The following is a 55,475-nucleotide window of genomic DNA, read 5'->3' on the forward strand; positions in this document are numbered from 1 at the left end:
CGCAGGTGTCGTTGCTAAGATTATCGAGTAAAATCTCGGTCTTACTCGAAGTCGTAGCACAGAAGTAATGTGACCGGGGCCGGGTGTTCGCTCTCAGCGAATGTCCGGTCCCTCGCTCTTTTGCCAAATCGGCGGCGCAACACCGCCTCGCTCTTTTTAAGGAATTGTCATGCAGAACCAGAAAATCCGCATTCGTCTGAAGGCTTTCGACTATCGCCTGATCGATCAATCGGCAGCCGAGATTGTCGATACGGCGAAGCGGACTGGCGCGATCGTCCGTGGCCCGGTGCCGCTGCCGACGCGTATTCAGCGTTTTGACATCCTGCGTTCGCCGCACGTCAACAAGACGTCGCGCGACCAGCTCGAAATCCGTACGCACCAGCGCCTGATGGACATCGTCGATCCGACCGACAAGACGGTCGACGCGCTGATGAAGCTCGATCTGCCGGCCGGTGTGGACGTCGAAATCAAGCTGCAGTAAGCCTACAAAGCTCCGCCGGCACGCCGGACGGCGCTAAGTCTTTGATTGCTTGCAGAAAACGAAAAGCCTTGTTATACTCCAAGGCTTTTCGCGCATTTGCGCAAAAAAGTCTGTCGGGTTTCGGGCGCAAGTTCGGAAGCGCGGCGGGCATTTTGTAATCAGCCCCGACCAATCGCAGTCGGGAATGGAGAAAACGATGAGCCTTGGACTCGTAGGTCGCAAGGTTGGCATGACCCGTATCTTCACGCCTGAAGGGGATTCGATCCCCGTCACCGTGCTGGACGTGTCGGACAACCGCGTGACGCAGATCAAGACCGTTGAAACGGATGGCTATGCCGCCGTTCAGGTTGCATTCGGTACTCGCCGCGCATCGCGCGTGACGAAGCCGCTGGCGGGTCACCTCGCCAAAGCCGGCGTTCAAGCCGGTGAAATCCTCAAGGAATTCCATATCGACGCAGCCAAGGCAGGTGAACTGTCGAACGGCGCCGTTGTCGGTACGGACATTTTCGAAGTCGGCCAGAAGGTTGACGTGCAAGGCACGTCGATCGGTAAGGGCTACGCCGGTACCATCAAGCGCTACAACTTCGCCTCGGGCCGCGCAACGCACGGTAACTCGCGTTCGCACAACGTTCCGGGTTCGATCGGTATGGCGCAGGATCCGGGTCGTGTGTTCCCCGGCAAGCGCATGACGGGTCACCTCGGTGACGAAACCGTCACGGTGCAAAATCTCGAAATCGCCCGCATCGACGCTGAGCGCAATCTGCTGCTCGTCCGCGGTGCTGTTCCGGGTGCGAAGGGCGGCAAGGTCTTCGTGACCCCGGCTGTCAAGACGCGTGCTGTGAAAGGAGCGAAATAATGGAACTTAAGCTCCTGAATGCCAATGGTCAGGAAGGCGCTGGCGTGACCGCATCGGACGTCGTGTTCGGTCGCGATTACAACGAAGCCCTGATTCACCAGGTCGTGGTGGCTTATCAAGCCAACGCACGCAGCGGCAACCGCGCTCAGAAGGACCGTGAGCAGGTCAAGCACACCACCAAAAAGCCGTGGCGTCAGAAGGGTACGGGCCGCGCTCGTGCCGGTATGTCGTCGAGCCCGTTGTGGCGTGGCGGTGGTCGCATTTTCCCGAACTCGCCGGAAGAAAACTTCTCGCACAAGGTCAACAAGAAGATGCATCGCGCAGGCCTCTGCTCGATCTTCTCGCAGTTGGCTCGCGAAGGCCGCATCTCGGTGGTCGAGGATCTCGCGCTCGAAGCGCCGAAGACCAAGCTGTTGGCCGAAAAATTCAAGGCGATGGGTCTCGACTCCGTGTTGGTCATTACCGATACGGTTGACGAAAACCTGTACCTCGCGTCGCGCAACCTGGCCCACGTGGCGGTTGTCGAGCCGCGTTACGCCGACCCGCTCTCGCTGATCTACTTCAAGAAGATTCTGATCACGAAGGCTGCGGTCGCTCAGATCGAGGAGTTGCTGTCATGAGCGAAGTTCGCAAAAACGATCATCGTTTGATGCAAGTTCTGCTCGCGCCGGTGATCTCCGAAAAGGCGACGCTGGTTGCCGACAAGAACGAACAAGTCGTGTTCGAAGTCGCGCCGGACGCCACGAAGCAGGAAGTCAAGGCTGCTGTCGAGCTGCTGTTCAAGGTCGAAGTCAATTCCGTCAACGTGCTCGTCACGAAAGGCAAAGCCAAGCGCTTCGGCCGTTTCAACGGCAAGCGCAAGGACGTGAAGAAGGCATACGTCTGCCTGAAGCCCGGCCAGGAAATCAACTTTGAAGCGGAGGCCAAGTAACCATGGCAATCGTGAAAGTTAAACCGACCTCGCCGGGTCGCCGCGCGATGGTCAAGATCGTCAACAAGGATCTGCATAAGGGCAAGCCGCACGCAGCGCTGCTCGACTCGCAATCCAAGTCGGCGGGCCGTAACAACAACGGCCGCATCACCACGCGTCACCAGGGCGGTGGTCACAAGCAGCACTATCGTATCGTCGATTTCCGTCGCAACAAGGACGGCATCGCGGCGAAGGTCGAACGTCTCGAGTACGACCCGAACCGTAGCGCGAACATCGCGCTGGTTCTGTACGCAGACGGCGAGCGCCGCTACATCATCGCGCCGAAGGGCGTGACGGTTGGCACGCAGTTGATGTCCGGCTCGGAAGCGCCGATTCGCGCGGGTAACACCCTGCCGATCCGCAATATCCCGGTCGGTACGACGATCCACTGCATCGAAATGCTGCCGGGCAAGGGCGCGCAGATCGCACGTTCGGCCGGTACGTCGGCCATGCTGCTGGCTCGCGAAGGCGTCTACGCGCAGGTTCGTTTGCGTTCGGGCGAAATCCGCCGAGTGCACGTCGAGTGCCGCGCGACGATTGGTGAAGTTGGCAACGAAGAGCACAGCCTCCGTCAAATCGGTAAGGCAGGCGCGAACCGCTGGCGCGGTATCCGCCCGACGGTGCGCGGCGTTGCAATGAACCCGGTCGATCACCCGCACGGCGGTGGTGAAGGTAAGACGGCAGCAGGTCGCGATCCGGTAAGCCCGTGGGGCACGCCGACGAAGGGTTATCGCACCCGCAGCAACAAGCGCACGACGACGATGATCGTCCAGCGCCGTCACAAGCGTTAAGGAGTAGGCAATGACACGTTCTGCTAAAAAAGGTCCGTTCTGCGACGCTCATTTGCTGAAGAAAGTTGAGTCGGCCGCATCTACGCGTGACAAGAAACCAATCAAGACCTGGTCGCGTCGTTCGACGATTCTGCCGGACTTCATCGGTCTGACGATCGCCGTTCACAACGGCCGTCAGCATGTTCCGGTGTATGTGACGGAAAACATGGTCGGCCACAAGCTTGGCGAGTTCGCACTGACCCGTACGTTCAAGGGTCACGCGGCCGACAAGAAGGCCAAGAAATAAGGGGCTATCAAGATGGAAGTGAAAGCAATTCATCGCGGTGCCCGCATCTCGGCGCAGAAAACGCGCCTTGTGGCTGACCAGATTCGTGGTTTGCCGGTCGACAAGGCGCTGAACGTCCTGACGTTCTCGCCGAAGAAGGCGGCGGGTATCGTCAAGAAGGTCGTGCTGTCTGCGATCGCGAATGCGGAACACAACGAAGGCGCCGACATCGACGAGCTCAAGATCACGAGCATCTACGTCGACAAGGCCGCTTCGCTGAAGCGTTTTACCGCGCGCGCAAAGGGTCGTGGTAACCGCATCGAGAAGCAATCCTGTCACATCACTGTGACGGTCGGGAATTAAGGAGCCATACGATGGGACAGAAAATTCATCCGACTGGCTTCCGTTTGGCCGTCAGCCGCAATTGGGCGTCGCGCTGGTACGCGAACAACAACAATTTCGCGGCGATGTTGCAGGAAGACATCGGTGTTCGTGAATACCTGAAGAAGAAGCTGAAGAACGCGTCCGTCGGCCGCGTGGTGATCGAGCGTCCTGCAAAGAACGCACGCATCACGATTTTCAGCTCGCGTCCGGGTGTCGTGATCGGCAAGAAGGGCGAAGACATCGAACTGCTGAAGGCCGAGCTGCAAAAGCGCATGGGCGTTCCGGTTCACGTCAACATCGAAGAAATCCGCAAGCCGGAAACCGATGCTCAGCTGATCGCCGATTCCATCACGCAGCAACTCGAGCGCCGGATCATGTTCCGCCGCGCGATGAAGCGTGCGATGCAAAACGCGATGCGTCTTGGCGCCCAAGGCATCAAGATCATGAGCGCGGGCCGTCTGAACGGTATCGAAATTGCACGTACCGAGTGGTATCGCGAAGGCCGCGTGCCCCTCCATACGCTGCGCGCCGATATCGACTACGCGACGTCGGAAGCGAAGACCACGTACGGCATCATCGGCGTGAAGGTGTGGGTCTACAAGGGCGACACCCTCGGCCGTAACGAAGCGCCGGTGGTGGAAGAAGTCGCGGAAGAGAAGCGTCCGCGTCGCAACGCACGTCCGGGTGGCGATCGCCGTCCGCGCCGTGACGGTGAAGGTGCGCCGGCTGGTGCACGCCGCGGCGGCCCCCGTCGTGGTGGCGCCGGCGGTGACGCGAAGAGTGGAGAATAACGATGCTGCAACCGAAACGCAGAAAGTATCGCAAAGAGCAGAAGGGTCGTAACACCGGCAAGGCGACGCGCGGCAACGCGGTGTCGTTCGGTGAATACGGTCTGAAGGCTATCGGTCGCGGCCGTTTGACCGCGCGTCAGATCGAAGCGGCGCGTCGTGCCATGACGCGTCACATCAAGCGTGGCGGCCGGATCTGGATCCGCATTTTCCCGGACAAGCCGATTTCGCAAAAGCCGGCCGAAGTGCGTATGGGTAACGGTAAGGGTAACCCTGAGTACTACGTCGCGGAAATTCAACCGGGCAAGATGCTGTACGAAATGGACGGTGTCTCCGAAGAACTGGCGCGCGAAGCGTTCCGTCTGGCTGCAGCCAAGCTGCCGCTCAAGACGAACTTCGTCATTCGCCAGCTCGGCGCCTAAGGAGTAAACGATGAAGGCATCTGAACTTCACCAGAAGGACCAGGCCGCGCTCAACCAAGAGCTGTCGGACCTGCTGAAGGCGCAATTCGGCCTGCGCATGCAACTCGCGACCCAGCAGCTCACTAACACGAGCCAGCTGAAGAAGGTTCGTCGCGACATCGCACGTGTGCGGACTGTCCTGACTGAAAAGGCGAACCAGAAATGAACGATAGCGTAAAAACCTCGCTCAAGCGGACGCTGGTCGGCAAGGTCGTCAGCAACAAGATGGACAAGACGGTTACCGTGCTGGTCGAGCACCGCGTGAAGCATCCGATCTACGGCAAGTACGTCGTGCGCTCGAAGAAGTATCACGCGCATGATGACGCGAACACGTACAACGAAGGCGACCTCGTCGAAATCCAGGAAACCCGTCCGATCTCGAAGACGAAAGCCTGGGTTGTGTCGAAGTTGCTCGAAGCTGCTCGCGTGATCTGAAGTAGAAGTACGGCGACGCAGTAAGTCGTTAGTGTCGCAGTAAGTTTCGCTTGCAAGACCGAGATTATTTGTTATAATCTCGGTCTTCCCTCTTTGTGGGAGCCCCGTCGCGGGCGAAACTGGTGGGGGAAGCCGGTTCAGGCGCCAGCCTGTATCGACAGATTCACCGGATTGCGATGGCGGGTTTCGTCTGCCCTCGCTGCCTGTTCTAACCCAAGCAGCCGATTGGCTGACGGGACCAAGACTGACCGGATGTGCCATGGTGGTGCGACCGGATTAAGTTGGGAAAGATAAACCATGATCCAGACCGAAACTCGGCTTGAAGTGGCCGACAACACGGGTGCACGTGAAGTCATGTGCATCAAGGTGCTCGGCGGCTCGAAGCGTCGTTACGCTAGCATTGGCGACATCATCAAGGTGACCGTCAAGGAAGCGACGCCGCGCGGACGCGTGAAGAAGGGCGAAATTTATAACGCCGTGGTCGTTCGCACGGCCAAGGGCGTGCGCCGCCAGGATGGCTCGCTGATCAAGTTCGACGGCAATGCCGCCGTTCTTTTGAATACGAAGCTCGAGCCGATCGGCACGCGTATCTTCGGGCCGGTCACGCGTGAACTGCGTAGCGAACGATTCATGAAGATCGTTTCGCTCGCGCCGGAAGTGCTGTAAGGAGTCGCGATGAACAAGATTCGCAAAGGTGACGAAGTCATCGTCATCACCGGCAAGGACAAGGGCAAGCGCGGCACCGTGCTGGTCGTTGCGGAAGACCGTGTGACGGTCGAGGGCATCAACCTCGTCAAGAAGCACGTGAAGCCGAACCCGATGAAGGGTACGACGGGCGGCGTGGAAGCCAAAACGATGCCGCTGCATATTTCGAACGTCGCATTGGTCGACGCGAACGGCAAGGCATCACGCGTTGGCATCAAGGTCGAAGACGGCAAGAAGGTTCGCTTCTTGAAGTCGACCGGCGCCACGTTGAACGCCTGACGCGGAGTTAAAAAATGGCTCGTCTGCAAGAGATTTATAAAGAAAAGGTTGTGCCGCAACTGGTTGAAAAGTTCGGTTACAAGTCGGTCATGGAAGTGCCGCGCCTCACCAAGATCACCCTGAACATGGGTCTTGGCGAAGCCGTCGCTGACAAGAAGGTCCTTGAGCACGCCGTTGGCGACCTCACGAAGATCGCCGGCCAGAAGCCGGTTATCACCAAGTCGCGTAAGGCAATCGCTGGTTTCAAGATCCGCGAAGGCTACCCGATTGGCACGATGGTTACCCTGCGTGGCAATGCCATGTACGAATTCCTGGACCGTTTCGTGACGGTTGCGCTCCCCCGTGTGCGCGACTTCCGTGGCGTGTCGGGCAAGGCGTTCGACGGCCGTGGTAACTACAACATCGGTGTGAAAGAGCAGATCATTTTCCCCGAAATCGACTACGACAAGATCGACGCGCTGCGTGGGCTGAACATCAGCATCACGACGACTGCGAAGACCGACGAAGAAGCAAAGGCATTGCTCGCCGGCTTCAAGTTCCCGTTCAGAAACTGAGGTTACCGTGGCTAAACTGGCACTGATCGAACGTGAAAAGAAGCGTGCGCGCCTGGCTGCTAAGTACGCTCCGAAGCGTGCTGAACTGAAGGCTGTGATCGACGACGCAAGCAAGTCGGACGAAGAGCGTTACCTCGCCCGCCTGTCGCTGCAACAACTGCCGCGTAACTCGAACCCGACTCGCAAGCGTAACCGCTGCGCGATCACGGGCCGTCCGCGTGGCACGTTCCGCAAGTTCGGACTCGCGCGTAACAAGATTCGTGAAATCGCGTTCCGCGGCGAAATCCCTGGCCTCACCAAGGCGAGCTGGTAATAGGAGAAACATAAATGAGCATGAGTGATCCTATCGCCGATATGCTGACTCGCATCCGCAATGCGCAGATGGTCGAGAAAGTTTCGGTGACTATGCCCTCGTCGAAAGTCAAGGTTGCGATTGCGCAGGTTTTGAAGGACGAAGGTTATATCGACGACTTCGCAGTGAAGGCTGAAGGTGCGAAGACGGAATTGAATATCGCGTTGAAGTACTACGCTGGCCGTCCGGTTATCGAGCGCCTCGAGCGCGTCTCGAAGCCTGGTCTGCGTGTGTACCGCGGTCGCAACGACATCCCGCAGGTCATGAATGGCCTCGGCGTTGCAATCGTGTCGACGCCGAAGGGTGTGATGACCGACCGCAAGGCGCGCCAGAACGGCGTCGGCGGCGAAGTCATCTGCTACGTCGCTTAACGCCGAAGGGAGAGGAAACATGTCTCGAGTAGGTAAAAGCCCGATCGCGCTGCCGCAAGGCGCGGAAGTGGCCGTCAATGGCGACGTCATCACCGTGAAGGGTCCGCTCGGCACGATCTCGCAAGCGGCCAATCCGCTCGTGAACGTGGCGAACGAAAACGGCACGCTGAACTTCGCGCCGGCTAACGAAAGCCGTGAAGCAAACGCGATGTCCGGCACGATGCGCGCCCTGGTGGCGAACATGGTGTCAGGCGTCACCAAGGGTTTCGAGCGCAAGCTGACGCTGGTTGGCGTTGGTTATCGTGCGCAAGCGCAAGGCGACAAGCTGAACCTGTCGCTGGGTTTCTCGCACCCGGTGGTGCACCAGATGCCGGAAGGCGTCAAGGCTGAAACCCCGTCGCAGACCGAAATCGTGATCAAGGGGATCGACAAGCAGAAAGTCGGACAAGTCGCAGCAGAAGTGCGCGGCTATCGTCCGCCGGAGCCTTACAAGGGCAAGGGCGTGCGCTATTCCGACGAGGTCGTGATCCTCAAAGAAACGAAGAAGAAGTAAGGGTGCGCAATCATGGATAAGACTCAATCTCGCCTGCGCCGCGCTCGTCAGACGCGTATCAAGATCGCTGAGCTGCAGGTCGCGCGTCTCGCCGTGCATCGCACGAATACGCACATCTACGCGCAAGTGTTCTCGGCATGCGGCACGAAGGTGCTGGCAAGCGCATCGACGCTCGAAGCCGAAGTGCGCGCTGAGCTGGCCGACAAGTCGGGCAAGGGCGGCAACATCAACGCTGCAACCCTGATCGGCAAGCGTATTGCCGAGAAGGCCAAGGCTGCCGGCATCGAATCCGTCGCCTTTGACCGCTCGGGTTTCCGCTACCACGGCCGCGTGAAAGCGCTGGCTGACGCGGCGCGCGAAGCCGGGCTCAAGTTCTAAGGGAAGAATTCGTCATGGCAAAGATGCAAGCGAAAGTTCAGGCTGACGAACGCGACGACGGCCTGCGCGAAAAGATGATTTCGGTCAACCGCGTGACCAAGGTCGTGAAGGGTGGCCGGATTCTCGGTTTCGCCGCACTGACCGTGGTTGGCGACGGCGATGGCCGCGTCGGCATGGGCAAGGGCAAGGCGAAGGAAGTTCCGGTCGCCGTTCAGAAGGCAATGGAACAAGCCCGCCGCAACATGTTTAAGGTGCCGCTCAAGAACGGTACGTTGCAACACGAAGTGCACGGCAAGCATGGCGCTTCCGCAGTCCTCCTCGCTCCGGCGAAGGATGGTACTGGCGTGATCGCCGGCGGTCCGATGCGCGCAGTGTTCGACGTGATGGGCGTGCAGAACGTGGTGGCAAAGAGCCACGGCTCGACGAATCCGTACAACCTCGTTCGTGCAACGCTCGACGGTCTGCGCAAGCAGTCGACGCCGAGCGACATCGCGGCGAAGCGCGGCAAGTCCGTCGAAGATATTTTGGGCTAAGCCTCGAGGTCATCATGTCTGAGAAAACTGTCAAGGTTCAGCTCGTCAAGAGCCTGATCGGGACTCGCGAAACGCACCGGGCGACGGTGCGTGGCCTCGGCCTGCGCCGCCTCAACTCGGTTAGCGAGCTGCAGGACACGCCGGCTGTGCGCGGGATGATCAACAAGGTCGCGTACCTCGTTAAGGTCATCGGCTAAGCGCCCGACCCACGGATCCAAGGAGTTGAACATGGAATTGAATAACCTGAAGCCGGCGGAAGGCTCGAAGCACGCTAAGCGTCGCGTCGGTCGCGGCATCGGTTCGGGCCTCGGCAAGACCGCAGGCCGCGGCCACAAGGGTCAGAAATCGCGTTCGGGCGGCTTCCACAAGGTCGGCTTCGAAGGCGGTCAGATGCCGCTGCAGCGTCGCCTGCCGAAGCGTGGCTTCACGTCGCTGACGAAGGAATTCGTCGGTGAGGTGCGCCTCTCTGATCTGGAGAAGCTGCCGGTCGACGAAATCGATCTCTTGGCGCTGAAGCAAGCGGGTCTGGTCGGCGAGCTCATCAAGAGCGTGAAGATCATCAAGACCGGCGAGATCACCCGCAAGGTCACGGTGAAGGGTCTGACGGCAACGAAGGGCGCCCGTGAGGCAATCGAAGCCGCTGGCGGCTCGTTCGCCGAGTAACGCGCTTTCGCCGTTACTAGCACTAGCATCGGAGAAGGTTCTTGGCTAACAGCCCGAGTCTCGCAAAACCCGGTCGAAGCGCGGCGAAATTTGGCGATCTGCGTCGGCGTGCAGTGTTCCTGCTGCTGGCGCTGGTCGTCTACCGCATTGGTGCGCACATTCCGGTCCCCGGCATTGATCCGGATCAACTGGCCAAGCTGTTCCAAAGCCAGTCGGGCGGCATCCTTGGCATGTTCAACATGTTCTCGGGTGGCGCACTGTCGCGATTCACGATCTTTGCGCTGGGCATCATGCCCTACATTTCGGCTTCGATCATCATGCAGTTGCTGTCGATCGTTTCGCCGCAAATGGAGGCATTGAAGAAGGAAGGGCAGGCGGGGCAACGGAAGGTTACGCAGTACACGCGTATCTTCACCGTGGTGCTCGCGACCTTTCAGGCGTTTGGTATCGCGGTAGCGCTGGAGAATCAGCCTGCTCTGGTGCTGGACCCCGGCATGGTGTTCCGGTTGACCACGGTCGTGACGCTTGTAACGGGCACGATGTTCCTGATGTGGCTGGGTGAGCAGATCACGGAGCGCGGTCTCGGCAACGGTATCTCGATCATCATCTTCGGTGGCATCGCGGCGGGCTTCCCGAACGCGATCGGCGGGCTCTTCGAGCTTGTCCGCACCGGTTCGATGAGCATCATCTCGGCGATCATCATCGTCGTGCTGATTGCGGCGGTCACGTATCTGGTCGTGTTCATCGAACGCGGTCAGCGCAAGATCCTCGTGAACTATGCGAAGCGCCAGGTCGGTAACAAGATTTACGGCGGACAGTCGTCTCATCTGCCGCTGAAGCTGAACATGTCGGGTGTGATTCCGCCGATCTTCGCGTCGTCGATCATCCTTTTCCCGGCAACTATCCTGAACTGGTTCAGTTCGGGTACGCGTACCGGTTGGGTCGCAAACACGTTGCATAGCGTGGCCGAGGCCATCAAGCCTGGTCAACCCGTGTACGTGCTGCTGTATGCGTTGGCGATTGTTTTCTTCTGCTTCTTCTACACCGCACTGGTGTTCAACAGCCGAGAAACCGCCGACAACTTGAAGAAGAGCGGTGCATTCGTTCCGGGTATCCGTCCGGGCGATCAGACTGCACGGTATATCGACCGCATCCTCACGCGTCTGACGCTGGCCGGTGCGATCTACATTGTGTTCGTCTGTCTGTTGCCTGAGTTTTTGGTGTTGCGCTGGAACGTGCCGTTTTATTTTGGTGGAACGTCGCTGCTGATCATTGTCGTCGTCACAATGGACTTCATGGCTCAGGTGCAGTCGTACGTCATGTCGCAACAATACGAATCGCTGCTCAAGAAGGCAAACTTCAAGGGCGGCAACGTCCCGATGCGTTAATTAGGACTATGGCCAAAGACGATGTAATCCAGATGCAGGGCGAGGTCATAGAAAACCTCCCCAACGCTACTTTCCGGGTGAAATTGGAAAATGGCCATGTCGTCCTGGGACACATTTCTGGAAAGATGCGGATGCACTACATCCGCATCCTGCCAGGCGACAAGGTTACGGTTGAATTGACGCCTTACGATCTGTCTCGTGCACGGATCGTGTTCCGGGCGAAGTGATTTGAAAAAAGGGTAATATCATGAAAGTGATGGCATCGGTTAAGCGCATTTGCCGCAATTGCAAGATCATCAAGCGCAAGGGCGTTGTGCGCGTGATTTGCAGCTCTGATCCGCGCCACAAACAGCGTCAAGGCTGAACGCCGCGCTTTTGCTTGCGCTTTTTGTTTGAGGAAAAACAATGGCTCGTATCGCAGGGGTTAACATCCCGAATCACCAGCATACCGAGATCGGCCTGACGGCAATCTTCGGCATCGGACGCACGCGTTCGCGCGGCATTTGCACCGCTGCTGGTGTGGAATTTTCGAAGAAGGTCAAGGACCTCACCGACGCAGACCTCGAAAAGCTGCGTGACGAAGTGGGCAAGTTCATCGTCGAAGGCGATCTGCGCCGTGAAGTGACGATGAACATCAAGCGCCTGATGGACTTGGGTTGCTACCGCGGCATGCGTCATCGCAAGGGCCTGCCCCTGCGTGGCCAGCGTACGCGCACCAACGCCCGTACTCGCAAGGGTCCGCGTCGTGCAGCGCAATCGCTGAAGAAGTAAGCGGAACTGACAGTTACAGGAAAACGTAATGGCTAAGGCTTCGAACAACTCCGCGGCGCAACGCGTTCGCAAGAAGGTCAAGAAGAACGTCGCCGAGGGCGTGGTTCACGTTCACGCGTCGTTCAACAACACCATTATCACGATCACGGACCGTCAAGGTAACGCGCTGGCATGGGCGACCTCCGGTGGCCAGGGTTTCAAGGGCTCGCGTAAGTCGACGCCGTTTGCAGCTCAGGTCGCAGCCGAATCGGCTGGCCGCGTGGCGATGGAATACGGCGTGAAGAACCTCGAAGTGCGGATCAAGGGCCCCGGTCCTGGCCGTGAATCGGCGGTGCGCGCGTTGCATGGTCTTGGCATCAAGATCACCGCGATCTCCGACGTGACGCCGGTCCCGCACAACGGTTGCCGTCCGCCGAAGCGCCGCCGCATCTAAGGCGACGACGCGAGCATGTTCCTGCTGATGCGTAAGTATCGGCGGGTTTCGTGCGTGATGAATTGACTAAGCCCACCGTTCGGCCCAAAGGGTTCGGACTAGCGCGAACGAGAGTTCGCGTGATTAATTTTTAAGGATTCAACGTGGCACGCTATACCGGTCCTAAAGCCAAGCTGTCCCGCCGTGAAGGCACCGATCTGTTCCTGAAGAGCGCACGCCGCTCGCTCGCCGACAAGTGCAAGCTTGACAGCAAGCCCGGCCAACACGGCCGCACCTCGGGCGCACGTACGTCCGACTACGGCACCCAATTGCGCGAAAAGCAAAAGGTGAAGCGTATCTACGGTGTGCTGGAGCGTCAGTTCCGCCGCTACTTCGCCGAAGCCGACCGCCGCAAGGGCCCGACGGGCGAAAACCTGCTGCAATTGCTCGAGTCGCGTCTCGACAACGTCGTGTATCGCATGGGCTTCGGTTCGACGCGCGCTGAAGCGCGTCAGCTCGTCAGCCACAAGTCGATCATGGTGAACGGTCAAGTCGTGAACATCCCGTCGATGCAAGTCAAGTCGGGTGACGTCGTCTCCGTTCGCGAGCAGTCGCGCAAGCAGGCTCGTATCGTCGAGGCGCTGTCGCTGGCCGAGCAAGGCGGAATGGCGAGCTGGGTGTCGGTCGACGCGAAGAAGTTCGAAGGAACGTTCAAGTCGATGCCGGAACGCAGCGATATCGCTGGCGACATCAACGAAAGCCTGATCGTCGAATTGTATTCGCGTTAATCGCGCGGTAATCGGATTAGCAGCCGGGGAGCCTGATTGCTCATGGCAAATCGGCATCCTCGGCTGTTTAATTTTCAGGTTGTTACCGGTCAGCCTTATCGGTGTAACGAGCCGAGGGTATTGAAAAGGAAAACCTATGCAAACCAGTTTGTTGAAGCCCAAGATCATTGCAGTTGAATCGCTTGGCGAGAGCCATGCGAAAGTGGTTATGGAGCCGTTCGAACGCGGCTATGGCCACACCTTGGGTAACGCGCTTCGGCGCGTGCTGCTGTCGTCGATGGTGGGCTACGCGCCGACCGAAGTGACGATCGCAGGCGTCGTGCACGAATACTCGACGCTCGATGGTGTGCAAGAGGATGTGGTCAACCTGCTGTTGAACCTGAAGGGCGTCGTCTTCAAGCTGCACAACCGCGACGAAGTCACGGTGACGCTGCGCAAGGAAGGCGAAGGCGTGGTCACGGCCGGCGATATCGAACTCGCGCACGATTGCGAGGTCATCAACCCGGATCACGTGATTGCTCACCTCTCGAAGGGTGGCAAGCTCGACGTTCAGATCAAGATCGAGAAGGGCCGCGGGTATGTGCCCGGCAACGTTCGTCGCTATGGCGAAGAGTCGGGCAAGATCATCGGCCGCATCGTTCTGGATGCGTCGTTCTCGCCGGTGCGCCGCGTGAGCTATGCAGTGGAAAGCGCGCGTGTCGAACAGCGTACCGACCTCGACAAGCTCGTGATGAACATCGAAACCAACGGTGTGATTTCGCCGGAAGAAGCGATCCGTCAATCGGCGCGCATTCTGGTCGATCAACTGTCGGTGTTCGCAGCACTGGAAGGCACGGAAGCCGCAGCGGAAGCGCCGTCGCGCGCGCCGCAGATCGACCCGATCCTTCTGCGTCCGGTGGACGATCTCGAACTCACGGTTCGTTCCGCGAACTGCCTGAAGGCCGAGAACATCTACTACATCGGCGATCTGATTCAGCGCACGGAAAACGAGCTGCTGAAGACGCCGAATCTCGGTCGCAAGTCGCTGAACGAAATCAAGGAAGTGTTGGCCTCGCGTGGCCTGACGCTCGGCATGAAGCTCGAAAACTGGCCGCCGGCTGGTCTCGACAAGTAAAAGCGTCGACACGCTGTAACTGGCATAGACGCGGATTTTGCTTTAAAATCCGCGTCTTGCTTTTTCTTCGACCGGCCCGTGCGCAGCCGTATTCCGGCAAAGCGCAATAGAAGAGCTGGATCAAAACTCGTTAAAGGAACTGAAAATGCGTCACAAGCATGGTTTGCGGAAACTGAACCGCACGAGCAGCCACCGTCTGGCAATGCTCCGTAACATGTCGAATTCGCTGATCGAGCACGAAGTCATCAAGACGACGCTGCCGAAGGCCAAGGAACTGCGTAAGGTCGTCGAGCCGCTTATCACGCTTGGCAAGAAGCCGTCGCTGGCAAACCGCCGTCTGGCGTTCAACCGCCTGCGCGACCGTGATTCCGTCGCGAAGCTGTTCGACGTTCTCGGCCCGCGTTACGCGAACCGTCCGGGTGGCTATCTGAGCATTCTGAAGTTCGGTTTCCGTGTCGGCGACAACGCTCCGATGGCGCTGGTCCAACTGATGGATCGCCCGGAAGTCGAAGAAACCGAAGAAGTTCAGGAAGCTGAATAAGTTCGGTAAGTGGTTCAGCGAAAAGGCCAAGCTCTGCTTGGCCTTTTTGTTTTTGGCGACGGCGACGGCGTCAGTTCGTGAATGACGATGCGGGTCAGTCGCGAATGCTACGATATCAGGCGTGGTCCGAACTCTATGGAGCCGTAGGTGAATGTTCCTGTCGTTCTAATGTTGACGACACTGCCCGACGCCGAATCGGCGGGCGCGCTCGCGCAGGCGGTTCTCGAAGCACGGCTGGCCGCGTGTGTGACCAGGCTCGGTGCGGTGGAGTCGCACTACCACTGGAAGGGCGCGCTGGAATCGTCGGAGGAAGTGCAGGTGCTGCTCAAGACGAGCGTCGCGCGCAGCGAAGAATTGCAGCGCTTCATCGAGGCGCGGCATCCCTATGAAACGCCCGAATTCCTCGTCTGGCAGGCGGATGCGTCGCCGGGTTACGGTCAATGGGTCAATGCAGAAACGCAGCGTCCTCTTCATGTTTGAGCTTTCTCGTAGCGCCGCGCGTCGCGTCTTCGGCCCGTTCGTCCTGTTGATGATGTTTTGCGCGGTCATCGGTGTGGCGCGCGCAGACGACGACTTCCTCGATCCCGCCGTCGCCTTCAAGTTCAGCGCCTCCGAGCAGCCGGGCGAGGTCGACGTGCGATACAAGATCGCCGACGGCTATTACATGTACCGCGAGCGGTTCGCGTTCGCGGTGAAGAACGGTGACGCCATTATCGGCGCGGCGCAACTGCCGGCCGGAAAAGTCCACTTCGACCAGACGTTCAACAAGGACGTCGAGACGTATCGCGGCGAACTGGTCATTCGCATTCCGGTTGCTCAGGCGAAGGGACCGTTCGAGCTCGCTGTGACGTCGCAGGGTTGCGCTGAAAAGGGCATCTGTTATCCGCCGATGGAGCGCACGTATCGCGTGAAGGGCGCGGCGCTTCAGGCGGCGGGCGCGTCACCGTCGAAGCCCTCTGACGCCGATGCATCGCAATCCTGGTTCGATCGCGCGACGAGCGCTGACTACGCGCAGTCGATGCTCGAAGGCGGGGGATTCTTCGCCGTCGTCGGGTTGTACTTCGTCGCCGGGATGGTGCTGAGTCTGCTGCCGTGCTCCTATCCGATGATCCCGATCTTGTCGGCGATCATCGTCGGCGAAGGCGCGCGGGTGACGCGCTCCCGTGGGTTCGCGCTCTCAGCGTGCTACGTGGTCGGAATGGCGCTCGTCTATACCGCGCTAGGCGTGGCGGCGGCGCTGATCGGCCAGAGCCTCGGGGCCTGGCTGCAGAACCCGTGGGTGCTGGGCACGTTCGGCGTGCTGCTCGCGATCTTCGCGGTCGCGCTCATCTCGGGTATCGATATCGCCTTGCCCGAGCGGTGGCAAAGCAGCGTGAACGAGGCGTCGCAGACGCGCACTGGCGGCAAGTTCGCCGCGGTCGCCGTCATGGGTGCGTTGTCCGCGCTCGTCGTCGGCGCGTGCATGACGGCGCCGCTGTTCGCGGTGCTGGCGTTCATCGCGCATACCGGCGATGCGATGCTCGGCGGCGCGGCGCTATTCGCGATGGGCATCGGGCTTGGCGTGCCGTTGCTCGTCATCGGACTGGGCGCGGGTTCGATACTGCCGCGCGCCGGCGCCTGGATGGACAGCGTGAAAGTGTCCTTCGGCGTCGTGCTGCTTGCTGCGGCCTTGTGGATCGTCTGGCCGGTGGCTGGCGGTGCCGCGCGGATGTTGCTGAGCGCGCTGTGGCTGCTGATCGCGGCTGCGTCGCTTGGTTTTTTCGCGCGCGGCGCGGCAACGCCGGCGAATGTCTGGACGCGTCTGGGACGCGGAGTCGGCGCGGCGCTCGCCGTCTGGGCTGCGACGCTGCTTGTCGGCCTCGCGGCAGGCTCGACTGACCCACTGCGTCCGCTGGCGGTGCTGGCGTCGCGCAGTGGCGGACCAGCGACGAACGGTGCGCCGAACCAGGGGCCGATCTTCGCGCCGGTGCGTACATCGGCGGAACTGGATTCCGCGGTGAAGGCGGCCGCGCGCCCCGCGATGCTCGACTTCTATGCCGACTGGTGCGTGTCCTGCAAGGAAATGGAGAGCCTGACGTTCTCGGATGCGCGGGTCCAGGCGCGGCTCGCGCAACTCAATTTGCTGCGCGCTGATGTGACCGCGAACAGCGCCGACGATCAATTCCTCCTCAAGCGCTTCAAGCTGTTCGGCCCGCCCGGCATCATTTTTTTCGATGAGAAGGGCAACGAGGTGGCGCGGGTCGTCGGCTATGAATCGGCGGACAAGTTCCTGAAGAGCCTCGACAAACTGGGTCCTTCCAACGGATAAAAAAAGGGCGATGCCGCGAGGCATCGCCCTTTTCGCATCAACGGCGCAGATTTACTTCGATGCCCGCAGAATGCGCGCCGCGTCGAGCGCGAAGTACGTCAGCACGCCGTCCGCGCCCGCGCGCTTGAAGGCGAGCAGCGATTCCATCATCGCCTTGTCGTGATCGAGCCAGCCGTTTTGCGTGGCGGCCTTGATCATCGCGTATTCGCCGCTGACCTGATATGCATACGTCGGGAAGCGGAACTCGTCTTTCACGCGCCGCACGATGTCGAGATACGGCATGCCCGGTTTGACCATCACCATGTCCGCGCCTTCTTCGATGTCCATGCGCACTTCGCGCATCGCTTCATCGGAGTTCGACGGGTCCATCTGATACGTCATCTTGTTGCCCTTGCCGAGATTCGCCGCCGAACCGACCGCGTCGCGGAACGGGCCGTAGAACGCCGACGCGTATTTCGCGGCGTACGCCATGATGCGCGTGTGGATGTGCCCGTCGCTTTCGAGCATCTCGCGGATCGCGCCGATGCGGCCATCCATCATGTCCGACGGCGCGACGATATCCACGCCAGCTTCCGCCTGCGTGCGCGCCTGCTCGACGAGGATCTCGCTCGTTTCGTCGTTCTTCACGTAACCGTCTTCATCCAGCACGCCGTCCTGGCCGTGGCTCGTGTACGGATCGAGCGCGACGTCCGTCAGCACGCCGAGCGCCGGGAAGTTCTTCTTGAGTTCGCGCACGGCGCGCGGAATCAGGCCTTCCGGATTCGTCGCCTCGCGGCCGTCGGGCGTCTTGATGGACGGTTCGATCGCCGGGAACAGCGAAATCACCGGCACGCCGAGTTCGACGCATTGCTCGGCGACCTTCATCAGCAGATCGACGGACGTCCGCTCGACGCCGGGCATCGACGGAATCGACTGACGCTCATTCGTGCCTTCGACGATGAAAACCGGGTAAATCAGATCGTTCGTGGTGAGGATGTTCTCGCGCATCATCCGGCGCGAAAAGTCATCGCGACGCATGCGGCGCGGACGATGATGGGGATAGAAACTCATGACGTGACTCGATGTGATGTGCTTCGGAGGGAGATCGGAAACGTGATTCCGGGGCGCTCGAGCCATATGGGACAAGCCCGCCCGCGTCGCGGAAACGTTTTGAGACAATGGTATATCATACCGATCGAGCAACGCGCTTGCGCCGCGCTCCCCGCTTCTCCTCCCTGAGCGGGCGCCAATCGTTATGCGATTAGGCTGTTGACCCGCCGTTATGCGGCGGGTTTTTTATGTCTGCCTGCGCCGACGACCTGATCGCAGCGGTCGTGCCGTCACTCTGCCGCGTCGCCGGGCGCCGCCTGTTCAGGAATCAGCCAGCTCTCGATCAGTTCATGCGCTTCGTCGAGACCGGTGCGCTTGAGCGCCGAAAAAAGCTGCACGCTCAACTCACCGCGATACCCCGCCGCCTTGTATTCGCCGAACGCTTTCTGCGTCGCCCGCAGTGCGTTGGTCATCTCCTGTCGCGTCAATTTGTCGCACTTTGTGAGAAGCGCGTGGATCGGCTTACCGGTCGGCGCGAACCAGTCGATCATGATCCGATCCAGTTCGGTCAACGGACGGCGCGAATCCATCATCAGGATCATGCCGCGCAACTGCGCACGGCTTTGCAAATAGGTGGACAGCAATTGCTGCCAATGCGCCTTGGCTGCGCCCGGCACTTCGGCGTAGCCGTAGCCCGGCAAGTCGACGATATGCGCGACGGGCGCGTCCTTCGGACCGACCGCGAAATAGTTGATGTGCTGCGTGCGTCCGGGCGTCTTGCTGGCGAACGCAAGCCGCTTCTGATTGCAGAGGATGTTGATGGCGGTGGATTTGCCGGCATTCGACCGCCCGGCGAACGCGATTTCCGGCTGCGGAGTCGGCGGAAGGTCGCGCAGATGATTGACGGTAGTGAAGAAGCGAGCTTGATGGAGCAGAAATGACATTGGCGGGCGATCGAGAGAGAGGCGATGACTGAAGCCTTGAGAACCCCGGCAAATACTGGGCATGCCCCGACTGGCGTCTTTGCGTGTAGCGGGTTATTGTACAATACGACGGATTTTTAAAGACCCGCAGGGCGTAAGATCCAGGGCCGCAGGCGTTGCCCAACAAGGAGCGAGACAGTGTTCAGGGCGTCTTTGGAGCCCTGTCGTTCGGGTATCTTGCGGCATGTTCGGTTGCCGTCGTTTTTTGCAGAACCTCACATTCTCACAAGACGAAAAACAGGGTACGCGAATGAACCGACTGTACAGGTCTCTGGTGGTGCTCAAGGCGGCGGCGGCTTTCGGTTTCGGTGCAAGTTTGAGTGGGTTTGCGGTATCGGCGAGCGCGGCGGAGTCCGCCCAGCCGGCCAAGCCCGATGTCACGAGAGGGCAGGCCATCGCCACCCAGGTTTGCGCGGCGTGCCATGCGGCGGACGGCAACAGCGCCGGCGCCGCATTTCCGAAGCTCGCGGGCCAGCACGCGGAATACATCGTCAAGCAGTTGAAGGATTACAAGACGCAGCCGGGCGCGAAAGCGCCGGCGCGCAACAATCCGATCATGACGGGCATTGCGAGCGCGCTGTCGGATCAGGACATGGTCAACGTCGCCGCGTACTTCGCTTCGCAAAAGACCAAGCCTAACTATGCGCGCGACAAGAACACCGTCGCGCTCGGCCAGAAGATCTACCGTGGCGGCATCGCGGACAAGGGCGTGCCGGCGTGCGCCGCCTGTCACGGTGCAACGGGCCTGGGTATCCCGGTGCAATATCCGCGATTGTCGGGGCAGTGGGGCGATTACACCGCCGCGCAGTTGAACGCCTTCGCGCAGGGCACGCGCAACAATAGCGAGCCGATGCACGCCATCTCGTCCCGCCTCAACGATGCCGAGATGAAAGCGGTAGCGGATTACATCGCCGGATTGCATTAAACGCAGCACGCAGCGTCCAGCGGTTCCCGGCTGAAAAGCAAGAAAGCGCGGAATCGCCCATACTACGATACGAAGCCGGCCCACAGAGGCAGGCGCGAGAACAAGAAAAGGGTGGGACGTCGATCGGTCAGACCGTGGGCGTCTCCACCCTTTTTTGCTGTCAGCCGGAGTTTGAATGAGCGTCACCACATCGGGTATGCAGTCGAAGTCTAGCCGCCGCGCCATCAGGCATTTCGTCGAACTCGTGAGTTCGATGCGTTTCGCCATCGCCTTGCTGGTCATATTGGCAATAGCGAGCATCATCGGGACGGTGCTTACGCAAGAAGACCCGTACCCGAACTACGTCAATCAGTTCGGCCCGTTCTGGGCGGACATTTTCCGCGGCCTGAGCCTCTACACCGTCTACAGCGCGTGGTGGTTCATGCTGATCCTGATCTTTCTGGTGATCTCCGTGTCGCTGTGCGTGGTGCGCAATGGCCCGAAGATGATCGCCGACATCAAGAGCTGGAAAGACCGCGTGCACGAAGGCAGCCTGCGCGCGTTTCATCACAAGGGCGAGTTCGTGACGCCGGCGAATCGCGCGCAGAATGCGGCGACGCTCGAGCGCCTCGGCACGAAGATGGGCTACCGGTTCGTCCGGCGCGAGACGGACACCGGCGCGACGCTCATCGCCGGCAAGCGCGGCGCGCTCACGAAGATTGGCTATATCTCGGCGCACTTGGCGATCGTCGTCATCTGTATTGGCGGGCTGCTCGACAGCAACCTGCCGATCAGGCTGCAAATGTGGCTCTTCGACAAAACGCCCATCAACTCCAACGCCGTCATCAACGACATTCCGGCCGAGCATCGCCTGTCCACGTCGAACCCGACTTTCCGCGGTTACGCGTGGGTGCCGGAAGGGCAGTACGTCGGCACCGCGATTTTGAATCAGCCGGGTGGCTCGATCATTCAGGATCTGCCGTTCTCGATTCAGCTCGACAAGTTCATCGTCGACTACTACTCGACCGGCATGCCGAAGCTCTTCGCGAGCGATATCGTCGTGATCGATCACAAGAGCGGCAAGCGCATTCCGGCGCGTATCGAAGTGAACAAGCCGTTCACGTATGAAGGCGTGTCGATTTATCAGTCGAGCTTTCAGGACGGCGGCTCGAAGCTCGAAATGACCGCCTGGCCGATGGCCGGCGGCAGCGCAAAGACGTTGCCCGTGAACGGGACCATCGGCGGCACCGCGCCGATTGGCGCTCAGTTCGCGGGCGCGAAGGGCGAAACGGTCGAATTCACCGACTTCCGCGCGATCAACGTCGAAAACATGACGGACGGCAGCGGCACGCCGGACGCACGCGGCGTCGGCAAGAAGGAGACGCTGCGCGATGCGTTCGACGAGCGCCTCGGCTCCGGCGCGAAAACGTCGAAGCCGACCGATCTGCGCAACGTCGGCCCGTCGGTGCAATACAAGGTGCGCGGCACGGACGGCCAGGCGCGCGAGTACAGCAACTACATGCTGCCGGTCGATGTGGGCGGGCAGCGAATGTTTCTCGCCGGCATGCGCGTGAGCCCGAACGATTCGTTCCGCTATCTGCGCATTCCCGCCGACGATCAAGGCTCGGTCAAGCAATGGATGGAACTGCGCGCCGCACTCGCGACGCCCGCAACGCGCGCCGAAGCGGCGCATCGTTTTGCGCTGCGTTCCGTGCCGCCGACGAACATGGAGATGCAGAAGCATCTGGAGGAGAGCGCGACCCGTGTGCTTAACCTGTTCGCCGGAGCGGATGAAACCGGCGCGGCAGCCACGAATCCGCAGATGATTGGCGGCTTCCAGAGCATCGCGGGCTTTATCGATCGCTCGGTGCCGAAGGGCGAGCAGGAGAAAGCCGCGGGCCTTCTGATGCGCATGCTCGAAGGCGCGATGTGGGACGTGTGGCAGATTTCCCGCGAACAGAACGGCCTGCCCGCCGCGAAAATCGACGAGAAGAGCACCGCGTTCGTGCAGGCGTCGATCAACGCGCTTTCCGACAGCTTCCTGTACGGTTCTCCCGTCTTCCTGCAACTGGATACGTTCAAGCAGATCCAGGCTTCGGTCTTCCAGTTGACGCGCGCGCCGGGTAAAAAAGTGGTGTATCTTGGCAGCCTCCTGCTGGTGGTCGGCATTTTCTCGATGTTCTACGTGCGCGAACGCCGGCTCTGGTTCTGGCTCAAAGATACAGGACAAGGCGGCGCAAGCGTGCTGATGGCGATGTCCACCGCACGCCGCACGCTCGACTTCGAGAAGGAGTTCGAGCGCACGCGCGCCGCGGTGGCGGCGGCTCTCGGCGCATCGCCGGTCGATCCGGCTGCGGCGAACGCGCCCGTCGCCGCCTCGTCGCAATCGACATCCGAAGCTGCCAGCTCGGAAGTTTCATCACGGTAAGATCATGGACCTCACACAGACTTCCTCCCACGCCTCCGCCAAGACGGAACGTCCGGCATCCGGCCTTCCCGATGCCGGCGCGTTCGACGATCGTCCGTTCTTCCGCAAGCTCGGCGCGCTCGACTGGCTGTTCGCCCTCGCGATGGTCGCTGGCGCGGGCTTCGCGCTGAATCGGTATCACGCGTACATGGACGTGTACGACATGGCCGTGCTGATCGGCGCGGTGCCGACGTTCGTCGTCCTCGGCTGGCGCTGGAAACCGGTGCGCTTGCTGATTGCGTTGATCGCGGTACTCGCTTTGTCGTCGATTCAGCTTTATCAGCACGACCTCGCCCGCGCCGACACCAATTTCTTCCTCAAGTATTTTCTGTCGAGCCAATCCGCGATTCTGTGGATGAGCGCGCTCTTCATTCTTGCGACGCTGTTCTACTGGATCGGCCTGCTGACGCGCTCGCAGACGGGCGGCGCAATCGGTTCGCGCATGACGTGGGTTGCGGTGCTGATGGGCTTCACCGGTCTCATGGTGCGCTGGTACGAGTCGTACATGATCGGCAGCGACGTCGGCCATATTCCCATCTCGAACCTGTATGAAGTGTTCGTGCTGTTCTGCCTGATCACCTCGCTCTTTTACCTCTACTACGAACAGCATTACGCGACCCGCCAGATGGGCGCGTTCGTGCTGCTCGTGATCAGCGCGGCGGTCGGCTTCCTGATGTGGTATTCGATCGCTCGCGACGCGCAGCAGATTCAGCCGCTCGTGCCCGCGCTGCAAAGCTGGTGGATGAAGATCCACGTGCCGGCGAACTTCATCGGCTACGGCAGCTTCGCGCTCTCGGCGATGGTTTCGGTCGCGTATCTGGCGAAGCAGCGCGGCGTGCTGGCCGACCGCCTGCCGTCGCTCGAAGTGCTCGACGACGTCATGTACAAGTCGATCGCCGTCGGTTTCGCGTTCTTCACCATCGCGACGATTCTCGGCGCGCTGTGGGCGGCGGAAGCGTGGGGCGGCTACTGGAGCTGGGACCCGAAGGAAACCTGGGCGCTGATCGTCTGGCTGAACTACGCGGCGTGGCTGCACATGCGGCTGATGAAGGGCCTGCGCGGCGCGGCGGCGGCATGGTGGGCGCTGACGGGGCTCATCGTGACGACGTTCGCGTTCCTCGGCGTCAACATGTTCCTGTCGGGCTTGCACAGCTACGGCAAGCTTTGATCCGGCCGCATCGAAAGGAAAAAACCGCCACGCATCACGCTGGCGGTTTTTTTTCGTTCTAACGTGGAATACGGGCACCCGCCGTGCTGTTTGCACCGGTAACGACGAATGCAAAGGGAGTCGTCTCATGTGGATCAAACGTAATGGCGCGCTTTACGGCGACGACATCGACAGCAGCGAAATCACGCCGCGGCACGTATTCGAAAATCGGCGGCGCGTGTTGCAGTCGATGGGCGCACTCGCCGCCACGGGCCTCGCCGGCGCGAGCGGTTTCGCGCACGCGACGCTGACTTCACCCGATGCCAAAGGCCAGAAGCTCTCGGCGACGACGAACCCGAAGTTCGTCGCGCTCGACAAGCCGACGTCGCTCAAGGACATCACGACGTACAACAACTTCTACGAGTTCGGCACCGACAAGAGCGATCCCGCGCAGCACGCGAGCACGCTGCGTCCGCGGCCGTGGAAAGTGTCGGTCGAAGGCGCGATCAAGAATCCGAAGGTGTATGACATCGACGAGATGCTCAAGATCGCGCCGCTGGAAGAGCGCGTCTATCGGCTGCGTTGCGTCGAAGGCTGGTCGATGGTGATTCCGTGGATCGGCGTCTCGCTGTCGGAACTGATCAAGCGCGCCGAGCCGACGGGCAACGCGAAATACGTGCAGTTCATCAGTCTGGCCGATTCGTCCCAGATGCCCGGGCTGTCGACGCCCATCCTCGATTGGCCGTACTCCGAAGGCCTGCGCATGGACGAGGCGATGAACCCGCTCACGCTGCTGACCGTCGGCCTATACGGGGAAGTGCTGCCGAACCAGAACGGCGCGCCGGTCCGGATCATCGTGCCGTGGAAATACGGCTTCAAGAGCGCGAAGTCGCTGGTGAAAATCCGCTTCGTCGAAAAGCAGCCGCCGACGAGCTGGAACACTTACGCGCCGAGCGAATACGGCTTCTATTCGAACGTGAATCCGAGCGTCGATCATCCGCGCTGGAGCCAGGCGACGGAGCGGCGCATCGGCGAGGACGGATTCTTCGCGCCGAAACGCAAGACGCTGATGTTCAACGGCTACGGCGATCAGGTCGCATCGTTGTATCAGGGCATGGACCTCAAGAAAAACTTCTGAACCATGCCGACCGCATCTGAAATCAAACGCGCTACCGCCGCCGCACCGCAGACTCGAAACTGGATCGCGCCTGCCAAGGTCGCCGTCTTCATCGCGATGCTTTACCCGTTGGCGCGCATCGTCGTGCTTGGCATCACGTCAGGGCTGGGCGCGAATCCGATCGAATTCATCACGCGCTCGACCGGGCTCTGGACGCTCGTCTACCTGTGCATCACGCTCGCCGTCACGCCGGTGCGACGCCTGACGGGCGTGACCGCGCTCGTGCGCTTTCGCCGCATGATCGGGCTGTATGCATTCTTTTTCGCCGTGCTGCACTTCACGACCTACATCTGGTTCGACAAGTGGTTCGACGTGGCGGAGATGCTGAAGGACATCGGCAAGCGGCCATTCATCACGGTGGGCTTCGCGGCGTTCGTGTTGCTGATTCCGCTCGCGGTGACATCGCCCAAGGCGATGGTGAGGAAGCTCGGCCGCCGCTGGCAGACGCTGCATCGCACGATCTATCTCATCGCGGCGCTCGCCATCCTGCATTTCTGGTGGATGAAGGCAGGCAAGCACGATTTCGAATTGCCCAAGATCTACGGCGCAATCGTGATCGTGTTGCTGGGCTGGCGCCTGGTCGCGTGGCTTCGGGCGCGGAACGCACGCACGTAAAAAAAGCGACGCTCGTCGAGCGTCGCCTTCGTTCTTTCGTCGACCGCGTGAAGCGGCTCAGTCCGGCAGAATCGATTCCCCGGCGAACAACTGTTTGACCTCTTCGCGCGCTCGCACGACACGCACGCGCTCGCCGTCCACCATCACTTCGGCGGCGCGCGGGCGGGTGTTGTAGTTCGAGCTCATCACGAAGCCGTACGCGCCCGCGGAGCAGACCGCGAGCAGATCGCCCGGTTCGACGGCCAGATCGCGATCGCGCCCGAGCCAGTCGCCGCTTTCGCAGACCGGACCGACCACGTCGTACTTGTGCGTCGGCGCATCGCGCTTCGCGACCGGGACGATGCGGTGAAACGCCTCGTACATCGCGGGGCGCGCGAGATCGTTCATCGCGGCATCGACGATGGCGAAGTTCTTCTCCTCGCCCGGCTTCAGAAATTCGACACGCGTCAGCAAGATGCCCGCGTTGCCGACGAGCGAGCGCCCCGGCTCGAAATACACTTCGCGCTGGCCGTGGCCGCGCTTCTCGATGTGATCGAGCAACGTGCGCACGAAATCGCCGATATCGGGCGGAGTCTCGTCGTCGTACGTGATGCCGAGGCCGCCGCCGACATCAACGTGCCGAATGCTCATGCCGTCCGCTTCGATCTGTTCGACGAGTTCGAGCAGCTTGTCGATGGCATCCAGATACGGGCTGATTTCCGTAATCTGCGAGCCGATGTGGCAGTCGATGCCGACCACGTCCAGATTCGCCATCGCGTGTGCGGCGCGGTAGGTCGCGCGCGCGTCGCTGAAAGCTACGCCGAACTTGTTCGACTTCAGGCCCGTGGAGATATACGGATGCGTCTTCGCGTCGACGTCCGGATTCACGCGCAGGGAAACCGGCGCGCGCTTGCCGAGCGATTGCGCCACGTCGTTCAACGCATGCAGCTCGGGAATCGATTCCACGTTGAAGCACTTCACGCCGGCTTGGAGCGCTTCGCGCATTTCCGCCGCCGTTTTGCCGACGCCCGAAAACACCGTGTTCCGGGCTTTCCCGCCGGCAGCGAGCACGCGCGCCAGTTCTCCCGACGACACGATGTCGAAGCCCGCGCCCAGACGCGCGAACACATTGAGGACGGCGAGATTGCTGTTGGCCTTCACCGCGACGTGAACGCTCGCGCGGCGGCCGCCGCACGCATCGGCGTAAGCGCGATAGGCGCGCGTCAGCTCGTCGCGGGAATAGACGTAGAGCGGCGTGCCGAACTGCTGCGCGAGCGACGCGGCGGAAACGCCTTCGGCGTGAAGTGCGCCGTCGACATAATGGAATGCGGAATCACTCATGCGTGTGCGCGGGTGGAATCGGGATCGGGTTCGGGATGCGCCGGAAGGCACACAGGCTTGCTGTCAGTACGCGGACGAAGCCGCTTTCGGTGCGGCGGCGGGCGTCGATTTCAGGTCCGTCTCGGGTGCGAGCGAGAGCGCGTCGCCGGACGTATCCGGAATGTCGCCGGATGCAGCGCGGGCCGGGTTGGCGCGCGAGGCGGTTTCGTCGTCGGGAGTCACGTCGGAAGGCGGCGTATCCTGCAGATTGTCAGGACGCTGCGGCATGGGAGGCACGACGGGAAGATAAAGCGGACCGCGTTGCCCACAACCGCCGAGCGTGACTGTGGCCGCGGCGCAAACGCTGACAGCCGCTACAATCGCGCTCATCCTGAAAACAACTCGCATGACCGTCCCTGTACATAGAATCGATGGAGTTTAGCATGACAGACCAGGAATACCTGACGTTGGCGGAGGCCGTGCTGACCGCGATCGAGCGCGATGTGGACACGGCCGAAGCCGACATCGAATTCGAGCGAAGCGGCAATGTGCTGACGCTGGAATTCGAGAATCGCACGAAGGTGATCGTCAACTTGCAGCCGCCGAAGCACGAAATCTGGCTCGCGGCGAAGTCGGGCGGATTCCACTACAAATACGTCGATGGTCAGTGGCGCGACACCCGGGACGACAGCGAGTTTTTCGCCGCGCTGAGCAAGTATTCGACCGAGCAGGCAGGCGAGCCGATCCGCTTTTCAGCGTGACCGGCTCGTGAGGTGAGGGAAAAGCAGACGGTGTGGAAAAGGGCTACTGGCCCTTGAACAGATTCATGATGTCCTGCTTTTCCTGCTCGCCGACATCCGGCGTCGGCGCGGTCACGCCCGACACGCCGCCTTCCTGCGGCGGCGCCTGACTTACCCCGATCGTCGCGATGAAGCCGTGGCCCGGCGTCATGTCGTCGTAGTACAGCTCGCCGCCGAGCGATTTCACATCGGGCGGCATCATCGGCCTGTACTCGGGCACGCCTTGCAGCGCGCGCGTCATGTATTCCATCCACACGGGCAGCGCGAGACCGCCGCCGGTTTCGCGGTCGCCGAGACTGCGCGGATTGTCGTAGCCGATCCACGCGATCGCGACGAGCGAACGCTGATAGCCGGCGAACCACGCATCGCGCGAATCGTTCGTCGTGCCGGTCTTGCCGGCAAGGTCGCCGCGCTTCATCTGATTCGTCTTCGCAGCCGTGCCGTGCTGCGCAACACTTTGCAGCAGGCTGTTCATCACGAATGCATTGCGCGGCGTGATGGCGAGCGGCGCGCTGCCCTGCGCGACGAGCGGTTGCGGATGCGACACCACGGCGCCACGCGGGTCGGTGATATCGGCGATCAGATACGGATTCACGCGATAGCCGCCGTTCGCGAACACCGCATAGCCCGACGCCATCTGCAGCGGCGTCACGAGGCCCGCGCCGAGCGCCATCGGCAGATACGCCGGATGACGGTCCGCATCGAAGCCGAAGCGCGTGATGTACTGCTGCGCGTACTTCGTGCCGATGTTGTTCAGGATGCGGATCGACACCATGTTCTTCGACTTCTGCAGCGCGGTGCGCATGGTCATCGGGCCGTCGAAGCCGCCGCCGTAGTTCTTCGGCTCCCACGCCTGGCCACCGGTTTCGGCGGCGCTGAAGAAGAGCGGGCCGTCGTTGATGATCGTCGCCGGCGACAAACCTTTCTCCAGCGACGCAGAATAAATGAACGGCTTGAAGCTCGAGCCCGGCTGACGCCACGCCTGCGTGACGTGGTTGAACTTGTTCTTGTTGAAGTCGAACCCGCCGACGAGCGCGCGGATTGCGCCGTCCTGCGGCACGAGCGAGATCAACGCGCCTTCGACTTGGGGCAGTTGCGTGATGGACCAGTCGCCGTCGCTGCTTTTCGCGAGCCGCACGATCGCGCCCGGACGAATGCGCTGGTTCGGCTGCGCACGCGGCGAAAGCGCGTTCGCGACGAAGCGCAGATCGTTGCCGGTGATGGTGGCCACGTTGCCGTCGATGAAGCTCGCCTTCACTTCCTTCGGACTCGCCGACGTCACGACCGCCGCGACGATCTCGCCGTTGTCCGGATGCTCGGCGAGCGCATCGTCGATGGCCTGTTCACGGTCATCCGCGTCCGCCGGCAGATCGATGAAACCTTCCGGCCCGCGATAGCCATGACGCCGTTCGTAGTCCATCAGGCCTCGGCGCAGCGCGTGATAGGCGGCGTCCTGATCGGCGGAATCGATCGTCGTCACGACGTTGAAGCCGCGCGTATAGGCTTCTTCGCGATATTGCGCGTACATCATCTGCCGGACCATTTCCGCGACGTATTCCGCGTGGACACTGAACTCGCGCCCCTGTCCCTTCACGATGAGCGGCTGTTTCACCGCCGTCGCGTACTCTTCCGGCGTGATGAAGTTCAGCTCGCGCATCCGCTGAAGGATGTACTCCTGCCGAACCTTCGCGCGCTTCGGATTCACGACCGGGTTATATGCCGACGGCGCCTTCGGCAGACCCGCGAGCATCGCCGCTTCGGCGAGCGTGATGTCCTTCAGGTCCTTGCCGAAATAGACGCGCGCCGCGCTCGCAAACCCGTACGCACGCTGTCCGAGATAGATCTGATTCATGTACACCTCAAGAATCTGATCCTTCGTCAACGCACGCTCGATCTTGTAGGCGAGCAGCATCTCGTAGATCTTGCGGGTGTACGTCCTTTCGCTCGACAGGAAGAAGTTTCGCGCGACCTGCATCGTGATCGTGCTCGCGCCTTGCGACGCATGCCCATTCGACAATGCAACCGTTCCCGCGCGCACGATGCCCATGACATCGACGCCGCCGTGATCGTAAAAACGCGCGTCTTCGATTGCGAGCACGGCTTTCTTCAGGCGATCGGGCACTTCCTGAATGCGCACGACGCTGCGGCGTTCCTCGCCGAATTCGCCGATCAGCACGTGATCGGCGGTGTAGATGCGCAGCGGCACTTTCGGCCGATAGTCGGTGAGCGCATCGAGCGATGGCAGGTTCGGCATCGCCACGATGAGCGCATAGCCGAACACCAGCGCAATGGAGACGATCAGCGCGAAAACGCAGACGAGCGAGCCTAAAAGCAGCCGCGCAAACCACGAACGTCGAGGCTTTATCGGGCCTTCGGGCGGCGTGGCCGGCGGATTAGTCGGGGAAGAGGATTGCATAGCACCACCAAAAACAGTCCCGGGATTATAGCCGTCCGGGTTTCGGGAATTTCCTAGGCACTCGGGTAACAGTCCAATGCAATCCGCGTCGCTTTTCCTGTTGCCAAGATACGCGCGATGTCCCGCGAAAACATCGTGTCATCGCTCGCGTTAGCCGTTCGGCCGAATGTTCGCCGTGTGCCGCCTTCACGAGAATTCGTGCATCGAAAGCGCGCGAATGTTTCGGCGCGCGAGTGACGGAAGGAGTGGACATGAAGAAGGAAAGCGCCTTGCGCGGCGCGGTGCTGACGGTCACGCGCCGGTTCGCGGCGGGTATCGACATAAGCGAGGACGCAGTGCGGCTCGCGGTTCTCAGCCGGCGGCTGAAGCGGGATTCGACCGTGTGCGTCGAGCATCTGGATGCGGTTCCAATCGCGGCGGGGGCGGTGGTGGGCGGCGATTTCGTCGATCGCGCGGCCGTCGCTGCGGCGTTGCGCGAAGCGGTCGAACGCATGCCGCAGAACGGCGCGTGGAGCGCGCTGCGCTGTTCGATGGGCCTCCCCGCATCGGCGACGCTGACCACACGGGTGCCGCTCGCGCGGCTGATCGAGGCGCGTCAGCCGGACGTGCCGGATATCGGCAGCGATCCACGCGGCTTGCTCGAGCCGGCGGTGCTCGCCGAGGCGGAGCGCGCATCGGGCATGGAGCGCGGCGCGCTCGCAGTCGACTGGTCCGTCGAGGCTCGCGACGACGGGAACGCCTATGTGACGATCGCGGCGACGGCCAGGCGGCACGTCGAGGCGCGCGTGGAAACGGCGGCGGCAGCGGGCATCGCGTTGTGCGCCATCGACGGCGAACCGGCCGCGGCCCTGCGCGCGATGCGTCATTCGGGCCGCGTCGAACTGGACGCCGATGCGCGCTATCTCGCTTGCTGGCTCGAAAGCTCGGGGCTGCACGCGTGGGTCGTGAGCGCCGGCGAAGTGGAGAGCGAGGCGCGCTATCCCGCGCCGGAATACGTGAGCATCGCTGACGCGCTGCGCCATCTGGCGGGCGAAACGACGCCGATCGACTGCGCGTACGTCGGCGGTCAGACGCACTTGCTGACGAACGCGGGCCTTCCGCTGCCGGCGCTGGCGAAGATCGTCGGCTGCCCCGCGCTGCCCTTCGAGGCTGCGCCGTATTGCAACGGCGCGTCGGAAATCGATGCCGCGATGAAGCATTCGCCGCTTTTCGCCACCGCGTTCGGACTCGCATTGCGCGAGGTGCTGCAATGACGAGCGCCGCCACCATCGACGGCTTCAATCTGCTGCCTTACCGGTCTCGCAACCGTCGTGCGCTGCGACGGCAGCGGCTCGCGATCCTGGCCGTCGCAAGCCTCGCCGGATGCGCGGCTGTGGGAAGCGTCGCGGGCTGGGACGCCTTCGAGCGCACGCGTCTGGATGAACGGCGTATCGCACTGGAAGCGACGCTGCGCGCATCGAACGCGGCTATCGACGAACACGCGCGCCTTCTTCGCACCGAGGCCGAGCGTCGCCGGGCGCGTGACGCGGCGCAACCGCTCGCCGGACCGCGCGACCGGTTCCTCGCGCTGCTGGAAGCGCTCGCGGATGCGCCGTCGCGCACGGACGTCGTTCTCCAACGCATTTCCCAGCGGGCCGATGAAGTCGAGCTTGCCGCGCTCGCCCCGGATTCCCAGACGGCGGCGCGCTGGCTCAAACGGCTGGAGGACTTGCGCGGCGTGCAATCGGTCGAGGTCGTGGAGATGAAGCGGCGCGTGGAAACGGGGCCATCCGCGAAGCGCGATGCGGTCGCGCCGGCAATCGATCGCTATGAATTTATCGCGCTGGTGCGCTATGCGCCGGCTGAAGCGAAAACCACGGCCGCACCGGCGAAAACATCAATGCAAAGGAAACCGCAATGAACACCCTGACGATGACTGTCCCCGGGGGCTTGCGCTCGCACTCGCACGGGCGCGCCCGCACTCCGCTGCTGCGACCGCTGCACGCGTGGTCGACGCGCCGCACGGCTCTTACGGCGCTCGCGCTTTTCGTATGCGTGTTCGCGCTGGGCGTCGAAGGCTGGCTCGCTTCGGGCCTGAGCCAGCGCGATGCCGCCCGCACCGCGCTCGCCGCAACCCAACGCAAAGCGGACGATGCCCGCGGAATCGTCGCGGCGTTGCCGGAACTACGCGCGCGCATTGCGGCCACGAGCATGACGCCCGCCACCTGGACCGCTGCCGATGCGCTTCACGCAGTGGCCGCACTCGCTGCGCAGAGCGGACTGCGCGTGACGGAGATCGAGCCGCAATCGTCGGCGAAAAGCGGAGCCCGGACGTCAACGCAGCCGGCAACGGAACGCGCGCTCACCTTCCGGGCGGACGGCGCGTTTCCCGAAGTTCGCCGCTTTCTGGAGGCGCTCGCCGGCCTGCCGCGCCTGATCGTGCCGGAGGCTGTGCAAATCAAGCGTCAGGCCGGCGCGGTGACGATCGATGCGACACTGCGCATCCACGAAACGCTGCCTGCGGTGCCGCTTTCGGAGCCCGCGCGCACGAACGCCTTCATCGTCGATCCGTTCGGCAGGGACGGCGCAACCGGTCTCGCTCGTGATGCGGGCATGCTGCTCGTCGGCACGATGGTGGCGCGCCACCGCGCGATGGCGCTCGTGCAGAGCGCGAAGAACGTCGACCACTACGAACCGGGACAGCAGATCGGCGACGAGCGGCTCGAACGCGTTCAGCCCCGCGCGATACAGCTTGCAAGCGGCGAGGGCGCGTCGCGGATGCTGACGTTCGCGGAGGATCGCAAGTGAGCAAGGCGCTATGCATCTTCCGCGCGATGAGCGTCGCGGCGATCATCGTGGCGCGTGCGGCAACGGCGGCCGACGTCGGCGATGCGCCCGTCGCGCCGTTGCCGCCGCTACCGGCAACGCTGGATACGCTCCCGACGGATCAGTTCGCAATCGATACGGCCATTCCGCTGGCGCCACCGCCGCCGCCCCAAACAACGGCCACGGCAAGCGCGGAAAAGCCCGCTGCCGAATCCGCCGAGCCGCTCGAAGGACCGCCGGTGCCGCTGCGGCAACTGGAACGCCTCAGCGGAACGAAGGCCGATGACGGCAAGCCGATCACGCTCGACCTTAAAAACGCCGACCTGAGCGCCGCGCTGCAAGGCTTCGCGCGCTTCACCGGCCTCAACATCATCGCGAGCGAGAAGGTGCGCGGGCTGGTGTCGATCAATCTCGTCGCGGTGCCGTGGCGGCGCGCGTTCGACACGCTTCTCGAGGTCAACGGCCTGGCGATGGAGCAGCACGGCAACGTGATCTGGGTCGCGCCGCTCGCCGAACTCGCGGCGCGCGAGAAGTTGCGCTATGAGGCGCACGCGCGCGCGGCGGAACTGGAGCCGCTCGCAAGCCGCACCTTCACGTTGCGCTATCCGCGTGCCGAAGACGTGCGCAAGCTGCTGACCGGCTCGGGCACGCAGCGCGTGCTGTCGAAGCGCGGCTCCGCCATGGCCGACGCGCGCACCAATCTGCTTTTCGTCACCGATCTCGACGCTCGCGTGCAGCAGATCGCCGAGCTGATCGCATCCATCGACAGGCCGACGCCGCAAGTGATGATCGAAGCGCGCATCGTCGAAGGCGAGACCGGGCTGTCGCGCAACCTCGGCGTCAAGCTGGGCGTCGCGCCGACAGGAGACTCCGCGCGCGGCATCGCGGGCGGCAAGGACGGGGTGGTATACGATCTGTCGGCGCGGCCGCTCAACGGTTTCGACGCGGCAACCGCTGGGCTCACGCTTTTCGCCGCGCAGGCCACGCGGCTGCTGGACATCGAACTCAGCGCGCTCGAATCCGAGGGGCGGGGACAGATCGTGTCGCGACCGCGCGTCGTGACGGCGGATCGCGTGAAGGCGATCGTCGAACAGGGCACGGAGCTGCCGTATCAGGCGAAAGTCGGCAATGGCGTCTCGGGCGTGCAGTTTCGGCGCGCTGCGCTCAAACTGGAGGTCGAGCCGCAAATCACGCCGCACGGGCACGTCATTCTCGATCTGGATGTCGCGAAAGACAGCGTCGGCGAGCAGACGGCGGCAGGGCCGGCCATCAACACGAAGCACGTGCAGACGCGCGTGGAAGTGGAGGATGGCGGGACCGTGGCGATCGGCGGCATTTATTCAGAAGACGAACGGGTCGATGTCACCGGCGTGCCGGGATTGTCGAAGCTGCCGCTGATCGGCTGGCTGTTTCGTCACGACGCGCGGCGCAAGTCGCAGAGCGAGCTGGTCATCCTGATCACGCCGCATGTGGTGGCGGCGAAGGGATGACGCGGGGCGCGCGACTCGACAAAGCGGGCGGTTTGCCCTTAAGCTGCCGCACGAACAAATTGCATATTGTCAAAGGATCAAGGTTGCAGGAAGGGCACGCGAACGCGAACATCTTCTTCGTCGGACTCATGGGGGCGGGTAAAACCACCGTGGGCCGTGCGGTTGCGCGCCGTTTGCAGCGCTCGTTCATCGATTCCGACCTGGAAATCGAAGCACGCACCGGCGCGCGGATACCCGTGATCTGGGAACTCGAAGGCGAGGCCGGATTCCGCCAGCGCGAAGCCAACGTCATCGACGAGTTGTCGCAGAAGAGCGGCATCGTGCTCGCGACAGGCGGCGGCGCGGTGCTGCGGCAGGAGAATCGCGAACATCTGAGGAATCGCGGCATCGTCATTTATCTGCGCGCGAATCCGCACGATCTCTGGCAGCGCACCCGCCGCGACAAGAACCGGCCGCTGCTTCAGACCGAAGATCCGCGCGGCAAGCTGGAAGCGCTGTTCAAGACGCGCGATCCGCTCTATCAGGAATGTGCGCATTTCGTCGTGGAGACCGGGCGGCCGACGGTCAACGCGCTCGTCAACATGGTCCTGATGCAACTGGAGGTGGCCGGCGTCATCAAGTCGGCTGAGTCATAATGTCCGCCATGATTACAGTCAATGTCGAACTGGGCGAGCGCGCCTATCCCATTCATATCGGTGCGGGGCTGATCGGGCGCACGGAGCTTTTTGCGCCGCATATCAAGGGCTCGTCGGTGGCCATCGTCACCAATGCGACCGTCGATCCGCTCTATGGCGATGCGCTGCGCGCCGCGCTCGAACCGCTCGGCAAGAAAGTGACGACCGTCGTTCTGCCCGACGGCGAAGCGCACAAGAACTGGGAAACGCTCAATACCATCTTCGACGCGCTCCTCACCGAACGCGCCGATCGCAAGACGACGCTCATCGCGCTCGGCGGCGGCGTCGTCGGCGACATGACCGGCTTCGCGGCGGCCTGCTACATGCGCGGCGTGCCGTTCATTCAGGTGCCGACCACGCTGCTTGCGCAGGTGGATTCGTCGGTCGGGGGCAAGACCGGCATCAATCACCCGCTCGGCAAGAACATGATCGGAGCGTTCTATCAGCCGCAGGCTGTCATCGCCGATATCGCCGCACTGCACACGCTGCCGGAACGCGAACTGGCCGCGGGCATCGCGGAAGTCATCAAGACGGGCGCGATCGCCGATGCCGGTTTCTTCCACTGGATCGAAGCGAACATCGGCGCATTGAACAGCCGCGACGAAAGCGCGCTCGCGCATGCGGTCAAACGTTCGTGCGAGATCAAGGCATCGGTTGTGGCGTCGGACGAACGCGAAGGCGGGCAGCGCGCCATCCTCAATTTCGGCCATACGTTCGGCCACGCCATCGAAGCCGGGCTCGGCTATGGCGAATGGCTGCACGGCGAAGCGGTCGGTTGCGGCATGGTCATGGCGGCCGACTTGTCGGTGCGCCTCGGCAAGCTCGACGACGCCGCACGCAAGCGGCTGGTGCGCGTCATCGAGGCGGCGAAGCTGCCGGTCGTCGGCCCGAAGCTGGGCGATGACCGCTACGTCGACCTGATGAAAGTCGACAAGAAAGCCGAAGCCGGCGAAATCAAATTCATCCTGCTGACTCGTTTTGGCGCGACGGAGATCACGAGCGCGCCCGATCAGGCCGTGCGTGCGACGCTCGCAGCTAGCGTCTGAGCGCCACGCAGCAGCCGGAACCACGACGATGCGGAGGCAGCCGGTGAGCGAAACAGAAGCAGGATTCGGAGCGCCGTCGCAAGGGGCGCTCGAAGCCCATCTTGCGCCGTATGCGGCGCGTTCGTCGACGTCGCGCGGACGCCGCTATGCGGAGACGCCGCCCGCCGCGCGCACCGAGTTTCAGCGCGACCGCGATCGCATCGTGCATTCGACGGCCTTTCGCCGGCTCGAATACAAGACCCAGGTTTTCGTCAATCACGAAGGCGACCTGTTCCGCACGCGTCTGACGCACAGTCTGGAAGTGGCGCAAATCGCGCGTTCCGTCGCGCGCAATCTGCGGCTGAACGAAGACCTCGTCGAGGCGATATCGCTTGCGCATGATCTCGGTCACACGCCGTTCGGCCACGCCGGGCAGGACGCGCTGCACGAATGCATGCGCGATCAAGGCGGCTTTGAACACAATCTGCAAAGTCTCGCGGTCGTCGATCAGCTCGAAGAGCACTACGGCGCGTTCGACGGACTCAACCTCTGCTTCGAAACGCGTGAAGGCATTCTCAAGCATTGCTCACGCGAGAACGCACGCAAGCTGGGCGAACTCGGCGAACGCTTTCTCGCGGGCAGGCAGCCATCGCTCGAAGCGCAGATTGCCAACGTCGCGGACGAGATCGCGTACAACAATCACGACGTCGACGATGGCCTGCGTTCCGGCCTGCTCACGCTCGAGCAAATGTCCGAAGTGAGTCTCTGGCATACGCACTTCGATGCGGCGCGCGCGGAGTTCCCCGGCATCGAAGGCCGCAGGCTCATTCACGAGACCATACGCCGCATCATCAATACGCTGATCGTGGATCTGATCGAGACCACGAGCCGCAATCTGGCGCGCGTGAAGCCGGCATCCATCGAAGACGTGCGCAGTGCGCCGCTGCTCGTCGCGCATAGCGATGAAGTCGCCGCGCAAGCCGCCGCGCTCAAGCGCTTCCTGTTCAAGAACCTGTATCGCCATTACCGCGTGATGCGCATGGCCAACAAGGCGAAGCGCGTCGTCACCGGCCTGTTCGACGCCTTTACCGACGACCCGCGCTTGCTGCCGCCCGCGTACCAGGCGCGTCTCGCCGTGGCCGAAGAGTCCGCGAACGACGCCGCCGCGCCATGCCACGAGAGCACGCAGGCGCGGCTGATCGCGCATTACATCGCGGGAATGACGGATCGATATGCACTGAAGGAATACCAACGTCTGTTTGTCATCGACAACAATTAAGATCGCGCGTTTTCAAGCGCGAATCTGTAAAAAAGGAGACTCATCGATGAAATGCACGCCCTCGTTCCGCTCGATCACGGCCGCTGCCGTTCTGGCCTTCGGCGCCAGCACCGCAGCGCGCGCCGCGACGGAAATCCAGTTCTGGCACGCGATGGAGGCCGCCCTCGGCGAGCGCGTGAACGACATCGCCAAGGACTTCAACGCGTCGCAGAGCGACTACACGATCGTCCCGGTGTTCAAGGGCACCTATGACCAGACGCTTGCAGCGGGCATCGCGGCGTATCGCAGCGGCAATGCGCCCGCGATCCTGCAAGTCTACGAAGTCGGCACCGCAACGATGATGCAGGCGAAAAAGGCCGTGCTCCCGGTCTCCGACGTGTTCAAGCAAGCGGGCGTGCCGCTCGACGAGAAGGCGTTCGTGCCGACCATCGCCGGCTATTACAGCGACGCGAAGACCGGCCATCTCATCTCCATGCCGTTCAACAGTTCCACGCCCGTTCTGTACTACAACAAGGACGCGTTCAAGAAGGCGGGTCTCGATCCGAACCAGCCGCCGAAAACCTGGGCCGATGTCGAAGCCGACGCGAAGAAGCTGAAGGCGGCGGGCTATTCGTGCGGCTATTCGTCGGGCTGGCAGAGCTGGATTCAGCTGGAGAACTACAGCGCGTGGCATGCGGCGCCGTTTGCATCGAAGAACAATGGCTTCGACGGACTCGATGCCAAGCTCGAGTTCAACAAGCCGCTGCAGGTCGCGCATATCCAGTTCCTGCAGAAGATGGCGAAGGAAGGCACGTTCACTTACGTCGGGCGCAAGGACGAGCCGGTATCCAAGTTCTATAGCGGCGACTGCGGGATCATCACGAACTCGTCGGGCTCGCGGGCGACTATCCAGAAGTATGCGAAGTTCGATTTCGGCGTCGGCATGATGCCTTACGACGCGAGCGTGAAGGGCGCGCCGCAGAACGCGATCATCGGCGGCGCGAGCCTTTGGGTGCTGGCGGGCAAGGACCCGGCGGTGTACAAGGGCGTCGCGAAGTTCCTCGCGTATCTGGCCACGCCGCCGGTCGCGGCGAAGTGGCATCAGGACACCGGCTATCTGCCCGTGACGACCGCCGCCTATGAACTCACGCAAAAGCAGGGCTTCTACGACAAGAATCCCGGCGCGGACATCGCCATCAAGCAGATGCTGAACAAGCCGCCGCTTGCCTATACCAAGGGCCTGCGTCTCGGCAACATGCCGCAGATTCGCACCATCGTCGATGAAGAACTCGAGCAGGTGTGGGCGGAAAAGAAGACGCCGCAGCAGGCGCTCGATTCTTCCGTGCAGCGCGGCGACGAACTTCTGCGCCGCTTCGAAAAGAGCGGCGGTTAAGCGCCACGGTCAGGCATGCGCCCGCGCCAAACGCGGGCGCCGTTCAGGACATACCGATGGAAAAACGGTCTCGTTTCGATACGAGCGTGTTGCCGTATCTGCTCGTCGCGCCTCAACTCGCGATCACCGCGCTCTTCTTCCTCTGGCCCGCCGGCGAGGCGCTATGGCAAGCGACGCAAAGCCAGGACGCGTTCGGCACGTCCAGCGAATTCGTCGGCTTCGCAAACTTCCGGCAGCTCTTCGCGGACCCGCTGTACCTGTCATCGTTCAGTACGACGATGATCTTCTGCGCGCTCGTCACCGTGTCCGGACTCGTGATCTCGCTGCTGCTCGCCGCATGCGCAGATCGCGTGACGCGCGGGGCGAAGGCGTATCAGACGCTGCTCATCTGGCCGTATGCGGTCGCCCCGGCCATCGCGGCCGTGCTGTGGTCGTTTCTCTTCAATCCGAGCATCGGGCTGGTCACGTACGCGCTCGCGAAGCAGGGCATCGTATGGAACCACGCCCTCAACGGCACGCAGGCGATGTTTCTCGTCGTGCTCGCGTCGGTGTGGAAACAGGTCAGCTATAACTTCCTGTTCTTCTATGCCGGCCTGCAGGCGATACCGCAATCGCTGATCGAAGCCGCCGCGATCGACGGCGCCGGTCCCGTGCGGCGCTTCTTCGGCATTGCGTTGCCGCTGCTGTCGCCGACGAGTTTCTTCCTGCTCGTCGTCAACCTGGTCTACGCGTTCTTCGATACCTTCCCCGTCATCGATGCCGCCACTGGCGGCGGTCCCGCTCAATCGACCAAGACGCTGATCTACAAGATCTTCGCGGAAGGGTTTCAGGGACTCGACATCGGCAGCTCGGGCGCGCAGTCGGTCGTGCTGATGGTGATCGTCGTCGCGCTGACCATCGTGCAGTTCCGCTTCGTCGAACGCAGGGTGCAATACTCATGATCGAGAATCGTCGCGGCTTCGATATCTTCTGTCACGCGGTGCTGATCCTCGGCGTCGCGCTGGTCGTGTTCCCGGTGTACGTCGCGTTCTGCGCGGCCTCGATGAATTCGAGCGAAGTATTCAGCGTGCCGCTTTCGCTGATTCCGAGCACGCATCTCTTCGAAAACATTGCGCACATCTGGACGCACGGCAGCGGCAATGCGGCGGCGCCCTTCGGACGCATGCTCATCAATAGTCTCGTGATGGCGCTCGTCATCTCCATCGGCAAGATCGCGGTGTCGATCATTTCGGCGTATGCGATTGTCTTCTTTCGCTTCCCGATGAAGAACCTCGCGTTCTGGCTGATCTTCGTCACGCTGATGCTGCCCGTGGAAGTCCGCATCTTTCCGACGGTGCAGGTCGTGTCGTCGATGCATCTCGCCAACACGTACGCCGGTCTCACGCTGCCGCTGATCGCCTCCGCGACGGCGACCTTCCTGTTCCGGCAGTTCTTCATGACGCTGCCCGACGAACTAATGGAAGCGGCGCGCATCGACGGTGCGGGGCCGCTGCGTTTCTTCTGGGACGTGGTGCTGCCGCTGTCGAAGACGAACATCGCGGCGCTTTTCGTCATCACTTTTATCTACGGCTGGAACCAGTACCTCTGGCCGATTCTGATCACCAATCAGCAGTCGCTGCAAACGGCGGTGGTCGGCATCAAGAGCATGATCGCCTCGGGCGATACCGCGACCGAATGGCATCTCGTGATGAGCGCGACGCTGCTTGCGATGCTGCCGCCGCTCGCCGTCGTGCTGACGATGCAGCGCTGGTTCGTGCGCGGACTCGTGGACGCGGAAAAATAAAACTGGAGACCGGGTATCAATGGCTGCACTGACACTCAAAGGCGTCAAGAAGACATACGACGGCACGCAATACGTGCTTCATGGCATCGATGTATCGATCGAGGATGGCGAGTTCGTCGTGATGGTTGGTCCATCCGGTTGCGGCAAGTCGACGCTACTGCGCATGGTCGCGGGACTCGAGAGCGTGTCGGAAGGCACGATCGAGATTGCGGGCAAGGTCGTGAACAAGCTGGAGCCGAAAGATCGCGACATCGCGATGGTCTTTCAGAATTACGCACTTTATCCGCACATGAGTGTCGCGCAGAATATGGCCTATGCGTTGAAGATCGGCGGCGTAGATCGCGGAACGATTGAAAGCCGCGTCGCGAACGCCGCGCGTATTCTGGAGCTCGAGCATTTGCTGGCGCGCAAGCCGCGCGAGTTGTCCGGCGGCCAGCGGCAGCGAGTTGCAATGGGTCGTGCCATCGTGCGTGAGCCGGCGGTGTTTCTGTTCGACGAGCCGCTGTCCAATCTGGATGCCAAGCTGCGCGTGCAGATGCGCCTCGAAATTCAGCGGCTGCACGCGCGCCTCGCGACGACGAGCCTTTACGTCACGCATGACCAGATCGAAGCCATGACGCTCGCGCAGCGCGTCATCGTGATGAACAAGGGGCACGCTGAACAGATCGGCGCGCCGACTGAAGTGTACGAGCGGCCGGCTACGGTGTTCGTGGCGAGTTTCATCGGATCGCCGGCCATGAATCTGCTCGAAGGCAGACTGTCCGACGATGGTTCGGTGTTCGAAGTAGCGGGCGGCGGTCCGAAGCTGACGGTTGCGGGCGCGAGCGGCGTGACGCGTGCCATGTTCGGGCGCGAGTGGATCGTCGGCATCCGTCCGGAACACATGACGCCGGGCAACCATGAGGCGGCGCAAGCGGTGCTCGACGTCGATTCGGCGGAATTGCTCGGCGCGGACAATCTTGCGCACGGCAAGTGGGGCAAGCATGACGTGGCGGCGCGCTTGCCGCACGTGCATCGGCCGGTGCGCGGGGAAAAGCTGGCGGTATCGGTGCCGGCGCGGCATCTGCATTTTTTCGATCCGGCTACCGGATTGCGCGCCAACTGAAGGAGGCTTTGCGATGAGAATCTGGCCGTACCCCGCCATCGTCGCGCATCGCGGCGGCGGCAAGCTCGCGCCCGAGAACACGCTCGAAGGCATCGATACAGGCGCGCGTCTCGGTCTCAAGATGATCGAGTTCGACGCGAAGCTGTCCGCGGACGACGTCGTCTTCCTGTTGCATGACGACGATGTCGACCGCACGTCGAACGGCCACGGCCCGGCGAAGTCGATGACCTACGCGCAGTTGCGCGCGCTCGACGCCGGTTCGTGGTTCGGCAAGGAATTCGCGGGCGCGCATATGCCGACGCTCGCCGAAGTGCGCGAGCGATGCGCGTCGCTGAATGTGGCGGCTAACATCGAGATCAAGCCGTGTCCGGGGCGCGAAGTCGAAACCGGGGAACAGGTCGCACGCGAGGCGGCGCGCCTGTGGAACGATGTCGAACCGGAGCCGCTGTTGTCGTCGTTTTCGTATGCGGCATTGGAGGCGGCGCGCGATGCCGCGCCTGATCTCCCGCGCGGCATGTTGTACGAACGCGTGCCGGCGGAGTGGCGCGAGCAAACGGCGGCGCTCGCGTGCGTGTCGCTGCACGCGGACCATCGTTCGCTTGACGAAACACTCGTGCGCGAAATCAAGCACGCGGGTCTGCGCGTGCTGGCCTACACGGTGAACGATCCCGAGCGCGCGCGCCTGCTTGCACAATGGGGCGTCGATGCGATCTGCACCGATCGCATCGATGTCATCGGCGCGAACTTTCTGGAAGACGCGCCGAAGTGAGGGCGCGCTAGCGGGCGCGCGAGAGCAGGATGCCCGCGAAGAGCGCCAGCCCGCCGACGATGGCAATGGTTTGCCAGGGCTTGTCGTGAAGATAGGCGTCGGCGTCGTCGAAGGCGGCGGCGGCGCGCTCGCGGACCACGGCGGGTGTGGCATTGAGGCGAGCGCGCGCAGAATCGATCTGATCGCCGATTCGGGCGCGAAGCGCGGCGGCGTCAGCGGACGCGCCGTCCGACAGCAATCCTTCGAGTTCGGAAAGAAGGACGCGCAGTTCGCCGCCGATATCCTGGGCTGCTTCGCGGCCATGACGCGCCATGCGGCGTGCGCGGCGGCCGGTGGCGTTCCATGAATCTCCGATGGCGTCTCGCGTGTTAGGCAGTGCGTTCATAGATCGCTCCGTCGATGGATGAATCGTGGATGGAGTCCGCTTGCATCGCGGGGAAGGTGCTTAGAGCAAGTAGGATGCCGGACCGTCGCGGCTCGCTGCTGGGCGCTCGCGATGCGTAATTACTGCGGCGTCCGCGCGCCGGCGCAAGTCACTTTTACAAGGAGCGTGTAAAAGCAAACGCCGCCATGCGGTAGCGCATGACGGCGTTTGCCGAGAGCTTGAAACGGTGAGACATCGGCATACAGATCAGAAACGATAGCCGACGCGCAGATACGTCACGATCGGGTTGATCGTGATCTTCGCCTGCGATTGAACGTTGAGCGTGCCGACCGGCGTCTGGGCTTGCGTGCTCAGCTTGGCGGTCGCTTTCAGCGGAATGAAGGACACGGAGAACCCCGCGAACCAGTGTTCCGTGAAATTGTAGACAGCGCCGACATTGAAGACCGGCGCCCACGAACTATCCGTATCGACCGTGGTCGGACCATGCAGCACGGAGCCCTCGAAAGCCGCGTTGCTGATCTTCGCATCGGTGAACCAGGTGCGCGTCACGCCCAAGCCGACATACGGGCGGAACTTCGCTTGCGGTTCGTTGAAGAAGTATTTGAAGAGCAGCGTTGGGCTCCATTGCTTCGCGCTGCCGATCTTGCCGAACGGTTCGAGCCTGCCGGTGCCGTTGAGGTCGAACGTTGGGGGAATGCCCATTTCGAATTCGGCGGCGATGTGGTCGGTCGCGAAGTAACCTACGGTGAAGCCGGCCGTATCCGAACTGCTGATACCCGCGCCCGTGCCCGGCGCGCTGATATTGACGGGAGATCCGCCTACACTTGTCTCTTTGAGCGGGCTGCTGCTGTCCTGTGGGGCGAGGTGAAACCAGCCTGCCGTTGCAAAAAAGGACCCAGCCGACTGTGCATGCGCCGCTGTGGACACGCACGCCAAAGCTGCAATCCCGGTTGCGACTTGTTTTATTTTCATTTGTGCTCCTCCAGAAAGCACGCCCATTATGAACACAACGTTTCAAACTAACCATAGCGGCGCCGTAGAGCATTTTCCCTAGGATGGCAGCGGCTTTGGAGTCCTGTTGCACGGCGCTTGCATGTGCCTGAAAGCCCCGTAGCACAGGCGTCTCCCGTCAGCCCCCGATCGGGGTAACACAAACGCGACCAACGGAATATCCAGAATGGCACGGCTTGCACGACTCTACGTTCCCGATCAGCCGCAGCATGTCATCCTGCGTGGTCTCGACCAGCAACCTGCCTTCGTCGACGACCAGGACTACGAGCTTTTTATCGACTGCTTGAGGACGGCTTCACGCGATCATCATCTTTCCATCCATGCCTATGCGTTGATGCCGCAGGCCGTGCATCTGCTCGTGACGCCTCGCGACGAGGCGAGCCTGCCCAAAGCGATGCAGGCGGTCGGACGCCGTTACGTCGCGCATTTCAATCGGCGTTACGTGCGGCGCGGCACGTTGTGGGAGGGGCGCTATCGCGCGACGGTTATCGAAGGCGAGCGTTATTTCCTGCTCGCGACGCGCGTCGTCGAAACAGCGCCGGTTCGCGCGCAACTCGCTGCGTCGCCGCATGACTACAAGTGGTCGAGCTACCGGCATCACATCGGCGTGACGCTCGATGCGCTCATCACGGACCATCCGCTCTTCTGGTCGCTCGGCAACACGCCGTTCGAGCGCCAGCACGCGTACAAGGAGCTTTCGGAGCAGCCGCTCGACGAGCGGGAGACCAACCGTCTCCTTCAAGCGACGCTCAAAGGCTGGGTGCTCGGCAGCGACGCGTATCGCGAATGGGCGTCGCGGGCGGCGAATCGGCGCGTATCGCCGTTGCCGCGCGGGCGTCCGCGCAAAGTGCGCGAAACGCCTCAAGCCCAGTAACGGCGGGGCAGTCAGCGGCAAGGCCTTCAAAGAAACGGCGTCTCGAGTCGTGCGAGCGCCGTTTATGTTAGGCGTCGTATGATGTGGCACTTATTTATTGGGGCGAACATGCACCATAACGATAATAGGTGTCAGAACATCACGTTTTATTTGCCAGCGCTTTGATTCGTCGCGTATATTTCGATTTCCGGCGGTTTTGCGGTGCAGTGCGTCAAAGCAGGTCGCCTCGCGGTACGCGATCAGAGAATCGGCGCGGGCAACAAGAAAACGATTCAACGGCCGAGTCGGCCCCTCACAGTAGAGACGGTGTCCCCATGAACGATCATCAGCAGCCGGCAGCCGGTTCGCTTCCCGCCGCGCAGGGCATGTACGACCCTGCGAACGAACATGACGCTTGCGGCGTCGGCTTCGTCGCCCATATCAAGGGCAAGAAAAGCCACGAGATCATTCAGCAGGGTCTCAAGATTCTGGAGAATCTCGATCACCGTGGCGCAGTCGGCGCGGACCCGCTGATGGGCGACGGCGCCGGCATCCTGATTCAGGTGCCGGACGGCTTCTATCGCGAGGAGATGGCCAAGCAGGGCGTGACGCTGCCGCCGGCTGGCGAATACGGCGTCGGCATGATTTTCCTGCCGAAGGAACACGCGTCGCGTCTCGCGTGCGAGCAGGAACTGGAACGCACGGTGAAGGCCGAAGGCCAGGTCGTGCTCGGCTGGCGCGACGTGCCCGTCGACGGCAACATGCCGATTTCCCCCGCCGTGAAGGCGAGCGAGCCGCTGATCCGCATGATCTTCATCGGCCGCGGCAAGGACATCGTCGTGACGGATGCGCTCGAGCGCAAGCTGTACATCATTCGCAAGACGGCGAGTCATCGCATCCAGGCGCTCAAGCTCAAGCACGGCAAGGAATATTTCGTGCCGTCGATGTCGTCGCGCACGGTCGTCTACAAGGGCCTGCTGCTGGCCGGCCAGGTCGGCGTGTATTACCGCGATTTGCAGGACGAGCGCGTCGTGTCGGCGCTGGCGCTCGTGCATCAGCGCTTCTCGACCAACACGTTCCCGGCGTGGGAACTCGCGCACCCGTATCGCATGATCGCCCACAACGGTGAAATCAACACCGTAAAGGGCAACGTCAACTGGCTGAACGCCCGCACCGGCGCGATCGCGTCCTACGTGCTCGGCGACGATTTGCCGAAGCTCTGGCCGTTGATCTATCCGGGCCAGTCGGACACGGCATCGTTCGACAACTGTCTCGAACTGCTGGTGATGGCCGGCTACCCGCTCGTCCACGCGATGATGATGATGATTCCCGAGGCATGGGAACAGCACACGCTGATGGACGAGAACCGCCGCGCCTTCTACGAATATCACGCCGCGATGATGGAGCCGTGGGACGGCCCCGCCGCCATCGCGTTCACGGACGGCCGCCAGATCGGCGCGACGCTCGACCGCAACGGCCTGCGCCCGGCGCGTTACATCGTGACCGACGACGATCTCGTGATCCTCGCGTCGGAATCCGGCGTGCTGCCGATTCCCGAATCGAAGATCGTCAAGAAGTGGCGTCTGCAGCCGGGCAAGATGTTCCTGATCGACATGGAGCAGGGCCGCATCATCGAGGACAAGGAGCTCAAGGACAACCTCGCGAACGCGAAGCCGTACAAGAGCTGGATCGACGCTGTGCGCATCAAGCTCGACGAAATCGAGCCGAAGGCCGAGGACGTCGAGACGCAGCGCCGCGAGGCCGCTGCGCTGCTCGACCGCCAGCAGGCGTTCGGCTATACGCAGGAAGACGTGAAGTTCCTGATGGCGCCGATGGCGCAAGCGGGCGAGGAAGCGATCGGCTCGATGGGCAACGACTCGCCGCTCGCCGTGATGTCCAGCAAGAACAAGACGCTGTATCACTACTTCAAGCAGCTGTTCGCGCAAGTGACGAACCCGCCGATCGACCCGATCCGCGAAAATATGGTGATGTCGCTCGTCTCGTTCATCGGGCCGAAGCCGAACCTGCTCGACACCATCAACATCAACCCGACGATGCGCCTCGAAGTGTCGCAGCCGGTGCTCGACTTCAAGGACATCGCGAAAATCCGCGCGATCGATACGTACACCGGCGGCAAGTTCCGCTCGTACGAGCTGAGCATCTGCTATCCGGCGGCGTGGGGCAAGGAAGGCGTGGAAGCGCGCATCGCGTCGCTGTGCGCCGAAGCTGTCGACGCCGTGAAGTCCGGCTACAACATCCTGATCGTGTCGGACCGCAAGATGGACCGCGACAACGTCGCGATTCCGGCGCTGCTCGCCACGTCGGCAATTCACACGCATCTCGTGCAGCACGGCCTGCGCACGAGCACGGGTCTCGTTGTCGAAACGGGCTCCGCGCGTGAGACGCATCACTTTGCGCTGCTCGCGGGCTATGGCGCGGAAGCCGTTCATCCGTACCTCGCGCTGGAAACGCTCGCCAACATGGCCGAAGGGCTGAAGGGCGATCTGTCGGCCGACAAGGCGATCTACAACTTCACGAAGGCGGTCGGCAAGGGCCTGCACAAGGTCATGTCGAAGATGGGCATTTCGACGTACATGTCCTACACCGGCGCGCAGATTTTCGAGGCGGTCGGGCTGTCGTCGGACCTCGTGGAGAAGTACTTCAAGGGCACGGCATCGAAGGTCGGCGGCATCGGCATCTTCGAAGTGGCGGAAGAAGCGATTCGCCTGCATCGCGATGCATTCGGCGACAACCCGGTTCTCTCGACCATGCTCGACGCGGGCGGCGAGTATGCGTACCGCGTGCGCGGCGAAGAGCACATGTGGACGCCGGATGCGATCGCCAAGCTGCAGCACTCGGCGCGCAGCAACTCGTATCAGACGTACAAGGAATACGCGCATCTGATCAACGACCAGACGAAGCGTCACATGACGTTCCGCGGCCTGTTCGAATTCAAGCTCGATCCGCAGAAGGCCATTCCGCTCGATGAAGTCGAGTCGGCGAAGGACATCGTCAAGCGCTTCGCGACGGGCGCGATGTCGCTCGGCTCGATCAGCACCGAAGCGCACGCCACGCTGGCTGTCGCGATGAACCGTATCGGCGGCAAGTCGAACACCGGCGAAGGCGGCGAGGACGAAACGCGTTATCGCAACGAACTGCGCGGCATTCCGATCAAGAACGGCGACACGCTGCAATCGATCATCGGCAAGGAAGTCATCGCCGACATTCCGTTGAAGGACGGCGATTCGCTGCGCTCGAAGATCAAGCAGGTCGCATCGGGACGCTTCGGCGTGACGGCGGAGTATCTGTCGTCGGCGGACCAGATCCAGATCAAGATGGCGCAGGGCGCGAAGCCCGGCGAGGGCGGCCAGTTGCCGGGCCACAAGGTGTCGGACTACATCGGCAAGCTGCGTTATTCGGTGCCCGGCGTGGGTCTCATCTCGCCGCCGCCGCACCACGACATCTATTCGATCGAAGACCTCGCGCAGCTCATTCACGATCTCAAGAACGTGAACGCGTCATCGAGCATTTCGGTGAAGCTAGTGTCGGAAGTGGGCGTCGGCACCGTCGCGGCGGGGGTCGCGAAGGCGAAGGCGGACCACGTCGTGATCGCGGGCCATGACGGCGGCACGGGCGCGTCGCCACTGTCGTCGCTCAAGCACGCGGGCACGCCGTGGGAACTCGGTCTTGCCGAAACGCAGCAGACGCTGGTGCTGAACCGCCTGCGCGGCCGCATCCGCGTGCAGGCCGACGGCCAGATGAAGACCGGCCGCGACGTCGTGATCGGCGCACTGCTCGGCGCCGACGAATTCGGCTTCGCGACGGCGCCGCTCGTCGTCGAAGGCTGCATCATGATGCGCAAGTGCCATCTGAACACCTGCCCGGTCGGCGTCGCGACGCAAGACCCCGTGCTGCGCGCGAAGTTCACCGGCCAGCCGGAGCATGTCGTCAACTACTTCTTCTTCGTTGCGGAAGAAGTGCGCGAAATCATGGCGCAACTGGGCCTGCGCAAGTTCGACGACCTGATTGGCCGCGTCGATCTGCTCGACACGAAGAAGGGCGTCGAGCACTGGAAGGCGAAGGGTCTCGACTTCTCGCGCATCTTCTATCAGGTGCCGGTGGCGAGCGAGGTCGCGCGCAAGCATGAGGATGTGCAGGACCACGGTCTCGACAAGGCGCTCGATCACGTGCTGATCGAGAAGTCGAAGGCGGCGATCGAGAAGGGCGAGCATGTCTCGTTCATCCAGCCGGTGCGCAACGTGAACCGCACGGTCGGCGCGATGCTGTCCGGCCTGATCGCCAAGAAGTACGGCCACGACGGCCTGCCCGACGACACCATCCACATTCAGCTGAAGGGTACGGCGGGCCAGAGCTTCGGCGCGTTCCTGGCGAAGGGCGTGACGCTCGATCTCGTCGGCGACGGCAACGACTACGTCGGCAAGGGCCTGTCGGGCGGGCGCATCATCATTCGCCCGACCAACGACTTCCGCGGCAAGTCCGAGGAAAACATCATCTGCGGCAACACGGTGATGTACGGCGCGATCGAAGGTGAATCGTACTTCCGCGGCGTCGCGGGCGAGCGCTTCTGCGTGCGCAATTCAGGCGCGACGGCGGTCGTCGAAGGCACGGGCGATCACGGCTGCGAATACATGACGGGCGGCACGGTCGTCGTGCTCGGCGAGACGGGCCGCAACTTCGCGGCGGGGATGTCGGGCGGTATCGCGTTCGTGTACGACCCGGACGGCACGTTCGCCGCCAAGTGCAACAAGTCGATGGTCGCGCTCGATCCGGTCCTGCAGCAGGCCGAACAGGAACGCACGGTGGATCGCGCGCTGTGGCACAGCGGCCAGACCGACGAAGCGCTGCTCAAGGGTCTCGTCGAGCGTCACTTCCAGTTCACCGGATCGCCGCGCGCGAAGGCGCTGCTCGAGAACTGGGATGCGTCGCGCCGTCAGTTCGTGAAGGTCTTCCCGACCGAATACAAGCGCGCGCTCGGTGAACTCGGCGCGAAGAAGGCGAAGGAAGCCCTGGCGGCCTGAAGTCCGAAACAAATAAAAGCATGGCTCTCCGATGCGCGGCATCGGAGAGCGCGATCCTCACCAAATACAGAGAAAGAAATGGGCAAGGCAACCGGTTTTCTCGAGTTCGAACGCCGCCATGAGGCATACGAAGCACCGCTGACCCGCGTCAAGCATTACAAGGAATTCGTCGCCGCACTGACCGATGACGACGCCAAGGTGCAGGGCGCGCGCTGCATGGACTGTGGCATTCCGTTCTGCAACAACGGCTGTCCGGTCAACAACATCATTCCCGACTTCAACGATCTCGTCTTCCGGCAAGACTGGAAGACCGCGATCGAAGTGCTGCATTCGACCAACAATTTCCCCGAGTTCACGGGCCGCATTTGCCCGGCGCCGTGCGAGGCGGCGTGCACGCTCGGCATCAACGAAGATCCGGTCGGCATCAAGTCGATCGAACGGAAGATCATCGACAAGGCGTGGGAAGAAGGCTGGGTCGCGCCGCAGCCGCCGAAGCACAAGACGGGCAAGAAAGTGGCCGTCGTCGGTTCCGGTCCTGCGGGCCTGGCGGTCGCGCAACAACTGGCGCGCGCCGGACATGACGTCGTCGTGTTCGAGAAGAACGATCGCATCGGCGGATTGCTGCGCTATGGCATTCCCGACTTCAAGCTGGAGAAGTGGCTGATCGACCGTCGCATGCGCCAGATGGAAGCGGAAGGCGTGTCGTTCCGCACGAACGTGTTCGTCGGCAAGGACCCGCTGCCGGCGCACATCGGTAATACGGCGAAGGAAAGCATCACGCCGGACGAACTGAAGGAACAGTTCGATGCCGTGGTGATCGCGGGCGGCTCCGAAACGCCGCGCGATCTGCCGGTGCCGGGGCGCGAGCTTGAAGGCATCCACTTCGCGATGGAATTTCTGCCGCAGCAGAACAAGGTCAACGCGGGCGACAAGGTCGTCGATCAGCTGGTCGCGAAGGGCAAGCATGTCGTCGTGATCGGCGGCGGCGATACGGGTTCGGACTGTGTCGGTACGTCGAATCGTCATGGCGCGAAGGGCGTGACGCAGTTCGAATTGCTTGCGCAACCGCCCGAGGAAGAGAACAAGCCGCTCGTGTGGCCGTACTGGCCGATCAAGCTGCGCACATCGTCGTCGCACGAAGAGGGTTGCGAGCGCGACTGGTCGGTGGCGACGAAGCGCTTCGAAGGCAAGAACGGCAAGGTCGAGAAGCTGATCGCGGCGCGCGTCGAGTGGAAGAACGGGAAGATGCAGGAAGTGCCCGGCTCCGAGTTCGAAATGAAGGCCGACCTGGTGCTGCTCGCGATGGGGTTCACGCAGCCGCTGTCGCCGGTGCTGGAAGCGTTCGGCGTCGACAAGGATGCGCGCGGCAACGTGCGTGCATCGACGGAAGGCGACAAGGCGTATTGCACGTCGGCGGACAAGGTGTTCACGGCGGGCGATATGCGTCGCGGTCAGTCGCTCGTCGTGTGGGCGATCCGGGAAGGACGCCAGTGCGCGCGGTCGGTCGATGCTTATTTGATGGGGAGCAGTGAGTTGCCGCGGTAAGGGTTAGCGGCAGCCTCAGTTGAAACGGAAAGGCCACGCGATTGCGTGGCCTTTGTGCTTTGCGTCACCGGTTTCCGAGGCTCAAGCCTCCACCATCGCCCGCTCGATCTCGATCCGGTAATCATGAAACAGCGCCACCGATTCCCGGTGCGCGACGCTCAGAATAGCCGCCTTCGGCAGCCGATCGACGAGCGTGTTGTAGATATGCAGTTCGTTGTCCGCATCGAGCGCGCTCGTGGCTTCGTCGAGGAACACGAAGTCCGGCTTGTGCAGCAGCACGCGCGCCGCGGCGAGCCGTTGCTGTTCCCCCGGCGACAAACTTCGCGCCCAGTGTCCGCTCTCCTCCAGCCGATCCCCGTACGCCTCCAGATTGCACGCGCGCAGCACTTCGCGCGATTCCTCGTCGGTGAACGTGCCGCCCGGCGACGGATACGACAGCGCCGCGCGCAACGTGCCGATCGGCAGATAGCTTTGCTGCGGGATGAACATCATCTTCGCGTCGACCGGCGCTTCGATCGTGCCGTCGCCGAACGGCCACAAGCCGGCGAGCGCGCGCATCAACGTGCTCTTGCCCGATCCCGACGGCCCCACGACGAGCCATCGCGATCCCGGCTCGACCGATACATCCGCCACACGCGACAGCGGCGTGCCGTTCGGCAACGCGAGCAGCAAGCCGGTCGTCGTCAGCGAGTCCGTGCTCGTGTAATGCAGGTTGATGCCGCCGTGCTCCGTCGCGGGCGACGTCTCTTCGCGGATATGCGTCGAGCGCATCACGCGCTTGAATTCGCGCAGACGGTTGACAGTCGCGCGCCATTCGACCAGCGTCGAGTAACTGTTGATAAACCACGAAAACGAATCGCTGACCGTGCCGAACGCCGACGATATCTGCATCAGCACGCCGAAGGAAAACGCGCCCGCGAAGTAGCGCGGCGCGGCCACCATGATCGGGAAAATGATCGCGATCTGACCGTAGAAGCTCAGCACGAAGGTCATGCGCTTCGTGTACTTCATGATGAGCCACCAGTTATCGCGGATGCGCTGGAAGATGCTCTTCGCGTTCGCGGTTTCGGTGGCGATGCCGTCATAGAACGCGATCTGCTCGGCGTTCTCGCGCACGCGAATCAGCCCGAAACGGAAGTCCGCTTCCACCTTCTGCTGCTGATAGTTGATCGACACCAGCGGATGCCCGACCTTCTGAATGATCAGCGAGCCGATAATCGCGTAGAGCGCGGCGGCCCAGACCATGTAGCCCGGAATGACGATCGGCGTGCCGCCGAGCGTGAGCGTCAGCGCGCCAGCGATGGTCCAGAGAATCGTGATGAAGGTGACGAGTGTGACGAGCGTCGAAAGCAGATCGAGCGACAGCGTGAGCGTGGTCGTCGCGAAGGACTGCAGGTCGTCGCTGATACGCTGGTCGGGGTTGTCGGCGAGGCGGTCGCGCTCGATTCGATAGAACGCGCGGTCGCCAAGCCATTGCTCGAGAAACCGGTTCGTGAGCCATTGCCGCCAGCGGAAAGCGAGCATCTGACGCAGATATCGCCCGTAGACCGCGAGCAGAATGTAGGCGAACGCGAGACCGGTAAAGATGAGCAACAAATGCGGGAAGTCGCGGACGTTCTTGTTCTGCAGCGCGTTGTAGAAGTCCGCGTTCCAGCTGTTGAGCCGCACGTTGATCCACACGACGGTCATGTTGATCGCGATGATCGCGACGAGCAGCCCCCACGCGACGCCTCGTTCCTCGGATATCCAGTACGGTTTGATGAGGCTCCACGCCGAGACTTCGTCCGCCTTCTGCTGCGTGTTTTCGGGATTTGAGTTGGCCATGACCTTTCTGCTTGTGCGCCGGCTTGCCGGCGGGTTGACACGTGTCGCTGCGGGATCGGGTATGCGGCGATGTCGCGCGCAGCCGCTTCCAGCCTCGCAGATTGTTGGGACGTTCCCTTAACTGCCGCTTAATACGGTGCGATCGTTCGATGAACCGCGTTCGGGGCATTGTGCCAGAGTGAGGCAGTGGACGATCAACGCGGCGAGCGCGCGCGGGCATTCCCGGTTTGCAGCGGCTTCGGCTTTTATGCTCTAATGACTTTTGGCGAAACAGGGGTGCTTTGTGCGCGATCGGTATCGAATGAATCGAGCGCGGCGAGGCTGAGAGAGACCCTTTGCACCCGATCCGGGTAATACCGGCGAGGGAAGTTTCCGGAGAACGCGCGACACCTGCGCCTTTCCTCCAGGTTCTTCCAGTCTTCCTTTCCGTCCGGTGCGTCCTTCTCGCGCCGGGCCGGTCTCTCCGCTGTTTCGTCCTTGTTCGCGTGGGTTCGCCAATGGCCGCTTGTTGCGGTGCAAAGACGCGCCCGTCGCCAAAGGAGACATCGGAAAGTGATTAGCATCGATCAGACCGCCGCAAAGCCCGACTTCGCCGTGATCGGCGGCGGGCTCGTCGGGCGGCTCGTCGCGTGGCAACTCGCGGGCGCGGGACACGGCGTCGCGCTGTACGAGCGCGGCGACGAATCGGGCGCGCAGTCGGCGGCGTGGGTCGCCGCCGCGATGCTCGCGCCGCTCGCCGAAGCGACGAGCGCCGAGCCGCTGGTCGTCGAACTCGGCGCGGCGTCGCTCGCGCGGTGGCCGGATCTGCTCGCCGCGCTGCCCGAGGCGGTCTTCTTCCAGCGCAACGGCACGCTCGTCGTCTGGCATGGCGCGGATCGCGCGGAAGCGCCGCTTTTCGAGCGGCGGTTGCGCGCGAATGCGCCCGCCGCCTTGCTCGATGGCGGTTTCCTGAAGCTCGCCGGCGCGCAGCTCACGCAGGCGGAACCCGCGCTCGGCTCGCGTTTCGCGCAAGGCTGGCTGCTGCCGCACGAAGGCCAGCTCGACAACCGCCAGGCGCTCAAGGCGCTCGCGGCGGGGCTGGCGGCGCGCGGCGTGCAGACGCACTGGAACACGCCCGTCGATGCATTGCCCGATGCGCGATGGATCATCGATTGCCGTGGACTCGGCGGCAAGCCCGCGTGGCCCGCGCTGCGCGGCATCCGCGGCGAAGTGGCGCGTGTCCATGCGCCGGGCATCGGTCTTACACGGCCAGTGCGGCTGCTGCATCCGCGCTATCCGCTCTATATCGCGCCGAAACAGAACGACCTCTATGTGATCGGCGCGACCGAAGTCGAAGGCGAGGACATGTCGCCCGTCAGCGTGAGATCGGCGCTGGAACTGCTGAGCGCGGCCTTCGCGGTGCATCCCGGATTCGGCGAGGCGCGCATCCTCGAACTCAATTCGCAATGCCGGCCGACGCTGCCGGATCATCGTCCGGCCATCGTCTGGGATGGGGCGCGGATCATGCGCGTGAACGGGCTGTACCGGCATGGCTTCATGATCGCGCCCGAAGTCGCGGATTCCGCGTGCGCGCTCGCGGATGCGCTCGCCGGCGGAACCGTGCGCGACGCCGCTTCCTTCGACGACTTCCGCCGCCACGCACGATGGTCCGAACTGCTGCACGGCGCATTCGAGACGGCGACCGCATGACCGCGTGACCGACATCAGAGACAAAGCATGAACATCCACATCAATCAGCGCGAGTTCACGTTACCCGACACGGCGACCGTCACCGACGCGCTCGCCGCCTTCGGCGCGAAGCCGCCGTTCGCCGTCGCGCTGAACGGCCAGTTCGTCGCGCGCGGCGAACACGGCACGAAGACGCTCAACACGGGCGACAAGCTCGATATCGTTTCGCCCGTCGCGGGCGGCTGAGTCCACTACCGAGGACGATCATGACCACACATCCCGCCGCCGATGCCCTGACGCTCTACGGCCAGTCGTTTCCGAGCCGCGTGCTGCTCGGAACGTCGCGCTATCCGTCGCTGCAGTCGCTATCGGATTCCATCGACGCCGCGCGTCCCGGCATGGTGACCGTCGCGCTGCGCCGGCAATCGGAGACCGGCGAGGCCGGCTTTTTCGACGTGCTCAAGCGCCACGGCGTCGCGCTCCTGCCGAACACCGCAGGCTGTCAGAGCGTGGACGAAGTGCTGACCACCGCTTACATGGCGCGCGAAGTGTTCGATACACCGTGGATCAAGCTCGAACTGATCGGCGACGACTACACGCTGCAGCCCGATCCGATCGGCCTCGTCGAAGCCGCAGCGAAGCTCGTGCGCGACGGCTTCAAGGTGCTGCCTTACTGCACCGAAGACCTCGTGATCGGCCGCCGTCTGCTCGATGCCGGCTGCGAAGCGTTGATGCCGTGGGGCGCGCCCATCGGCACGGGCAAGGGCGTGACGAATCCGTATGGCTTGCGCACATTGCGCGAGCGCTTGCCGGACGTGCCGCTGATCGTCGATGCCGGTCTGGGCGTGCCGTCGCATGCGTGTCAGGTGA

63 protein-coding genes and 1 riboswitch (1 of these 64 running past the window's edge) are annotated in these 55,475 nt (G+C 62.4%); of the genes, 55 read left to right on the forward strand and 8 right to left on the reverse strand.

Going from position 1 to position 55,475, the window contains the following annotated elements; genetic code table 11:
- Nucleotides 1-169 precede the first annotated feature (169 nt).
- From rpsJ to dsbD, 31 genes are all read left to right on the forward strand, one after another.
- The gene (gene rpsJ / locus BG57_RS20420; protein WP_006998489.1) at nt 170-481 is read left to right on the forward strand and encodes a 30S ribosomal protein S10; all 312 of its coding nucleotides are present in this window, start codon (nt 170-172) and stop codon (nt 479-481) included.
- A gap of 196 nt (nt 482-677) precedes the next feature.
- Entirely contained in the window at nt 678-1,337 is a 660-nt protein-coding gene (gene rplC, locus BG57_RS20425; RefSeq protein WP_035967717.1) for a 50S ribosomal protein L3, read from the forward strand.
- Nucleotides 1,337-1,957: a 50S ribosomal protein L4 gene (gene rplD, locus BG57_RS20430; RefSeq protein WP_035967598.1), complete on the forward strand. Its 621-nt coding sequence runs from the start codon at nt 1,337-1,339 to the stop codon at nt 1,955-1,957. The genes rplC and rplD overlap by 1 nt, the downstream gene beginning before the upstream one ends.
- Nucleotides 1,954-2,268: a 50S ribosomal protein L23 gene (gene rplW / locus BG57_RS20435; protein WP_035967599.1), complete on the forward strand. Its 315-nt coding sequence runs from the start codon at nt 1,954-1,956 to the stop codon at nt 2,266-2,268. Before rplD ends, rplW begins: the two co-directional genes overlap by 4 nt.
- Before the next feature lie 2 nt (nt 2,269-2,270).
- Nucleotides 2,271-3,098, forward strand: coding sequence for a 50S ribosomal protein L2 (gene rplB / locus BG57_RS20440; protein WP_035967600.1), 828 nt, complete (start codon nt 2,271-2,273; stop codon nt 3,096-3,098).
- A gap of 10 nt (nt 3,099-3,108) precedes the next feature.
- Nucleotides 3,109-3,384: a 30S ribosomal protein S19 gene (gene rpsS, locus BG57_RS20445; protein ID WP_035967602.1), complete on the forward strand. Its 276-nt coding sequence runs from the start codon at nt 3,109-3,111 to the stop codon at nt 3,382-3,384.
- Nucleotides 3,385-3,396: 12 nt separating this feature from the next.
- Nucleotides 3,397-3,726 carry a 50S ribosomal protein L22 gene (gene rplV / locus BG57_RS20450; protein ID WP_007730533.1) on the forward strand — a complete coding sequence of 110 codons (330 nt, stop codon included), beginning with the start codon at nt 3,397-3,399 and terminating at the stop codon, nt 3,724-3,726.
- 11 nt (nt 3,727-3,737) lie between these two features.
- Complete coding sequence (gene rpsC, locus BG57_RS20455) at nt 3,738-4,538, forward strand: 30S ribosomal protein S3 (RefSeq protein WP_035967604.1); 801 nt, start codon at nt 3,738-3,740, stop codon at nt 4,536-4,538.
- Nucleotides 4,539-4,540: 2 nt separating this feature from the next.
- Nucleotides 4,541-4,957, forward strand: coding sequence for a 50S ribosomal protein L16 (gene rplP, locus BG57_RS20460; protein ID WP_035967605.1), 417 nt, complete (start codon nt 4,541-4,543; stop codon nt 4,955-4,957).
- Nucleotides 4,958-4,967: 10 nt separating this feature from the next.
- Entirely contained in the window at nt 4,968-5,162 is a 195-nt protein-coding gene (gene rpmC, locus BG57_RS20465) for a 50S ribosomal protein L29 (protein WP_035967606.1), read from the forward strand.
- Nucleotides 5,159-5,431: a 30S ribosomal protein S17 gene (rpsQ, locus tag BG57_RS20470; RefSeq protein WP_035933074.1), complete on the forward strand. Its 273-nt coding sequence runs from the start codon at nt 5,159-5,161 to the stop codon at nt 5,429-5,431. Before rpmC ends, rpsQ begins: the two co-directional genes overlap by 4 nt.
- Before the next feature lie 297 nt (nt 5,432-5,728).
- Nucleotides 5,729-6,097: a 50S ribosomal protein L14 gene (gene rplN, locus BG57_RS20475; protein WP_006998478.1), complete on the forward strand. Its 369-nt coding sequence runs from the start codon at nt 5,729-5,731 to the stop codon at nt 6,095-6,097.
- Nucleotides 6,098-6,106: 9 nt separating this feature from the next.
- The gene (gene rplX, locus BG57_RS20480) at nt 6,107-6,415 is read left to right on the forward strand and encodes a 50S ribosomal protein L24 (RefSeq protein ID WP_035967607.1); all 309 of its coding nucleotides are present in this window, start codon (nt 6,107-6,109) and stop codon (nt 6,413-6,415) included.
- Between the two features lie 14 nt (nt 6,416-6,429).
- Complete coding sequence (gene rplE, locus BG57_RS20485) at nt 6,430-6,969, forward strand: 50S ribosomal protein L5 (RefSeq protein WP_014192474.1); 540 nt, start codon at nt 6,430-6,432, stop codon at nt 6,967-6,969.
- Nucleotides 6,970-6,976: 7 nt separating this feature from the next.
- Nucleotides 6,977-7,282: a 30S ribosomal protein S14 gene (gene rpsN / locus BG57_RS20490; protein WP_035967609.1), complete on the forward strand. Its 306-nt coding sequence runs from the start codon at nt 6,977-6,979 to the stop codon at nt 7,280-7,282.
- A 14-nt stretch (nt 7,283-7,296) separates the two neighbouring features.
- Nucleotides 7,297-7,692: a 30S ribosomal protein S8 gene (rpsH, locus tag BG57_RS20495; RefSeq protein WP_035967610.1), complete on the forward strand. Its 396-nt coding sequence runs from the start codon at nt 7,297-7,299 to the stop codon at nt 7,690-7,692.
- A gap of 19 nt (nt 7,693-7,711) precedes the next feature.
- Nucleotides 7,712-8,245 (forward strand): 50S ribosomal protein L6, encoded by a 534-nt coding sequence (rplF, locus tag BG57_RS20500; protein ID WP_035967612.1) that lies wholly within the window; start codon nt 7,712-7,714, stop codon nt 8,243-8,245.
- Between the two features lie 12 nt (nt 8,246-8,257).
- A complete protein-coding gene (gene rplR, locus BG57_RS20505; protein WP_035967614.1) occupies nt 8,258-8,623 on the forward strand; it encodes a 50S ribosomal protein L18 in 366 nt (121 codons plus the stop codon).
- A gap of 14 nt (nt 8,624-8,637) precedes the next feature.
- On the forward strand, nt 8,638-9,156 hold the full coding sequence (gene rpsE, locus BG57_RS20510; RefSeq protein ID WP_016346467.1) for a 30S ribosomal protein S5: 519 nt from the start codon (nt 8,638-8,640) through the stop codon (nt 9,154-9,156).
- 14 nt (nt 9,157-9,170) lie between these two features.
- Nucleotides 9,171-9,353 carry a 50S ribosomal protein L30 gene (gene rpmD / locus BG57_RS20515; protein WP_035967615.1) on the forward strand — a complete coding sequence of 61 codons (183 nt, stop codon included), beginning with the start codon at nt 9,171-9,173 and terminating at the stop codon, nt 9,351-9,353.
- A gap of 31 nt (nt 9,354-9,384) precedes the next feature.
- Complete coding sequence (gene rplO / locus BG57_RS20520) at nt 9,385-9,819, forward strand: 50S ribosomal protein L15 (RefSeq protein ID WP_035967616.1); 435 nt, start codon at nt 9,385-9,387, stop codon at nt 9,817-9,819.
- Nucleotides 9,820-9,860: 41 nt separating this feature from the next.
- A complete protein-coding gene (secY, locus tag BG57_RS20525; protein WP_035967617.1) occupies nt 9,861-11,207 on the forward strand; it encodes a preprotein translocase subunit SecY in 1,347 nt (448 codons plus the stop codon).
- Between the two features lie 8 nt (nt 11,208-11,215).
- Entirely contained in the window at nt 11,216-11,434 is a 219-nt protein-coding gene (infA, locus tag BG57_RS20530; RefSeq protein WP_004521905.1) for a translation initiation factor IF-1, read from the forward strand.
- A gap of 20 nt (nt 11,435-11,454) precedes the next feature.
- The gene (rpmJ, locus tag BG57_RS20535) at nt 11,455-11,571 is read left to right on the forward strand and encodes a 50S ribosomal protein L36 (protein WP_004199844.1); all 117 of its coding nucleotides are present in this window, start codon (nt 11,455-11,457) and stop codon (nt 11,569-11,571) included.
- Between the two features lie 41 nt (nt 11,572-11,612).
- Entirely contained in the window at nt 11,613-11,978 is a 366-nt protein-coding gene (gene rpsM / locus BG57_RS20540; RefSeq protein WP_008344037.1) for a 30S ribosomal protein S13, read from the forward strand.
- Between the two features lie 28 nt (nt 11,979-12,006).
- Nucleotides 12,007-12,411, forward strand: coding sequence for a 30S ribosomal protein S11 (rpsK, locus tag BG57_RS20545; RefSeq protein WP_006052224.1), 405 nt, complete (start codon nt 12,007-12,009; stop codon nt 12,409-12,411).
- A 143-nt stretch (nt 12,412-12,554) separates the two neighbouring features.
- Nucleotides 12,555-13,178, forward strand: a complete 624-nt coding sequence (rpsD, locus tag BG57_RS20550; protein ID WP_035967624.1) for a 30S ribosomal protein S4 — start codon at nt 12,555-12,557, stop codon at nt 13,176-13,178.
- 136 nt (nt 13,179-13,314) lie between these two features.
- On the forward strand, nt 13,315-14,292 hold the full coding sequence (locus BG57_RS20555; RefSeq protein WP_035967625.1) for a DNA-directed RNA polymerase subunit alpha: 978 nt from the start codon (nt 13,315-13,317) through the stop codon (nt 14,290-14,292).
- Nucleotides 14,293-14,437: 145 nt separating this feature from the next.
- Nucleotides 14,438-14,833: a 50S ribosomal protein L17 gene (rplQ, locus tag BG57_RS20560; protein WP_008344047.1), complete on the forward strand. Its 396-nt coding sequence runs from the start codon at nt 14,438-14,440 to the stop codon at nt 14,831-14,833.
- Nucleotides 14,834-14,980: 147 nt separating this feature from the next.
- A complete protein-coding gene (cutA, locus tag BG57_RS20565; protein WP_035967628.1) occupies nt 14,981-15,313 on the forward strand; it encodes a divalent-cation tolerance protein CutA in 333 nt (110 codons plus the stop codon).
- Nucleotides 15,306-17,141: a protein-disulfide reductase DsbD gene (gene dsbD / locus BG57_RS20570; protein ID WP_035967720.1), complete on the forward strand. Its 1,836-nt coding sequence runs from the start codon at nt 15,306-15,308 to the stop codon at nt 17,139-17,141. Before cutA ends, dsbD begins: the two co-directional genes overlap by 8 nt.
- Before the next feature lie 51 nt (nt 17,142-17,192).
- Here dsbD and hemB read toward each other — a convergent pair whose 3' ends face one another.
- A complete protein-coding gene (gene hemB / locus BG57_RS20575; protein ID WP_035967629.1) occupies nt 17,193-18,191 on the reverse strand; it encodes a porphobilinogen synthase in 999 nt (332 codons plus the stop codon).
- A 269-nt stretch (nt 18,192-18,460) separates the two neighbouring features.
- Complete coding sequence (yihA, locus tag BG57_RS20580; RefSeq protein ID WP_035967630.1) at nt 18,461-19,114, reverse strand: ribosome biogenesis GTP-binding protein YihA/YsxC; 654 nt, start codon at nt 19,112-19,114, stop codon at nt 18,461-18,463.
- 289 nt (nt 19,115-19,403) lie between these two features.
- Between yihA and BG57_RS20585 the strand changes: the two genes are divergently transcribed.
- From BG57_RS20585 to msrQ, 5 genes are all read left to right on the forward strand, one after another.
- Nucleotides 19,404-20,078, forward strand: a complete 675-nt coding sequence (locus BG57_RS20585) for a c-type cytochrome (RefSeq protein ID WP_035967632.1) — start codon at nt 19,404-19,406, stop codon at nt 20,076-20,078.
- A 175-nt stretch (nt 20,079-20,253) separates the two neighbouring features.
- Nucleotides 20,254-22,485 carry a cytochrome c biogenesis protein ResB gene (locus BG57_RS20590; protein ID WP_035967633.1) on the forward strand — a complete coding sequence of 744 codons (2,232 nt, stop codon included), beginning with the start codon at nt 20,254-20,256 and terminating at the stop codon, nt 22,483-22,485.
- A gap of 4 nt (nt 22,486-22,489) precedes the next feature.
- The gene (ccsB, locus tag BG57_RS20595) at nt 22,490-23,692 is read left to right on the forward strand and encodes a c-type cytochrome biogenesis protein CcsB (protein WP_035967634.1); all 1,203 of its coding nucleotides are present in this window, start codon (nt 22,490-22,492) and stop codon (nt 23,690-23,692) included.
- 127 nt (nt 23,693-23,819) lie between these two features.
- Complete coding sequence (gene msrP, locus BG57_RS20600; protein ID WP_035967635.1) at nt 23,820-24,809, forward strand: protein-methionine-sulfoxide reductase catalytic subunit MsrP; 990 nt, start codon at nt 23,820-23,822, stop codon at nt 24,807-24,809.
- A 3-nt stretch (nt 24,810-24,812) separates the two neighbouring features.
- Complete coding sequence (gene msrQ, locus BG57_RS20605; RefSeq protein WP_035967638.1) at nt 24,813-25,463, forward strand: protein-methionine-sulfoxide reductase heme-binding subunit MsrQ; 651 nt, start codon at nt 24,813-24,815, stop codon at nt 25,461-25,463.
- 57 nt (nt 25,464-25,520) lie between these two features.
- Here msrQ and lysA read toward each other — a convergent pair whose 3' ends face one another.
- Both lysA and lptM read right to left on the reverse strand, forming a co-directional pair.
- Nucleotides 25,521-26,783 (reverse strand): diaminopimelate decarboxylase, encoded by a 1,263-nt coding sequence (lysA, locus tag BG57_RS20610; protein WP_035967639.1) that lies wholly within the window; start codon nt 26,781-26,783, stop codon nt 25,521-25,523.
- A 63-nt stretch (nt 26,784-26,846) separates the two neighbouring features.
- Nucleotides 26,847-27,170: an LPS translocon maturation chaperone LptM gene (gene lptM / locus BG57_RS20615; RefSeq protein ID WP_035967640.1), complete on the reverse strand. Its 324-nt coding sequence runs from the start codon at nt 27,168-27,170 to the stop codon at nt 26,847-26,849.
- Between the two features lie 35 nt (nt 27,171-27,205).
- On the opposite strand from lptM, the gene cyaY reads away from it, so the two are divergent.
- Complete coding sequence (cyaY, locus tag BG57_RS20620) at nt 27,206-27,523, forward strand: iron donor protein CyaY (RefSeq protein WP_035967641.1); 318 nt, start codon at nt 27,206-27,208, stop codon at nt 27,521-27,523.
- A 43-nt stretch (nt 27,524-27,566) separates the two neighbouring features.
- Here the strand turns inward: cyaY and BG57_RS20625 are convergent, their stop codons facing one another.
- Nucleotides 27,567-29,978, reverse strand: coding sequence for a penicillin-binding protein 1A (locus BG57_RS20625; protein WP_035967642.1), 2,412 nt, complete (start codon nt 29,976-29,978; stop codon nt 27,567-27,569).
- Between the two features lie 251 nt (nt 29,979-30,229).
- Here BG57_RS20625 and pilM point away from each other — a divergent pair, with 251 nt between their 5' ends.
- The 12 genes from pilM (at nt 30,230) to ugpQ (ending at nt 42,280) form a co-directional block, all read left to right on the forward strand.
- A complete protein-coding gene (gene pilM, locus BG57_RS20630) occupies nt 30,230-31,231 on the forward strand; it encodes a pilus assembly protein PilM (protein WP_035967721.1) in 1,002 nt (333 codons plus the stop codon).
- On the forward strand, nt 31,228-31,878 hold the full coding sequence (locus BG57_RS20635; protein ID WP_052005912.1) for a PilN domain-containing protein: 651 nt from the start codon (nt 31,228-31,230) through the stop codon (nt 31,876-31,878). The genes pilM and BG57_RS20635 overlap by 4 nt, the downstream gene beginning before the upstream one ends.
- On the forward strand, nt 31,875-32,765 hold the full coding sequence (pilO, locus tag BG57_RS20640) for a type 4a pilus biogenesis protein PilO (RefSeq protein ID WP_035967643.1): 891 nt from the start codon (nt 31,875-31,877) through the stop codon (nt 32,763-32,765). Before BG57_RS20635 ends, pilO begins: the two co-directional genes overlap by 4 nt.
- 26 nt (nt 32,766-32,791) lie before the next feature.
- Nucleotides 32,792-34,273: a type IV pilus secretin PilQ gene (locus BG57_RS20645; protein ID WP_035967724.1), complete on the forward strand. Its 1,482-nt coding sequence runs from the start codon at nt 32,792-32,794 to the stop codon at nt 34,271-34,273.
- Nucleotides 34,274-34,356: 83 nt separating this feature from the next.
- Nucleotides 34,357-34,908, forward strand: a complete 552-nt coding sequence (gene aroK / locus BG57_RS20650; protein WP_035967726.1) for a shikimate kinase AroK — start codon at nt 34,357-34,359, stop codon at nt 34,906-34,908.
- A gap of 8 nt (nt 34,909-34,916) precedes the next feature.
- Entirely contained in the window at nt 34,917-35,993 is a 1,077-nt protein-coding gene (gene aroB / locus BG57_RS20655; RefSeq protein ID WP_035967727.1) for a 3-dehydroquinate synthase, read from the forward strand.
- A gap of 28 nt (nt 35,994-36,021) precedes the next feature.
- Nucleotides 36,022-37,251, forward strand: coding sequence for a deoxyguanosinetriphosphate triphosphohydrolase (locus BG57_RS20660; RefSeq protein WP_152562650.1), 1,230 nt, complete (start codon nt 36,022-36,024; stop codon nt 37,249-37,251).
- Between the two features lie 46 nt (nt 37,252-37,297).
- Nucleotides 37,298-38,623: a sn-glycerol-3-phosphate ABC transporter substrate-binding protein UgpB gene (ugpB, locus tag BG57_RS20665; protein ID WP_035967647.1), complete on the forward strand. Its 1,326-nt coding sequence runs from the start codon at nt 37,298-37,300 to the stop codon at nt 38,621-38,623.
- Between the two features lie 56 nt (nt 38,624-38,679).
- Nucleotides 38,680-39,564 carry a sn-glycerol-3-phosphate ABC transporter permease UgpA gene (gene ugpA / locus BG57_RS20670; protein ID WP_035967648.1) on the forward strand — a complete coding sequence of 295 codons (885 nt, stop codon included), beginning with the start codon at nt 38,680-38,682 and terminating at the stop codon, nt 39,562-39,564.
- On the forward strand, nt 39,561-40,406 hold the full coding sequence (gene ugpE / locus BG57_RS20675; RefSeq protein WP_035967649.1) for a sn-glycerol-3-phosphate ABC transporter permease UgpE: 846 nt from the start codon (nt 39,561-39,563) through the stop codon (nt 40,404-40,406). The genes ugpA and ugpE overlap by 4 nt, the downstream gene beginning before the upstream one ends.
- A 19-nt stretch (nt 40,407-40,425) precedes the next feature.
- Complete coding sequence (locus BG57_RS20680) at nt 40,426-41,511, forward strand: sn-glycerol-3-phosphate import ATP-binding protein UgpC (protein ID WP_035967652.1); 1,086 nt, start codon at nt 40,426-40,428, stop codon at nt 41,509-41,511.
- A gap of 13 nt (nt 41,512-41,524) precedes the next feature.
- Entirely contained in the window at nt 41,525-42,280 is a 756-nt protein-coding gene (gene ugpQ / locus BG57_RS20685; RefSeq protein WP_035967654.1) for a glycerophosphodiester phosphodiesterase, read from the forward strand.
- 7 nt (nt 42,281-42,287) lie between these two features.
- Here ugpQ and BG57_RS20690 read toward each other — a convergent pair whose 3' ends face one another.
- Together BG57_RS20690 and BG57_RS20695 are read right to left on the reverse strand one after the other, a co-directional pair.
- Complete coding sequence (locus BG57_RS20690; protein ID WP_035967655.1) at nt 42,288-42,665, reverse strand: DUF883 family protein; 378 nt, start codon at nt 42,663-42,665, stop codon at nt 42,288-42,290.
- A gap of 246 nt (nt 42,666-42,911) precedes the next feature.
- On the reverse strand, nt 42,912-43,637 hold the full coding sequence (locus BG57_RS20695; RefSeq protein WP_035967657.1) for an OmpW/AlkL family protein: 726 nt from the start codon (nt 43,635-43,637) through the stop codon (nt 42,912-42,914).
- Nucleotides 43,638-43,842: 205 nt separating this feature from the next.
- Between BG57_RS20695 and BG57_RS20700 the strand changes: the two genes are divergently transcribed.
- The 3 genes from BG57_RS20700 (at nt 43,843) to BG57_RS20710 (ending at nt 51,113) form a co-directional block, all read left to right on the forward strand.
- Entirely contained in the window at nt 43,843-44,550 is a 708-nt protein-coding gene (locus BG57_RS20700; protein WP_035967658.1) for a transposase, read from the forward strand.
- 314 nt (nt 44,551-44,864) lie between these two features.
- Entirely contained in the window at nt 44,865-49,568 is a 4,704-nt protein-coding gene (locus BG57_RS20705) for a glutamate synthase-related protein (protein ID WP_035967659.1), read from the forward strand.
- A 78-nt stretch (nt 49,569-49,646) separates the two neighbouring features.
- Nucleotides 49,647-51,113 carry a glutamate synthase subunit beta gene (locus tag BG57_RS20710; RefSeq protein WP_035967660.1) on the forward strand — a complete coding sequence of 489 codons (1,467 nt, stop codon included), beginning with the start codon at nt 49,647-49,649 and terminating at the stop codon, nt 51,111-51,113.
- An 81-nt stretch (nt 51,114-51,194) separates the two neighbouring features.
- On the opposite strand, the gene BG57_RS20715 is transcribed toward BG57_RS20710, so the two are convergent.
- On the reverse strand, nt 51,195-52,937 hold the full coding sequence (locus tag BG57_RS20715) for an ABC transporter ATP-binding protein/permease (RefSeq protein WP_035967661.1): 1,743 nt from the start codon (nt 52,935-52,937) through the stop codon (nt 51,195-51,197).
- A 262-nt stretch (nt 52,938-53,199) separates the two neighbouring features.
- Nucleotides 53,200-53,322: riboswitch (TPP riboswitch) on the forward strand.
- A 167-nt stretch (nt 53,323-53,489) separates the two neighbouring features.
- Between BG57_RS20715 and BG57_RS20720 the strand changes: the two genes are divergently transcribed.
- The 3 genes in view from BG57_RS20720 to BG57_RS20730 are tightly spaced (at most 27 nt apart) and all read left to right on the forward strand, a layout consistent with a single transcriptional unit that may run on beyond the window.
- Nucleotides 53,490-54,626 carry an FAD-dependent oxidoreductase gene (locus tag BG57_RS20720; RefSeq protein WP_152562651.1) on the forward strand — a complete coding sequence of 379 codons (1,137 nt, stop codon included), beginning with the start codon at nt 53,490-53,492 and terminating at the stop codon, nt 54,624-54,626.
- A 27-nt stretch (nt 54,627-54,653) separates the two neighbouring features.
- Entirely contained in the window at nt 54,654-54,851 is a 198-nt protein-coding gene (gene thiS, locus BG57_RS20725) for a sulfur carrier protein ThiS (protein WP_035967662.1), read from the forward strand.
- Between the two features lie 20 nt (nt 54,852-54,871).
- Nucleotides 54,872-55,475, forward strand: partial view of a thiazole synthase gene (locus BG57_RS20730; RefSeq protein WP_035967663.1) — the 5' portion only. Its footprint extends 206 nt past the window's final position; 604 of the gene's 810 nt are visible here — the first part of the coding sequence; its start codon is at nt 54,872-54,874; its stop codon lies beyond the right edge, outside the window.

Source organism: Caballeronia grimmiae (assembly GCF_000698555.1).
Classification (GTDB): domain Bacteria; phylum Pseudomonadota; class Gammaproteobacteria; order Burkholderiales; family Burkholderiaceae; genus Caballeronia; species Caballeronia grimmiae.

Coding starts and splice junctions, on each gene's coding strand:
- rplP (WP_035967605.1), top strand. CDS start 4,541: ATGCTGCAACCGAAACGCAGAAAGTATCGCAAAGAGCAGAAGGGTCGT.
- rplC (WP_035967717.1), top strand. CDS start 678: ATGAGCCTTGGACTCGTAGGTCGCAAGGTTGGCATGACCCGTATCTTC.
- rplF (WP_035967612.1), top strand. CDS start 7,712: ATGTCTCGAGTAGGTAAAAGCCCGATCGCGCTGCCGCAAGGCGCGGAA.
- msrQ (WP_035967638.1), top strand. CDS start 24,813: ATGCCGACCGCATCTGAAATCAAACGCGCTACCGCCGCCGCACCGCAG.
- rpsS (WP_035967602.1), top strand. CDS start 3,109: ATGACACGTTCTGCTAAAAAAGGTCCGTTCTGCGACGCTCATTTGCTG.
- rplE (WP_014192474.1), top strand. CDS start 6,430: ATGGCTCGTCTGCAAGAGATTTATAAAGAAAAGGTTGTGCCGCAACTG.
- rplR (WP_035967614.1), top strand. CDS start 8,258: ATGGATAAGACTCAATCTCGCCTGCGCCGCGCTCGTCAGACGCGTATC.
- lptM (WP_035967640.1), bottom strand. CDS start 27,170: ATGCGAGTTGTTTTCAGGATGAGCGCGATTGTAGCGGCTGTCAGCGTT.
- BG57_RS20700 (WP_035967658.1), top strand. CDS start 43,843: ATGGCACGGCTTGCACGACTCTACGTTCCCGATCAGCCGCAGCATGTC.
- rpsM (WP_008344037.1), top strand. CDS start 11,613: ATGGCTCGTATCGCAGGGGTTAACATCCCGAATCACCAGCATACCGAG.
- aroB (WP_035967727.1), top strand. CDS start 34,917: ATGATTACAGTCAATGTCGAACTGGGCGAGCGCGCCTATCCCATTCAT.
- yihA (WP_035967630.1), bottom strand. CDS start 19,114: ATGTCATTTCTGCTCCATCAAGCTCGCTTCTTCACTACCGTCAATCAT.
- rplX (WP_035967607.1), top strand. CDS start 6,107: ATGAACAAGATTCGCAAAGGTGACGAAGTCATCGTCATCACCGGCAAG.
- BG57_RS20705 (WP_035967659.1), top strand. CDS start 44,865: ATGAACGATCATCAGCAGCCGGCAGCCGGTTCGCTTCCCGCCGCGCAG.
- BG57_RS20585 (WP_035967632.1), top strand. CDS start 19,404: ATGAACCGACTGTACAGGTCTCTGGTGGTGCTCAAGGCGGCGGCGGCT.
- rpsC (WP_035967604.1), top strand. CDS start 3,738: ATGGGACAGAAAATTCATCCGACTGGCTTCCGTTTGGCCGTCAGCCGC.
- rpsJ (WP_006998489.1), top strand. CDS start 170: ATGCAGAACCAGAAAATCCGCATTCGTCTGAAGGCTTTCGACTATCGC.
- hemB (WP_035967629.1), bottom strand. CDS start 18,191: ATGAGTTTCTATCCCCATCATCGTCCGCGCCGCATGCGTCGCGATGAC.
- rplQ (WP_008344047.1), top strand. CDS start 14,438: ATGCGTCACAAGCATGGTTTGCGGAAACTGAACCGCACGAGCAGCCAC.
- msrP (WP_035967635.1), top strand. CDS start 23,820: ATGTGGATCAAACGTAATGGCGCGCTTTACGGCGACGACATCGACAGC.
- rpsK (WP_006052224.1), top strand. CDS start 12,007: ATGGCTAAGGCTTCGAACAACTCCGCGGCGCAACGCGTTCGCAAGAAG.
- pilM (WP_035967721.1), top strand. CDS start 30,230: ATGAAGAAGGAAAGCGCCTTGCGCGGCGCGGTGCTGACGGTCACGCGC.
- BG57_RS20590 (WP_035967633.1), top strand. CDS start 20,254: ATGAGCGTCACCACATCGGGTATGCAGTCGAAGTCTAGCCGCCGCGCC.
- rplB (WP_035967600.1), top strand. CDS start 2,271: ATGGCAATCGTGAAAGTTAAACCGACCTCGCCGGGTCGCCGCGCGATG.
- rpmC (WP_035967606.1), top strand. CDS start 4,968: ATGAAGGCATCTGAACTTCACCAGAAGGACCAGGCCGCGCTCAACCAA.
- BG57_RS20690 (WP_035967655.1), bottom strand. CDS start 42,665: ATGAACGCACTGCCTAACACGCGAGACGCCATCGGAGATTCATGGAAC.
- infA (WP_004521905.1), top strand. CDS start 11,216: ATGGCCAAAGACGATGTAATCCAGATGCAGGGCGAGGTCATAGAAAAC.
- cyaY (WP_035967641.1), top strand. CDS start 27,206: ATGACAGACCAGGAATACCTGACGTTGGCGGAGGCCGTGCTGACCGCG.
- dsbD (WP_035967720.1), top strand. CDS start 15,306: ATGTTTGAGCTTTCTCGTAGCGCCGCGCGTCGCGTCTTCGGCCCGTTC.
- pilO (WP_035967643.1), top strand. CDS start 31,875: ATGAACACCCTGACGATGACTGTCCCCGGGGGCTTGCGCTCGCACTCG.
- rplO (WP_035967616.1), top strand. CDS start 9,385: ATGGAATTGAATAACCTGAAGCCGGCGGAAGGCTCGAAGCACGCTAAG.
- rplD (WP_035967598.1), top strand. CDS start 1,337: ATGGAACTTAAGCTCCTGAATGCCAATGGTCAGGAAGGCGCTGGCGTG.
- ugpQ (WP_035967654.1), top strand. CDS start 41,525: ATGAGAATCTGGCCGTACCCCGCCATCGTCGCGCATCGCGGCGGCGGC.
- BG57_RS20660 (WP_152562650.1), top strand. CDS start 36,022: ATGCGGAGGCAGCCGGTGAGCGAAACAGAAGCAGGATTCGGAGCGCCG.
- rpsE (WP_016346467.1), top strand. CDS start 8,638: ATGGCAAAGATGCAAGCGAAAGTTCAGGCTGACGAACGCGACGACGGC.
- BG57_RS20635 (WP_052005912.1), top strand. CDS start 31,228: ATGACGAGCGCCGCCACCATCGACGGCTTCAATCTGCTGCCTTACCGG.
- ugpE (WP_035967649.1), top strand. CDS start 39,561: ATGATCGAGAATCGTCGCGGCTTCGATATCTTCTGTCACGCGGTGCTG.
- ugpA (WP_035967648.1), top strand. CDS start 38,680: ATGGAAAAACGGTCTCGTTTCGATACGAGCGTGTTGCCGTATCTGCTC.
- rplN (WP_006998478.1), top strand. CDS start 5,729: ATGATCCAGACCGAAACTCGGCTTGAAGTGGCCGACAACACGGGTGCA.
- lysA (WP_035967639.1), bottom strand. CDS start 26,783: ATGAGTGATTCCGCATTCCATTATGTCGACGGCGCACTTCACGCCGAA.
- BG57_RS20645 (WP_035967724.1), top strand. CDS start 32,792: ATGAGCGTCGCGGCGATCATCGTGGCGCGTGCGGCAACGGCGGCCGAC.
- rpsH (WP_035967610.1), top strand. CDS start 7,297: ATGAGCATGAGTGATCCTATCGCCGATATGCTGACTCGCATCCGCAAT.
- rplW (WP_035967599.1), top strand. CDS start 1,954: ATGAGCGAAGTTCGCAAAAACGATCATCGTTTGATGCAAGTTCTGCTC.
- BG57_RS20680 (WP_035967652.1), top strand. CDS start 40,426: ATGGCTGCACTGACACTCAAAGGCGTCAAGAAGACATACGACGGCACG.
- BG57_RS20715 (WP_035967661.1), bottom strand. CDS start 52,937: ATGGCCAACTCAAATCCCGAAAACACGCAGCAGAAGGCGGACGAAGTC.
- ugpB (WP_035967647.1), top strand. CDS start 37,298: ATGAAATGCACGCCCTCGTTCCGCTCGATCACGGCCGCTGCCGTTCTG.
- BG57_RS20555 (WP_035967625.1), top strand. CDS start 13,315: ATGCAAACCAGTTTGTTGAAGCCCAAGATCATTGCAGTTGAATCGCTT.
- rplV (WP_007730533.1), top strand. CDS start 3,397: ATGGAAGTGAAAGCAATTCATCGCGGTGCCCGCATCTCGGCGCAGAAA.
- rpmJ (WP_004199844.1), top strand. CDS start 11,455: ATGAAAGTGATGGCATCGGTTAAGCGCATTTGCCGCAATTGCAAGATC.
- rpsQ (WP_035933074.1), top strand. CDS start 5,159: ATGAACGATAGCGTAAAAACCTCGCTCAAGCGGACGCTGGTCGGCAAG.
- BG57_RS20695 (WP_035967657.1), bottom strand. CDS start 43,637: ATGAAAATAAAACAAGTCGCAACCGGGATTGCAGCTTTGGCGTGCGTG.
- thiS (WP_035967662.1), top strand. CDS start 54,654: ATGAACATCCACATCAATCAGCGCGAGTTCACGTTACCCGACACGGCG.
- BG57_RS20625 (WP_035967642.1), bottom strand. CDS start 29,978: ATGCAATCCTCTTCCCCGACTAATCCGCCGGCCACGCCGCCCGAAGGC.
- BG57_RS20710 (WP_035967660.1), top strand. CDS start 49,647: ATGGGCAAGGCAACCGGTTTTCTCGAGTTCGAACGCCGCCATGAGGCA.
- rpmD (WP_035967615.1), top strand. CDS start 9,171: ATGTCTGAGAAAACTGTCAAGGTTCAGCTCGTCAAGAGCCTGATCGGG.
- ccsB (WP_035967634.1), top strand. CDS start 22,490: ATGGACCTCACACAGACTTCCTCCCACGCCTCCGCCAAGACGGAACGT.